The organism is Sunxiuqinia indica (assembly GCF_009847015.1).
In the GTDB taxonomy this organism is placed as follows: Bacteria; Bacteroidota; Bacteroidia; order Bacteroidales; family Prolixibacteraceae; genus Sunxiuqinia; species Sunxiuqinia indica.
Genome location: NZ_WVEM01000007.1, coordinates 31341 through 89011 on the forward strand (window position 1 = coordinate 31341; position 57671 = coordinate 89011).

47 protein-coding genes (1 of these 47 only partly in view) are annotated in these 57671 nt (G+C 41.2%); 18 read left to right on the forward strand and 29 right to left on the reverse strand.

What is annotated here, in order from left to right:
* Positions 1 to 641: 641 nt before the first annotated feature.
* Positions 642 to 1226 carry an RNA polymerase sigma factor gene (locus GR929_RS11655; protein ID WP_159519990.1) on the reverse strand — a complete coding sequence of 195 codons (585 nt, stop codon included), beginning with the start codon at positions 1224 to 1226 and terminating at the stop codon, positions 642 to 644.
* Positions 1227 to 1777: 551 nt separating this feature from the next.
* Entirely contained in the window at positions 1778 to 2587 is an 810-nt protein-coding gene (locus GR929_RS11660; protein ID WP_159519992.1) for a hypothetical protein, read from the reverse strand.
* A 95-nt stretch (positions 2588 to 2682) separates the two neighbouring features.
* On the opposite strand from GR929_RS11660, the gene GR929_RS11665 reads away from it, so the two are divergent.
* Positions 2683 to 4587, forward strand: a complete 1905-nt coding sequence (locus GR929_RS11665) for a BamA/TamA family outer membrane protein (protein WP_159519994.1) — start codon at positions 2683 to 2685, stop codon at positions 4585 to 4587.
* Between the two features lie 45 nt (positions 4588 to 4632).
* Here the strand turns inward: GR929_RS11665 and GR929_RS11670 are convergent, their stop codons facing one another.
* Both GR929_RS11670 and GR929_RS11675 read right to left on the reverse strand, forming a co-directional pair.
* Entirely contained in the window at positions 4633 to 6741 is a 2109-nt protein-coding gene (locus tag GR929_RS11670) for a S9 family peptidase (RefSeq protein ID WP_159519996.1), read from the reverse strand.
* Between the two features lie 92 nt (positions 6742 to 6833).
* On the reverse strand, positions 6834 to 9767 hold the full coding sequence (locus GR929_RS11675) for a DEAD/DEAH box helicase (RefSeq protein WP_159519998.1): 2934 nt from the start codon (positions 9765 to 9767) through the stop codon (positions 6834 to 6836).
* 255 nt (positions 9768 to 10022) lie between these two features.
* On the opposite strand from GR929_RS11675, the gene GR929_RS11680 reads away from it, so the two are divergent.
* The 4 genes from GR929_RS11680 (at position 10023) to GR929_RS11695 (ending at position 15969) form a co-directional block, all read left to right on the forward strand.
* Complete coding sequence (locus GR929_RS11680; RefSeq protein ID WP_159520000.1) at positions 10023 to 10841, forward strand: sulfide/dihydroorotate dehydrogenase-like FAD/NAD-binding protein; 819 nt, start codon at positions 10023 to 10025, stop codon at positions 10839 to 10841.
* Positions 10842 to 10882: 41 nt separating this feature from the next.
* Positions 10883 to 12391 carry an NADPH-dependent glutamate synthase gene (gene gltA, locus GR929_RS11685; RefSeq protein ID WP_159520002.1) on the forward strand — a complete coding sequence of 503 codons (1509 nt, stop codon included), beginning with the start codon at positions 10883 to 10885 and terminating at the stop codon, positions 12389 to 12391.
* A 42-nt stretch (positions 12392 to 12433) separates the two neighbouring features.
* Positions 12434 to 13420: a dihydroorotate dehydrogenase-like protein gene (locus GR929_RS11690; protein WP_159520004.1), complete on the forward strand. Its 987-nt coding sequence runs from the start codon at positions 12434 to 12436 to the stop codon at positions 13418 to 13420.
* Between the two features lie 131 nt (positions 13421 to 13551).
* Positions 13552 to 15969 (forward strand): LysM peptidoglycan-binding domain-containing protein, encoded by a 2418-nt coding sequence (locus tag GR929_RS11695; RefSeq protein ID WP_159520006.1) that lies wholly within the window; start codon positions 13552 to 13554, stop codon positions 15967 to 15969.
* Positions 15970 to 16157: 188 nt separating this feature from the next.
* Here GR929_RS11695 and GR929_RS11700 read toward each other — a convergent pair whose 3' ends face one another.
* The 4 genes from GR929_RS11700 to GR929_RS11715 form a co-directional block, all read right to left on the reverse strand.
* A complete protein-coding gene (locus tag GR929_RS11700; protein WP_159520008.1) occupies positions 16158 to 17705 on the reverse strand; it encodes a beta-N-acetylhexosaminidase in 1548 nt (515 codons plus the stop codon).
* A 198-nt stretch (positions 17706 to 17903) separates the two neighbouring features.
* Positions 17904 to 18953: an NAD(P)/FAD-dependent oxidoreductase gene (locus tag GR929_RS11705; protein ID WP_159520010.1), complete on the reverse strand. Its 1050-nt coding sequence runs from the start codon at positions 18951 to 18953 to the stop codon at positions 17904 to 17906.
* 40 nt (positions 18954 to 18993) lie between these two features.
* Positions 18994 to 19827, reverse strand: coding sequence for an endonuclease/exonuclease/phosphatase family protein (locus tag GR929_RS11710; protein WP_159520012.1), 834 nt, complete (start codon positions 19825 to 19827; stop codon positions 18994 to 18996).
* 11 nt (positions 19828 to 19838) lie between these two features.
* Positions 19839 to 20792, reverse strand: coding sequence for an alpha/beta hydrolase (locus GR929_RS11715; protein ID WP_159520014.1), 954 nt, complete (start codon positions 20790 to 20792; stop codon positions 19839 to 19841).
* Between the two features lie 202 nt (positions 20793 to 20994).
* Between GR929_RS11715 and GR929_RS11720 the strand changes: the two genes are divergently transcribed.
* The 3 genes from GR929_RS11720 to GR929_RS11730 all read left to right on the forward strand — a co-directional run bounded on the left by GR929_RS11720 (position 20995) and on the right by GR929_RS11730 (position 22961).
* Positions 20995 to 21210 (forward strand): DUF5808 domain-containing protein, encoded by a 216-nt coding sequence (locus tag GR929_RS11720; RefSeq protein ID WP_201300986.1) that lies wholly within the window; start codon positions 20995 to 20997, stop codon positions 21208 to 21210.
* Positions 21211 to 21496: 286 nt separating this feature from the next.
* Positions 21497 to 22198 (forward strand): MarC family protein, encoded by a 702-nt coding sequence (locus GR929_RS11725; RefSeq protein ID WP_159520016.1) that lies wholly within the window; start codon positions 21497 to 21499, stop codon positions 22196 to 22198.
* Positions 22199 to 22229: 31 nt separating this feature from the next.
* The gene (locus GR929_RS11730; protein WP_159520018.1) at positions 22230 to 22961 is read left to right on the forward strand and encodes a TVP38/TMEM64 family protein; all 732 of its coding nucleotides are present in this window, start codon (positions 22230 to 22232) and stop codon (positions 22959 to 22961) included.
* On the opposite strand, the gene hydF is transcribed toward GR929_RS11730, so the two are convergent.
* Positions 22958 to 24181, reverse strand: coding sequence for a [FeFe] hydrogenase H-cluster maturation GTPase HydF (gene hydF, locus GR929_RS11735; RefSeq protein ID WP_159520020.1), 1224 nt, complete (start codon positions 24179 to 24181; stop codon positions 22958 to 22960). The two genes, GR929_RS11730 and hydF, sit on opposite strands and share 4 nt — an antisense overlap.
* A gap of 1019 nt (positions 24182 to 25200) precedes the next feature.
* On the opposite strand from hydF, the gene GR929_RS11740 reads away from it, so the two are divergent.
* The 3 genes from GR929_RS11740 to GR929_RS11750 all read left to right on the forward strand — a co-directional run bounded on the left by GR929_RS11740 (position 25201) and on the right by GR929_RS11750 (position 28053).
* Complete coding sequence (locus GR929_RS11740; protein ID WP_159520021.1) at positions 25201 to 26724, forward strand: hypothetical protein; 1524 nt, start codon at positions 25201 to 25203, stop codon at positions 26722 to 26724.
* Positions 26725 to 26877: 153 nt separating this feature from the next.
* The gene (locus tag GR929_RS11745; protein WP_159520023.1) at positions 26878 to 27615 is read left to right on the forward strand and encodes a hypothetical protein; all 738 of its coding nucleotides are present in this window, start codon (positions 26878 to 26880) and stop codon (positions 27613 to 27615) included.
* Positions 27616 to 27816: 201 nt separating this feature from the next.
* Complete coding sequence (locus GR929_RS11750; RefSeq protein WP_159520025.1) at positions 27817 to 28053, forward strand: PLD nuclease N-terminal domain-containing protein; 237 nt, start codon at positions 27817 to 27819, stop codon at positions 28051 to 28053.
* Between the two features lie 40 nt (positions 28054 to 28093).
* On the opposite strand, the gene GR929_RS21900 is transcribed toward GR929_RS11750, so the two are convergent.
* The 7 genes from GR929_RS21900 to GR929_RS11780 all read right to left on the reverse strand — a co-directional run bounded on the left by GR929_RS21900 (position 28094) and on the right by GR929_RS11780 (position 32791).
* Positions 28094 to 28258, reverse strand: a complete 165-nt coding sequence (locus tag GR929_RS21900; RefSeq protein ID WP_235934315.1) for a hypothetical protein — start codon at positions 28256 to 28258, stop codon at positions 28094 to 28096.
* A 30-nt stretch (positions 28259 to 28288) separates the two neighbouring features.
* On the reverse strand, positions 28289 to 28528 hold the full coding sequence (locus GR929_RS11755; protein WP_159520027.1) for a hypothetical protein: 240 nt from the start codon (positions 28526 to 28528) through the stop codon (positions 28289 to 28291).
* A gap of 111 nt (positions 28529 to 28639) precedes the next feature.
* A complete protein-coding gene (locus tag GR929_RS11760) occupies positions 28640 to 28867 on the reverse strand; it encodes a hypothetical protein (protein ID WP_159520029.1) in 228 nt (75 codons plus the stop codon).
* Positions 28868 to 28975: 108 nt separating this feature from the next.
* Positions 28976 to 30367, reverse strand: coding sequence for an aspartate ammonia-lyase (locus GR929_RS11765; RefSeq protein WP_159520031.1), 1392 nt, complete (start codon positions 30365 to 30367; stop codon positions 28976 to 28978).
* 37 nt (positions 30368 to 30404) lie between these two features.
* Positions 30405 to 31796: a [FeFe] hydrogenase H-cluster radical SAM maturase HydG gene (gene hydG / locus GR929_RS11770; RefSeq protein WP_159520033.1), complete on the reverse strand. Its 1392-nt coding sequence runs from the start codon at positions 31794 to 31796 to the stop codon at positions 30405 to 30407.
* A 4-nt stretch (positions 31797 to 31800) separates the two neighbouring features.
* Positions 31801 to 32055 carry a TM1266 family iron-only hydrogenase system putative regulator gene (locus tag GR929_RS11775; protein ID WP_159520035.1) on the reverse strand — a complete coding sequence of 85 codons (255 nt, stop codon included), beginning with the start codon at positions 32053 to 32055 and terminating at the stop codon, positions 31801 to 31803.
* Positions 32056 to 32284: 229 nt separating this feature from the next.
* The gene (locus tag GR929_RS11780) at positions 32285 to 32791 is read right to left on the reverse strand and encodes a DUF1801 domain-containing protein (RefSeq protein ID WP_201300987.1); all 507 of its coding nucleotides are present in this window, start codon (positions 32789 to 32791) and stop codon (positions 32285 to 32287) included.
* A gap of 335 nt (positions 32792 to 33126) precedes the next feature.
* Here GR929_RS11780 and hydE point away from each other — a divergent pair, with 335 nt between their 5' ends.
* The gene (hydE, locus tag GR929_RS11785) at positions 33127 to 34260 is read left to right on the forward strand and encodes a [FeFe] hydrogenase H-cluster radical SAM maturase HydE (protein ID WP_159520037.1); all 1134 of its coding nucleotides are present in this window, start codon (positions 33127 to 33129) and stop codon (positions 34258 to 34260) included.
* 15 nt (positions 34261 to 34275) lie between these two features.
* On the opposite strand, the gene GR929_RS11790 is transcribed toward hydE, so the two are convergent.
* The 4 genes from GR929_RS11790 to nuoE form a co-directional block, all read right to left on the reverse strand.
* Positions 34276 to 34755, reverse strand: a complete 480-nt coding sequence (locus tag GR929_RS11790; RefSeq protein WP_159520038.1) for a methylated-DNA--[protein]-cysteine S-methyltransferase — start codon at positions 34753 to 34755, stop codon at positions 34276 to 34278.
* A 293-nt stretch (positions 34756 to 35048) separates the two neighbouring features.
* Positions 35049 to 36839 carry an NADH-dependent [FeFe] hydrogenase, group A6 gene (locus tag GR929_RS11795; protein ID WP_159520040.1) on the reverse strand — a complete coding sequence of 597 codons (1791 nt, stop codon included), beginning with the start codon at positions 36837 to 36839 and terminating at the stop codon, positions 35049 to 35051.
* 18 nt (positions 36840 to 36857) lie between these two features.
* Positions 36858 to 38045, reverse strand: a complete 1188-nt coding sequence (locus GR929_RS11800; protein ID WP_159520042.1) for an NADH-ubiquinone oxidoreductase-F iron-sulfur binding region domain-containing protein — start codon at positions 38043 to 38045, stop codon at positions 36858 to 36860.
* A gap of 10 nt (positions 38046 to 38055) precedes the next feature.
* The gene (gene nuoE / locus GR929_RS11805; RefSeq protein WP_159520044.1) at positions 38056 to 38520 is read right to left on the reverse strand and encodes an NADH-quinone oxidoreductase subunit NuoE; all 465 of its coding nucleotides are present in this window, start codon (positions 38518 to 38520) and stop codon (positions 38056 to 38058) included.
* 341 nt (positions 38521 to 38861) lie between these two features.
* On the opposite strand from nuoE, the gene GR929_RS11810 reads away from it, so the two are divergent.
* From GR929_RS11810 to GR929_RS11820, 3 genes are all read left to right on the forward strand, one after another.
* Positions 38862 to 39326, forward strand: coding sequence for a CYTH domain-containing protein (locus GR929_RS11810; protein ID WP_159520046.1), 465 nt, complete (start codon positions 38862 to 38864; stop codon positions 39324 to 39326).
* 87 nt (positions 39327 to 39413) lie between these two features.
* The gene (locus GR929_RS11815; protein ID WP_159520048.1) at positions 39414 to 41390 is read left to right on the forward strand and encodes a DUF3078 domain-containing protein; all 1977 of its coding nucleotides are present in this window, start codon (positions 39414 to 39416) and stop codon (positions 41388 to 41390) included.
* A gap of 3 nt (positions 41391 to 41393) precedes the next feature.
* Positions 41394 to 41774 carry an SRPBCC domain-containing protein gene (locus GR929_RS11820; protein WP_159520050.1) on the forward strand — a complete coding sequence of 127 codons (381 nt, stop codon included), beginning with the start codon at positions 41394 to 41396 and terminating at the stop codon, positions 41772 to 41774.
* A 78-nt stretch (positions 41775 to 41852) separates the two neighbouring features.
* Here the strand turns inward: GR929_RS11820 and GR929_RS11825 are convergent, their stop codons facing one another.
* The 3 genes from GR929_RS11825 to GR929_RS11835 form a co-directional block, all read right to left on the reverse strand.
* Entirely contained in the window at positions 41853 to 43379 is a 1527-nt protein-coding gene (locus GR929_RS11825) for a TolB family protein (RefSeq protein WP_159520052.1), read from the reverse strand.
* Positions 43380 to 43529: 150 nt separating this feature from the next.
* Positions 43530 to 45824, reverse strand: coding sequence for a sodium-translocating pyrophosphatase (locus GR929_RS11830; RefSeq protein ID WP_159520054.1), 2295 nt, complete (start codon positions 45822 to 45824; stop codon positions 43530 to 43532).
* Positions 45825 to 46096: 272 nt separating this feature from the next.
* Positions 46097 to 47443 (reverse strand): MATE family efflux transporter, encoded by a 1347-nt coding sequence (locus GR929_RS11835; RefSeq protein ID WP_159520056.1) that lies wholly within the window; start codon positions 47441 to 47443, stop codon positions 46097 to 46099.
* Positions 47444 to 47721: 278 nt separating this feature from the next.
* Between GR929_RS11835 and GR929_RS11840 the strand changes: the two genes are divergently transcribed.
* Together GR929_RS11840 and GR929_RS11845 are read left to right on the forward strand one after the other, a co-directional pair.
* Positions 47722 to 48192, forward strand: coding sequence for a low molecular weight protein-tyrosine-phosphatase (locus GR929_RS11840; RefSeq protein ID WP_159520057.1), 471 nt, complete (start codon positions 47722 to 47724; stop codon positions 48190 to 48192).
* Positions 48193 to 48328: 136 nt separating this feature from the next.
* Positions 48329 to 49081, forward strand: coding sequence for a class I SAM-dependent methyltransferase (locus GR929_RS11845; RefSeq protein WP_159520059.1), 753 nt, complete (start codon positions 48329 to 48331; stop codon positions 49079 to 49081).
* Here the strand turns inward: GR929_RS11845 and GR929_RS11850 are convergent.
* The 6 genes from GR929_RS11850 to nrfH all read right to left on the reverse strand — a co-directional run bounded on the left by GR929_RS11850 (position 49078) and on the right by nrfH (position 56089).
* Positions 49078 to 50607 carry a PepSY-associated TM helix domain-containing protein gene (locus GR929_RS11850; protein ID WP_159520061.1) on the reverse strand — a complete coding sequence of 510 codons (1530 nt, stop codon included), beginning with the start codon at positions 50605 to 50607 and terminating at the stop codon, positions 49078 to 49080. The genes GR929_RS11845 and GR929_RS11850 overlap by 4 nt on opposite strands.
* A gap of 109 nt (positions 50608 to 50716) precedes the next feature.
* Positions 50717 to 51520 (reverse strand): cytochrome c biogenesis protein CcsA, encoded by an 804-nt coding sequence (ccsA, locus tag GR929_RS11855; RefSeq protein ID WP_159520063.1) that lies wholly within the window; start codon positions 51518 to 51520, stop codon positions 50717 to 50719.
* The gene (locus GR929_RS11860) at positions 51520 to 52755 is read right to left on the reverse strand and encodes a cytochrome c biogenesis protein ResB (protein ID WP_159520065.1); all 1236 of its coding nucleotides are present in this window, start codon (positions 52753 to 52755) and stop codon (positions 51520 to 51522) included. Before GR929_RS11860 ends, ccsA begins: the two co-directional genes overlap by 1 nt.
* Before the next feature lie 2 nt (positions 52756 to 52757).
* On the reverse strand, positions 52758 to 53975 hold the full coding sequence (locus GR929_RS11865) for an alginate export family protein (protein WP_159520067.1): 1218 nt from the start codon (positions 53973 to 53975) through the stop codon (positions 52758 to 52760).
* A gap of 12 nt (positions 53976 to 53987) precedes the next feature.
* Positions 53988 to 55502 (reverse strand): ammonia-forming cytochrome c nitrite reductase, encoded by a 1515-nt coding sequence (gene nrfA / locus GR929_RS11870; protein ID WP_159520069.1) that lies wholly within the window; start codon positions 55500 to 55502, stop codon positions 53988 to 53990.
* 14 nt (positions 55503 to 55516) lie between these two features.
* A complete protein-coding gene (nrfH, locus tag GR929_RS11875) occupies positions 55517 to 56089 on the reverse strand; it encodes a cytochrome c nitrite reductase small subunit (protein ID WP_159520071.1) in 573 nt (190 codons plus the stop codon).
* 311 nt (positions 56090 to 56400) lie between these two features.
* On the opposite strand from nrfH, the gene GR929_RS11880 reads away from it, so the two are divergent.
* Positions 56401 to 57671, forward strand: the 5' portion of a protein-coding gene (locus GR929_RS11880) for a hypothetical protein (RefSeq protein ID WP_159520073.1). 4 nt of this gene lie beyond the right edge of the window; the window shows 1271 of its 1275 coding nt (coding positions 1–1271); the start codon lies at positions 56401 to 56403; its stop codon lies beyond the right edge, outside the window.

Genomic DNA, 57671 nt, shown 5'->3' on the forward strand with positions numbered 1-57671 from the left:
TAATTCAGAATCGTAGCTCAGTTGTGCATTGAATTCGCTTAGCGCTTCGCCGGTCAACTCCCCGCTAAGGTACTTATCAATTAGTTCTATTTTATTCTTACGTATCATCTTTCCAAAATTTTGATTTTCAATATCCTCTTCTATTTTTTTTTACGGGATTTATTTGAGATGTTTATACAAAATTTCCCGTAGCACAAGCATTTAATGGCTATTGTTTTTAGGCGTTCTTTGATTTTTACAGTCAAATCACACTGTTTGTTTAAAAAAAAGCGAGCAAAAATTATACTTGAGAAGTTCGGTTGGTTAGAAACAATCATTAAAAAAACAGATCGTTATTACCGAAATCTTTGGGTAAATGTTCTTGTAGAATTGCTGTAGAATTAGAAGTCAACTCGGAATCTCGTGAGAAATTCTTCGTTCGTGTATTTTATCATTTTCACTCTTTTATCCTTAAAACAGGCAAAAGGTAACCCCTTGCGACGTAATTTAATTTAGAATTTGTGTGTATTGCTTCTAAATAGATATTCTTTTTGGGGTTATTATTGGACGTGGTTCCCTAAGTAGTACGATGTTTTTCAATAAAAAACGGTCGTTTATTGAGAATAGAAAATAAAAATGTCTTTGGGTAATTAAAGGTATTGTTAAGCGTTGTCTTCCAATATTTTTTTATACTCGATATCCTGCTTAATACTTTTTACCAGGTACTCTTTGCATTTATATTTTCTCTTTTTTGCGTATTTTTCACTCTGGTACCCCATAACCTGAGCTATTTGTTTGAGGGGAACCTTATCAAAAAAAAGTTGTAAGATCTTCTGGCAGTCTTTGCCTAGATTTTTAAAATGTTTTTGATAGAGTTTGTATTTTTCATTTAAATCTGCCGTTTCTTCAAAACTGGTATCATAAATATCTTCATTGAAATCATGATTGTCTTGAATTTTTTCACGCTCGTTTTTTCTTTTTTCGAGCTGTTTCAGCCATAGAAACCTGCATACAGAGTACAGATAAGTTTCGAATGAGCAATCAAGGACAAGATCATTGGCTTTTAACTTACGATAGATAATAATAATTGCTTCCTGGAAAATATCATTCGAATCCTCATCATCTCCGTTATTCTTTTTTATGAAGAAGTTAATTTTATAAAAGAAGTTTTTGTAAATGTACTGGAGAATTAAATTATCATTCCTCAGAATTCCATTGAGAAGCTCTTCATTCGTATAGTTAACCATTTTCTCTATTTAATTCTTTTATGTATGGAACAGGCCGATTCACTGCCATTAAAGCAAAAACCCAAACGGTACAGTCAGCACCTCTGTTTTCCGCATTAAATATCCCTATAAAATGTTTAAAAAACAAATGAACGCTCGTATTCAAGGGTGGCTATTGCTTTATTTAATTCAATTAATCGTTCATTATTTTCTTAAGTGTTCCACTAACTTCTACAGCTTTTGAATTCCTCAATAATGAACTGAAGAAATAGAATGATGAATTAAGATTATGGGGTGTTCCAAAAATGAGGGTAAATTTCTAAAGTTTGAAATAAAAAATTGATATTAAAGATGCTGTCGAGTCTGAGATTCTGAGGAGTATGGTGGCTGAGATTGTGTTTAAAAATAAAAAGGTAGACCCTCTGGCCTACCTTTTCTCACTAAACTAACTAACCTAACTAAACCTAAACTTATGAAAAAAAACGTACTACAAAGATATGCTCTAAAGCATTAACTTGAGTTAAAAATTTGTTAATTGATGTTAAATATTTGTTTTTTCTTCACGTAGGCCACTATTGTGCTACAAATGTGTAGGAAATTGTACCTTTTTGTTGGGGTGGCGCTGCGTTGTCTGAATTGAAAAGAGTACGATCTGCAGCTTGTTTGGCATAAATGGCTAACATCGGGTCTTGTAAATCCCTCTCATTTCTAACATTTGATTCAATAACTCGCCCTCGCCGGTTTACAACAATATCTACAACAACCAGGCCACCATCCTGCGCCAGATACACGGGTATCGGAAGTCGGCGATGATACCGATCCTCTAGAAAATAGTGAATATTGCTTTCTCCCGAATAAATGGTGTTTTTTATCGAATCCGGGTTCATCCCTTCTGTGGTTTCTTCAGGCATTACAAACTCTTCAATGTCTTTTACTTCTTTTGACAGTTGTTTGTTCACATCTGCGACAAGCTTTTGGGCTTCGGCGATTTCTCGCTGATAATCCTCGTCGAAAAATGGATCTTTTGTTGGCGCATCATTTACGGCCCGGTTACTTCTGGATGCCAATTGCTCCATTTCGCTTGGTGTTGAAGGGGTGTTTTCGTCTTGTTTTTTTTCTTGCAGCTTTTCAGGTTTCGGTTCTTCCAATTCTTTGATGTTAGAAAAGTCAATAATGATTGGTTCTTCTTTCACTTCGCCTTTGGGCTTAACATTGACAAGTAAGAAACTACTAAATAATAGTATGTGGAAAAGCAGGGTTCCTATTATTCCATATATATTTTCTTTATATAGTTTCTTGAATTTTGACATGTTCGGCAAAGTTAATAACAAAATACCCTCAATCTGATGATTCAATACAAAATTGCTAATCGTTTTTTTCATCAACAATATTTATTGAAGTATCTTCCGAGTTCGATTTTTAGAGTAATTTAAGCAAATTAATAAAGCGATTTATGTAAATGTTAAAACTAGTTAAAATGATAATTCAACTAAGGTTTGAACGTTTACAAAAGATAATATTGTGTAAAAATACTACTGTGATTAGGCCGGGTAACTTAATACTGATTTTGTGTTTCGGATTGTTTTTGAGCAGTAATGTTGTAGTGGCTCAAGAAGAAATTGAAGACTCCGTGGATCTTGACGGTAGCACGGAGCTATTTTATGACTCCTTAAAAAACAAGGCCTATCGACATCGGATTACGCGATTAGTATACAATAACCTCGTGTCTCAGAAAGGGAAAAGGAATCAAAACCAACTTGAAGTAGAACTTTTTCAAATGAGCCTTCTTGAAGGGAAGACCATTGCATCAATTCAGATTCAACAGTTAGATATTATTGGCCCTTCGTTTAGGGATACTGCCCGAACAAGTCACACTTGGCTTGGGCAAACAGCCAATAAATTGCATACCCAAACAAATGAGCGAATTATACGGAAAAATATTCTGGTGCAAAGAGGGGATACGTTAAATGTTGAGCAGGTATTAGACAATGAGCGGATTATAAGACGATTACCATTTATAAAAGATGTGCGTTTTTTGGTTCGACAAGACTCTCTGAATACAGAGCAGGTCCATCTCACCGTTCTTACGAAAGATGTTTTTGCATTTGGAATTGGTGGAAGTGTCAATGGATTGCAGGGGGCGAGCCTGGAAATGTATAACAAAAACATTTGGGGGGCTGGACACCAGATTTCTGCAAAAATAGTTGGGCATGTCGATCGGGAGCCATACGTGGGATTCGAAACGTTCTATAAAATTAATAATATCGGAGGTAATTTCTTAAACATTTCCTTGGGATACGCCAATACATATAAGCGAAAAGGAATAGGGTTCGAATTTGAAAAGGAATTTCTACGATCTTCAACTGAATGGGGAGGCGGATTGAAGTTGCTTCGATGGAAGCGAGCGGATCGCCTATTTGAAGATTCCCCGATTATTCTCGATGAATTGGAATTGGATTATCGGCACTATGACTTATGGGGTGGTTATGCCTTTCAACTAAATGAAGGAATGCCGTATAGAAGCAGTCAGTTGGTTGCAGCCGGACGGATGCGTTATTATCATTTTTTTGAACGTCCGGAGCCCGACCCGATGAATAATCAGTATTTCGCCAATTCAAAATTCTATCTCGCCAGTATTAGTTTATCAAAACGAAGCTATTACAGAGACTATTTAATCTATAGCTACGGTATTACCGAAGATATTCCAAAGGGATATCTGCATGAATGGGTAGTTGGGTTTGATGACAATGAATTTGTTAAGCGTTGGTATTCTCATCTGTATTTTTCTTCTGGAAACTTTATCAAATATCGTCCGTCGTTTTTATTTGCTTCGGCAGGTATAGGCGGTTTTTTTAATTCTCATAAATTCGAACAAGGGCAGATTGATTTAACCGGAAGTTATATTTCGCGTTTGTACACAATTGGAAGAAAGAATTTCAGGCAATTTGTAAAGCTAAATTATATAATTGGTTTAAAACGATTCGATTTAGAGCAATTGTATTTGTCTCGGGAACGAGGAATTCGTGGGTTTAATAGCAATTCGGCAACGGGAAAACAACGATTGAGCTTAAATATCGAGTCGGTTTTGTTTACTCCGAAACATGTTTTAGACTTCAATTTTGCATTTTTTGGATTTCTTGATCTTGGAATAATCGGCTCCAATAAAAGCCTGATCTTTGATCAGAACTATTATGCCGGAATTGGGGCCGGCGTTCGAATAAGAAACGAAAATCTGGTGTTCCGAACAATACAGTTGCGTTTGTCTTATTTCCCAAGTCATCCGGCAGATATTGGAGCTTTTGGTGGAGTGTTGAATGAGCGTTCAAAAACACAATTTTATAGCTTTCAACCACGCAGGCCTCAGGTGCTTCGGTTCGAGTAGAATATAAAAAGAATCGATCGGCGAGCAACTATTGTAGTTCATCTACTACAGGTAGTCCAGAAAATACTGACTAACTTTATCCATCAAATGAACACGGTCTTTTCCCCTCACGTTATGAGGATGAGTGGGATAGGTAAAAAAGTCGACAGGTTTATTTTGTCTCACACATTCTCTTAAAAACTTCATACTATGTTGCATCACTACCGTAGGGTCCTGAGCACCATGAATGAGCATCAATTTCCCTTGTAAGCTATTCACATGCTCGGTCATATTTGCTTCCTGATATCCTGTCGGATTTTCTTGTGGCATATCCATGTAGCGTTCTCCGTACATAATTTCGTACATGCTCCAGTCAACTACGGGTCCACCGGCAACACCTGCCTTGAAAGTTTCAGAGTGGCGCAACATTAAGTTAAGTGTCATAAAACCACCGTAGCTCCAGCCATGAACTCCTATGCGATTTGCATCGACATACGGCAGACTTTTTAAATATTCGATTCCACGCATTTGGTCTGCCGTTTCTGCAATCCCTAAATTTCGGTGAATTACATTTTCAAAGGCTGCGCCCCGATTTCCAGATCCGCGGCTATCTACGGTAAATAAAATAAAGCCATGCGATGCCATGTAGTATTGCCACCATCGCACATCATTGTGCCATGTATTGTTTATTAGTTGTGCATGCGGACCTCCGTATACGTATATGATAGTCGGATATTTTTTTGTTTGATTAAAATTTGGAGGAAGAATCAGTCGACCGTATAAATTCGTTGAATCATCGTTTGCTTTAATTGTAATGATTTCATTTTTACCGAATTGAAAATCAGCAACAGGATTGTCTGCTTTGTTAATGGTGCGAACTAGTTTCCCTTCAGACGTTGATAAATCCGTTTGACCCGGAACATCGAAAGCTTCCCATTGATCAAGTAGATGATTGAAGTCGGATGAAAACTTGGCTTGATGTGTTCCTGCTGCTCGATCTAAACGGGTGATTTCACCATTTGTAATTTTCACCTTGTATAAATGTCTTTCAATCGGCGATTCTTTGGTGGATTGAATATAAACGTACTTTTTGTCTGCTCCATAAAAGTTTGTGACTTCCCAGTTCCCCTTTGTTATTTGCCTAATTTGCTTACCCGAAGTATCGTACAAATAAAGATGGAACCAGCCGTCTTTACGTGTCCAATAGTAAAATTGATCCGGATTTGAAGATGAAAAAACAAGGGGGTGTTGCGGTTCAACATAGGTGCTGCTTGTTTCTTCAAACAAGGTCTTTACTTTTTCACCGGATGAAACTTCGTACTTGTTCATTTGCATATGATCTTGCCCACGGTTCAGTTCAGCCAGGTAAATAAACTTGTCGTTTGGTCCCCAGCTTATGTTTGTGAGATAATGTTCATCGGGTTCTCCTGTGTTTAAAAAAATGGTTTTGCCGCTTTCCAAATCATAAATGCCAACGGAAACCTGGTGGCTTTTCATTCCGGCCATCGGATACTTTATTGGCGTGTACTCCGCTTCGCGAGCCATAAAGTCAACCAGTGGATAATCGTTTACCATGCTTTCATCTTTATGGTAAAAGGCAACTTGTTTTCCTGTCGAAGACCAAAAAATCCCTTTGGTAATGCCAAATTCACGACGATGAACGTAATGTCCATTCAAAATTCCTTTTTCAGAATCAAACGTAATTTGCGTTTCTCCGTCTTTATTCAACACAAATAAGTTTTGCCCTTTGGTGTATGCAAGTGTTTTTGACGTTTCACAAAAAGACAGGTTCTCGGCATTCTCCGGGATAGATAATTGCAAGGAAACAGTTTTCTTCTCAATATTGAAAAGAACCAGATGTTGACTGTGCCGGAATTGAATGGTTCGTGAATCAATAAACTTAAACGCAGGGAATCTGGAAAGTGAGAATTCCTGGAAGTCGGATAAAGTCAATAGGGCATCTGGATTATTCTTATTACACGAATACTGTAAAAGTGTATCATTGCTCACCAAAACATAGTGTTCGTTGTCTCTCCATTGCAGCGATTTTAGTTGTTCGGGGCGCAAATAACTTCGGCTGCCGACAATGGCATCTTTAAGTGTGAGCTCTTTCTTTTGTGCGAAAGTAAAGGTTGAAATCAAGACGATTAACAGGAACGAATAGGCAGTTTTCATGACGAATATTTTCTTGTTTTGATGCTACGAAACTAAAGCTTTTTCTGATTGTGAGTGATGAGTTTTTTCAGTTCTTATTTTATTACAACTTTTTAATTGAAAAGGTTGATGATTTCCTTTTGAGTGACCGCCTGAAACGGATTGTTGGAGTTGACAAATTTTTCGGCAAGTGACGATTTTCGCTCTTTCAGTAGTTGTATTTTTTCTTCGATGGAACCTTCGGTAATAAAGCGGTAAACAAATACTTTTTTGTTTTGACCAATGCGGTGTGCCCGGTTGATGGCCTGGTTCTCAGCAGCCGGATTCCACCAGGGATCGATAATGAAAACATAGTCGGCCGATGTGAGGTTGAGCCCAACTCCACCTGCTTTAAGCGATATCAGGAAAATTCGGTTTGCCGGATCTTCCTGAAAATTTTTAATAACCTGACTTCGGTTGGTTGTCCTTCCGGTGAGTAGGGAGTATTTCCAGTTTTCTGATTCAATTTTTTCTTTGATTAATTCTAAGTGCTTAACAAACGAGGAAAAGATCAGCACCTTATGGTTTTCGGCCATCAAACTTTTCAAGCTTCTGTATATTTCATCGAATTTGCCCGACTCCGCTTCACTGTCATCGTTCAGCATCGAAGGGTGGTTGGCAAGCTGGCGAAGCTTCGTCAGCCCTTGTAATATAACAATGGCCGATTTATCCATGCCGTCCTTTTCAATGTTTTGCAGAATGTTATTTCGAATGATGGATTTTTCCTTTTCGTACGATGTTTTTTGCTCTTTCGACATCCCGCAATATCGGATTTGCTCTGTCAGCGCTGGCAGGTCGCGGGCTACTTGTTCTTTTTTGCGGCGCAAAACAAAGGGGCGGATTAGCGTTTGCAATTTTTCCTGTTTCTCCTGGTCGTTCTTTTTTTCGATAGGAGTGATAAATTCGCGCTTAAAATAGGCTTGGTTGCCAAGCAGCCCTTTGTTCAGGAAGTTGATTTGAGACCACAGATCTGAGAGCGAGTTTTCAATAGGGGTTCCAGTCAGAACAAGTCGGTGTTTCGCCTTCAGTTTGCTGATAGTTTGGTACGTTTTTGAACCGGAGTTTTTGATGTTTTGGCTTTCGTCTAAAATGAGGTAAAAAAACTCCTGTTCTTTTAAGAGTTCGTAGTCATTTCGAACCGTTCCATAGGTAGTCAGAATAATATCGTAGTACGACAGGATTCCTTTTAAATTGAGCGATTTCTTCCGCTGAATACCAACATGTTTATAGGCTTTTAATGACGGGGTAAACTTTTTGATCTCATTTTCCCAGTTGTGAATCAGTGAGGTTGGCATAACAATCAGTGAGGCCGCTTGCCCGTGTTCCTTTTCACTTTTTTCCTCTGAAAAGATGTTTAACTGGTCGTCCGGTTCAGTTGGGTCAGCCACCATGATCTGCCTTTTCATGCGTTTCAGTTTTAAGAGAAGCGTTAATGTTTGAAGCGTTTTTCCAAGGCCCATGTCATCCGCGAGACAACCACCGAATTGATGTTCATATAAATGATACATCCATGAAAAGCCTTCTTCCTGGTAGGCGCGGAGCTTGGCTTGTATATTGGCAGGAACAGTTATTGGTTCCGAGGCTGTTTTGCCAATTTTATCCAGGCGCTGAAAAAAACTTTTATCAATTCCTTTCAATCTTTTCTGGAGCAGCTGGTAGTGGTATTTTTTTAGTTTTAAAGCTTGCCCATCTTGCTTCGCAAAAGGTAATATATCTTCATATTGGGTGAACCATTCTTTGGGTAGTATCGCTATTTCTCCATTGGGTAATTCGAACTCCCGAATTCCGCTAAGAATATTTCGTTTCAGCTTAATAAATGGAATTTCGTATTCTCCAAAACGAACTTTGGCGTAAATATCAAACCAATCTTCACTGGTCTTTATCTCTACCTGTAAATCCTGCGTGTCGGTTGAGTAGCGTTTTTCAAACTGGTTTTGCTGTAGCTCAAATCCGTGCCCGGCAAGTTTTTCTTTATTTTTGGTTAGCCAGGCCAGCATTTCAAATAAGCGATCGGTATCATCCAGCAGCTCAACCTGTTTTGGGAAAAGGCAACCATCTTTTTCTTTCAACCCCAATTGTTTTAAAAGCTGGATTTGTTGCCTTTCCCAATTTTCGTCGCGGTTATATTTCTGAAATGAATACTGGTTGTTTGCTTTTGTGAGATGAACAAATACCGACGACTTACTATTGGCCAAATACTCCGTGTCGCCATATTTAAACTTGGGGATGAAAACAGGTTCAAGCTTTAAATTGGGTTCCAACGAGAGCAGCGGATGTTTGTCGCTGTCGTGTTCTTCAATCGAAAAGCCGATTGCTCGCACCGGATATTCTCTTATGGTGCTCAGGATAAATGTTTCAAAGTATTTTTCTTCTACGGCCTTTGGTATGGCGATAAATTCCTTTGTTAAAAATGGAACCAGCTTTTTCGCGCTAATATGCCGGAACAGGTATAACCGGTTTTGCCACACAAAACTGCATGGCTGACTGGTAACTATTGTTAGGTTTTTATGCAGAATATTGATTTTACTCTGGCTATGTTTAATTTCCAGCGAATAGCGTGTGGCTTCCTCATTTTTTTCGAAACAAAAAGTTGCACGCGAAAATTGCTCAGGCACAACAATTCGGTCCTCGTCGTATAGGTTCGAATACTTAGCCTGCTTGAAAAATAAACGGGTCTTTTGCTGCATCAGCAAAACAGCAATTTGGCGCATGTGCTTATCAATGTACGGACTGATATGATCCTGAAAGAGTCGTTGATCCAGTTGCTGAAAAAATTTGCTCGATTCTTTTTGCTTCGAAAATTTCTTAAACAACATTTCATCGCTGTACTGATTGGTTAGTTTAACCAATCCTTCTTCAAATGCATTGAGGTTCAGTTCAGGTAGGTCATGCATTCTTACCAGCTTCACAATACTGTAAAAGGAGACCTTTTTTTCAATTAAAAAAGCCTGAAAGATATTGCCGAAAGTTCGGTGTTCGGTAAGTCCGATTATAAGTTCCTGAGCCATATTGAAAAAACTGCGTTATAAATCGAGTAATGTTTAAACTGCATGTTAAAAAAAATCGAACCTCAAATATAAGCGAATTCTGCCAGAGCCAGCTTTTTTTGTCGTATTTTGGCGAATAATTAGTGTGAGTTTAATGTGAAATCAAAATTCAATGATTAAAATCAATAAAGTTTCGTAAAAAACACAGACAATGCCTGTAGAGTTGTTGCACATTATTATTTTTGCAGAGCAAGAAAATAACGAGGCGAAATAAACATGTATAAAATAGTTCAAAAAGAACAATTCTCTGAAAAGGTTGTCAAACTGGTGGTTCACGCTCCGCGAATCGCCCGTTCACGAAAGCCCGGACACTTTATTATTTTACGGATTGATGAACACGGTGAACGAATTCCGCTTACCATTGCCGAAGCCGACACATTGGCCGGAACAATTACCTTGGTGGTTCAGAAAGTTGGCGTAAGTTCAACCCGTTTGTGCAACATGTCTCCGGGAGATACCATTCTTGATTTGGTAGGTCCGCTGGGAAAAGCAACCCATATTGATAAAGTTGGAACCGTATTGGCTTGTGGTGGCGGAGTTGGAATTGCTCCGCTATTGCCTATTGTTGAAGGATTTAAAAAAGCAGGAAATCGTGTTATTACTGTCTTGGCAGCCAGAAATAAAGACTTAATTATTTTAGAAGAAGAGATTCGTCAATGGTCGGATGAAGTTATTATAATGACCGATGATGGGTCGTACGGCGAAAAAGGCCTGGTGACCACAGGAGCTGAAAAAGTGATCAAGCGTGAGAATGTGGATGAGTGCATTGCAATTGGTCCTGCTGTGATGATGAAATTTACAGCTCTGCTTACCCAAAAATACCAACTTCCAACTCAGGCTAGCTTAAATGCCATTATGGTTGACGGAACAGGAATGTGCGGCGCATGTCGTGCTAATGTTGGTGGTCAAACAAAATTTACCTGCATTGACGGGCCGGAATTTGATGCGCACAAAATTGATTTTGATGAATTGATTGCACGACTTGGCGGATATAAAGAGCAGGAAAAAGAGGCTTGGGAGAAAGTCGTTGAATAATTTTTCATTGGAAGACTGAAAACGAACAACTGACAACTTGAATGGAAGAATACCTGAAGATAGAACGCGAAAAAGAGTGGCGCGCTGATTTGCGCAAAGCCATTAAAAATAAGGAACGGATTGCGTTGCAACGAGTAAAGATGCCTTCGCTTGATCCGATGGAACGGATTAAATACCAGGATCGGGAAGTTAATCTCGGTCTCGATATGGAAAGTGCCAAAGCTGAGGCTGCAAGATGTATGGATTGTGTGAATCCAACTTGTATTGAAGGATGCCCGGTTAGCATCAATATTCCAAAATTCATTAAAAATATTGAGCGGGGAGAAGTTCTCGAAGCTGCAAAAGCACTAAAAGAAACTTCAGCGTTGCCTGCCGTTTGCGGTCGGGTATGTCCGCAGGAAAAGCAATGCGAAGCGAACTGTTTTTATACCTTAAAACTAAAAAAGGAGCCGGTTGCTATTGGATTTCTGGAGCGTTTTGCGGCTGATTTTGAGCAAAACAGCGATACGATTTCCGTTCCTGAAACAGCTCCTGAAAATAACATCAAAGTGGCTGCTGTTGGTTCCGGTCCGGCCTCATTGTCGTTTGCCGGCGATATGGTAAAACTGGGCTACGATGTCACCGTATTCGAAGCGCTGCATGAAGTTGGTGGAGTGTTGAAATATGGTATTCCAGAATTTCGCTTGCCTAATAAAGTTGTTGATATTGAGCTGGAAAGCCTACAAAAAATGGGGGTGAAATTTGAGCGCAATTTTATTGTTGGCCGGACTGCTTCCTTTAATGATTTGAAAGAAGAAGGATTTCAAGCATTTTTTGTAGCCAGCGGAGCCGGACTACCACGTTTTATGAATTTACCCGGAGAGAATTACAACGGTATTTTATCATCGAACGAATATTTGACGCGGGTAAATCTAATGCATGCCGCCGAGGATAATTATGATACGCCGGTGCTAAAAGGCAAAAATATAGCTGTGATTGGAGGAGGAAATACAGCAATGGACTCGGTTCGTACAGCCAAGCGATTGGGAGCCGAACGAGCAATGATTGTTTACCGTCGTTCGCGTGAGGAAATGCCCGCCAGGGTCGAAGAGGTTCATCATGCTGAAGAGGAGGGGATCGAGTTTCTGAATTTGAATAACCCAGTCGAGTATTTTGCAGATGAAAACGGAAGAGTAAATCGCATGCGGGTGCAGAAAATGGAATTGGGAGAACCCGATGCTTCAGGACGGCGACGTCCGGTGGTGATTGAAGGTTCAGAGTATGATATCCCCGTTGATGTTGTGGTAGTTGCTATTGGTGTGTCGCCAAATCCGCTTGTGCCGTCGGAGCTGCCGGAATTGAAGGTCAGTCGGTGGGGAACGATTGACGTTGACCCGGAAACGATGCAGAGTTCGATGCCAGAGCTGTTTGCTGGCGGTGATATCGTTCGGGGAGGAGCTACCGTTATTTTGGCGATGGGCGACGGACGAAAAGCTGCTGCCGGAATGCATCAGTATTTATTAACAGCAAGCAAAACCGACAAAGAAAAGACAGAGGCAGAAGCAAAGTAAGGCGAGCCCATTTTCATAAAAACAATCAAAACAAACAAAGCTATGGCAAATCTTAAAACTCAATTTTTTGGTTTAGAATTGAAAAGCCCTGTAATTGCAGCAAGCAGCAGTATGACTGCCGATTTGAACCAAATAAAAAAGCTGGCCAAAGCTGGTGCGGGAGCAATTGTTTTAAAGTCGATTTTTGAAGAAGAAATTGATACTCAATTGCAAGAAGAGCTGACAAAAAACAGAGATTTGGAGCCCGATCCCGAATACCTGGATTACTTTGATTATATCATTAAGGACGAGAATCTGAAGGATTACACCAATCTGATAAAGCAGGCTAAAGAGGCTGTTGATGTGCCGATTGTGGCGAGTGTGAGCTGCATTAGTGCTTCGGATTGGGTGTTGTTTGCTCAAAAGCTTGCTGAAGCCGGAGCCGATGCGTTGGAACTAAACTTGTTTTTATTGCCTGCCGATGTCTACAAAACCAGTTACCACAACGAACAGTTTTATTTTGAAACCATTAAAAAGGTATTGGAAGTCGTTTCAATCCCGGTGAGTATCAAGGTCAGCCATTATTTTTCGAATCTTGGCAATGTTGTAAAAAAACTATCGGAAACCGGAGTAGCTGGAATTACCTTATTCAACCGGTTTTATTCTCCTGATATCGATATCAGAAACGAAATGGTGATCGGTGCCGATGTGTTGAGCCACGATAACGATTATTTATTGCCATTAAGGTGGACAGGTATTTTGTCGTCGAAAATTGATTGTCCGTTATCGGCAACAACAGGTATACATGCTGCCGAAACAGCTATTAAATTTTTATTGGCTGGAGCCAGTGCGGTTCAGGTTGCATCAGTTTTGTATAATGGAGGAGCCGAAATGATTACTCAGTTCAATGAGCAGATTGCCGAGTGGATGGATGACAAAGCTTACACTGAAATCAATGACTTTAAAGGTAAATTGGCCATCTCACCCAAACATGTAGCAGTTTATGAACGGGCACAATTCATGAAATACTTTTCTGCTAAAAGATACTAATTATCGAAAATCAAATACAATTTAAACTTTTTTAATCCGTTTTTTGTCTGAAACATCGGACTTAATATCTTATTTTTGATCACTTGTAGCGAGATTGGAAATATCTTCCGCCTCAACCAGAATTTAAACACATGAATATTCGATTTTTAACATTCATATTACTACTCTTTATTAGTGTTCAACTTAACGCTCAGGAACGTCGAATTCAAGAAGATGGAAAGACATATGTGATTCATGTTGTCGTAAAAGGCGAGACTATTTTTTCGCTGAGCGAAGCATACGCTGTTGATAAAAAAGAATTGCTTGGCGCAAACCCTGATTTGATATTTGGCTTGAAAACGGGACAGGAATTAAAAATTCCGGTAGCTGAAACTTCGTTGGATAAGAATTTGTCTCCCGCGCAAAAAGAAGAACTGCCTTCGTTTCATACTTACCGCGTAAAACGTAAAGACGGGCTGCATTTTATAGCCAATAAATATGATGTTGAAGTAGAAGATATATTGAAGTATAATCCGGACGTTGAGGAGGATGGACTGCAGAAAAGAATGATTTTGCTAATTCCTGATGCAGCTGATTTGAAACGAATAAGAGAAGCTGCCAAAACGGAAAAACGAGTTGCAGCCAGCAAGGATACATTCAGGGTTAAAACTCATCAGGTAAAAGGAAATGAGACGTTGTACTCCATTTCAAAAAAATACGGTGTTTCTATTGCATCAATATTGAATGCCAATCCAGAAGCGAACAAGGGGCTTCCTATTGGCATGATGCTGACAATTCCCGAGAAGGAGATCCGTATGACTACGGAAACAGTTCCACAAAGTGGCTTCTTTACTCACTTGGTTGAGTCGGGTGAAACATTCTGGGGCTTGGAGCGCAAATATCATGTTACCCGCGACGTGTTGGAAAAATACAATCCCGCTCTTGAAAATGGGTTGCTCGCGGGACTGCGAATTAAAATTCCGGTTTCTGAAAAGCTACCTGAATTTGACGTAAAACCTTTAAATGACGGTCAGTTTCAAAAACATCATGTTTTGCGTGGCGAAACTCTTTACAGTATTTCCAATAAGTATGGTGTAAAGATTAGTGAAATCAAAAAAATAAATCCGGTACTCAACTACCGGGGCTTAATGGCCGGAGAAACCATATTGATTACTGATGTTGTCGCTCAGGAACCGTTGGTGACAGATAAACAAGATAGTCTTGATAAGGAAGTTTTTATAGAACGATCGGAGAATAAGGTAGCAGTATCAGAGCAGGCAGTAAGAATTATCCCAAGGAGCGTGCCCGAAAGTTGTAAGCCTGATTTGATGGCTGCCTATGAAGAATATGATGTCGCTTTGCTTTTGCCGCTTTATCTTCCCGCAAACGATACGGTGAATCGCGTGCCAATGACCAAAGAGGAAATGCTACTGGATGAAGCCTTTATGAGTCAGGTTGAAGATTCGGATGAATTACCGGAGGATACATTTAAAATTAGGGATGAGGAGATTATTTATCCGCGCTCAGAGAACTTTGTTCATTTTTATGAAGGAGTACTTTTAGCAGTTGACAGCCTGCAGAAAGCTGGAATGAAGATCCAACTACACGTTTTTGATACCAACCAGGAGCAAGCAGTTGTTGATTCACTGGTGCAGCTGGATGTGTTTCGTGAGCTCGACCTGATTATTGGACCCGTGTTTCCAAATCTTCAACAACCGGTTGCCGATTTTGCATATAAAAACCGTATTCCAATGGTTTCACCTTTATCTTCGTCGGGTAACTTTGAGGACAATAATCCCTACTATTTTAAGGTGAATCCGACTAAAGACTATCTGGTTCGGGAAACAGCTGATTTTATAGGCGAAGAGTATTTCAATAAAAACTTAATCGTGCTCGAAATGGGAGAGTACAAACATTTGCCCGAAGCTACTTTGGTTGATCTTTGCCGCGAGAAATTTTTCTCGAACGGCTTCCTAAATGCTGATCGCGAAGTGCACTTTCACGAATATAATTTCAATCGGGAAGGCTATTGGGGATTGCGACGAATATTAAGTAAGGATCGTGAAAACGTATTTATTATCCCCTCGGAAACAGAGGCTCAGATAAGTGTGGCTATTTCCAATGTCAATTCGTTATCGGAAGATTTTCCGGTTACCTTGGTTGGAATGTCGAACTTTCAGCGATACCACAGTATTCAGCCGGAATATCTTCATCATACCAAATTGCATTTGTTGAGTCCTTACTTTGTTGATTACAATTCTAGTTTCACAAACCGATTCATTGAAGACTTCAGGAGTAATTTTTCTGCTGAACCAAACCAATTTAGCTTTCAAGGATACGATATCGCCTTTTATTTTATGTCGGCATTGTTTAACTATGGAAAAGATTTTAACGAGTGTTTGGGCTACCACCGAGTGAAACTCAATCAAGCGGAGTTTTATTTTGATAGAGTAAGCCGTTTTGGAGGTTATATGAATCGTGGCTTATTTGTGTTAAACTATACGAAAGATTTCAAGGTCGCTATTGATGGAGTTGCGGGTGTTCCCGGCTTGATGTTTGCCGAAGATTAAAACACGAACACAGAAAACCCCATAAGCTTATAATAGTCTCTAACGATGCTTTCCAACAAAATAAAAATGGGTGGCTTTTTTCCTGGATTAATCTGGTGTCATGTCATTCATCAAATATCGGATAAAGTCGTTTCAGCTTTATTCTTGCATCATCGGAAGTTAATTGCCAATTAATTTTAGCGTTTTTATTATTCCTTGCTCCACGGAACGAGTTTCGATCGATAATAATTGATTCCCCAGATGTCGTATTGGTTGCCATGTGAAGCCAGTCGATGCTTATATTCGTTCCAGCTTTTTCCGTCGGTTGGCGACCATCCAATTTCTGCATAGCCGGCTAATCGTGGAAATATCAGGTATTCCATATCAGCACGATTGGTAACCGTTTCGGTCCACAGTGGCGCTTCGATTCCCAGAATGTTTTCACGGCCAATTTCTGTTTCCAGTGTTGCCGGATTCCACTTGTAACCGGTGTCCACTTCGATGTACCCTGCCCAATGCAAACCAAGCGGAGAAAGGGAATCGTACTGCATATCTAAATAAGCTTTTCGCGCTGGCGACATGATTATCTTTACACCTTGCTGAATCGCATTTTTTGCGTTTTCAGCACTCGCCCAATACTGTGCAATACTGCGTTTGTTCAACTTTGCCAAGGTAATTTCATCCCATCCGATCATGATTTTACCATGCTTATAAACGATGTCTTGAACGCGCTCGATAAAAGGAATGTAGTCATCTGTTTTTGTCGCGTGAGACTCGTCACCACCAATGTGAAGGTATGGCCCAGGAGTCAATTTTGCCAGTTCGCCAATCACGTCATCAATAAATTCATAGGTAATTTCCCTATTGGTGCAAAGGGTGCTAAAACCAACTTTAGTACCTGTGTATAGTTTAGTTGCCTGTCCATTACAGTTCAGTTCGGGGTATGAGGCAAGTGCTGCATTTGTATGTCCGGGCATGTCAATTTCAGGAATAATTGTGATGTAACGATCTGCAGCATAATTCACAATGTCAGCATATTGTTCCTGAGTGAAGAATCCTCCTTTGCCACCTCCAACTTCAGTGCTTCCTCCAATTTCAGTTAACTTAGGCCACGATTTAATCTCAATTCGCCAGCCTTGATCATCGGTCAAGTGCAGGTGCATAACATTAAATTTGTAATAGGCCATCAGGTCGAGGTAGTGCTTGACATCTTCAACACCGAGGAAGTGGCGGGCAACATCCAGCATCGTTCCGCGATATTCGTACTTCGGGAAATCACGGATAGTTCCGGTGGGAATCTTCCATGCTATTTTTTGAACTGAAGATTTTTCAATTGCAACAGGCAAGAGTTGCCGAATGGTTTGGATTCCTCTAAAAACTCCTTCAGCATTATTGGCTTTTAAAGTAAGCAACTTCTTTTCAATGAGCAGCTCATAACCTTCACTCCCTAGTTCTTCATTATTAACTGTAGTAAGATAAATGCCAGATGAAGGAGTTTCTTTAGTTGGGATTATTTTGAGTTCATATCCCGTTGCAGCTTGTAACTTTTCTCTCAAGTATTTTGCTGATTGGTTTAGCTCAGGCAAATTGACTGTTATGTAAATTGAAGTACTCTCATTTAACTGAAATGAATTTCCGGTAGCGGAAATTATCACTGGCCTTGGAATAACGTTGTTATTGGTTAAATCGGTTGGTGATTGCTTGCGACCAACAAAAGCTACCAGCAGGCCTAAAATGATTAAAACTGTTTTGCTCATGGTTAGATTTGTTGCTATTCGGTATAGATTATAATATATCTAAAACAGTAACAAATATAAGCTTTGTGAACGAATGTTCCAGAATTTTGCTTCGATCAAGTTTTTTATAATCAAATTTTGCTTAGAAACGATTAACCAATGACAAAGTTGCTCGTAAATGAAAAAGCATATCCGTTTTGTATCAATAGCGTATTTAATTTATTTATGAAAGTAGCGAACTAAGTTGACTTCAGGATGAAGGCCGTCTGTTTTACCACAAAGATAATCGCAGAACTGTTTGGCAAAATAGGGACCGAGCATGGTTCCTTTCGAGCCCAGCCCATTAAAAATACCTATCCGGTTGTATTTAGGATGAATGCCGATGACCGGCCGACGATCGTGAGTTGTTGGGCGAATACCCGCCTGCTGATCTAAAATCTGATAGCGATCGTTGAATACCTTGTTCAATTTTTCTTGCAATTCGTCTTTGGCCTGTTGCGTTGTTTCTAGCGATAAATTGTCCCAATCGTAAGTTGCTCCCAGTCGGTAAAACTGCCGTCCTTCGGGCATGAGAAAAATTGCTTTGTTCAATATAAAGTTGGCTGAAAAGTTTTCTGTTTTTATACGGAGTACCTCTCCTTTGGTATGTTTAAATTTGATATCCTGAAAATAGGGATTGTCTGAAACGGCATGTCCTTCACAAAAAATAATCTTGTCGGCCAAGATGTCCTGATAACTAACTTGATCGTTTGTAAGCTCTACATCCTGAAAGTTTATTTTTTCGAATCGAATTCGTGCCTGTTGTTCAAGCAGGCTTTTCATTTTTTCAATAAGAAGCTTTAAGTCAATTCTGGCACTTTTTTCAACCAGCCCCATTCCAAAGTTATTGTTTATGGACTGATTATGATCATATTCAATCGCAGAGTGGACGTAATCCTGTAAATCATTGTCAATGTATTTTTTCATCCATAACCCGGCATCACCTTCACCCAGTACTTTCTTTATTGGAATCGGGTAAAATAGTTTCACTCCCAAAAATGTTTCAAGTTCGGCATAGGTTTTTTGAAGCTGTGGATACAGCTCATCAATGAGCCAGCTTTTGGTCATTCGTCTAAAAACAACGGGATTAATAATTCCCGCAGCAACATCTGACGCTTTTTTCAGATCTGGGTTATCAAATACGAAGTAGCTTTTGCCGACTTTGTTTAATTCGTGGATCAGTAAACTCCCGGCCAATCCTTGTCCAATGATGAGGTAATCAACTTGCATTGGATAAATAGACAGAAAAAACAGGCGAAATGTTCAGACACTATAGCTCAACTTCAATCAAAACGGGCAAATGATCTGAAGGATAGCGTTGTTCGTAGGAGTCAGTCAACACACCATACTTCTTAACATCTAGCTTCCCTTTTACAAAAATATAGTCGATACGCCTTTTTAACTCGCTGTTGAAATCGAACCCGTTGAATGTTCCTTCGGGACCATAGGGAGCTTGCTCCGACACTTTTTTGCTATCGAAAAATTCCGTTTCAATGATCTTAATTGGTTTTTGATTGGGAGTGAGATTTAAATCGCCCATTAAAATTACCGGGTAATTTTTCTCATTCAACCGATCTATTTTTTGTAGAATAATTCGGACTGAATTAAATTGGGCGACCTCTCCAACATGATCAAAATGAGTGTTAAACACCCAGACTGATTTCCGTTTATCGTAGTTCTCCAGTAAGGCGTAAGTGCAAATGCGCTTACAGGCAGCATCCCATCCTAAACTCGGGTATGTTGGTGTTTCAGAGAGCCAAAACCAACCATGGTCTTTAAGCTGATACTTTCTACTATCGTAGAAAATCGGGGAGTACTCGCCGGCAGCTTTCCCGTCGTCACGGCCAACACCTACTTGGTCAAAGCCCGGCATTTGCAACGAAATATCAGTAACTTGTCCGTACAAAGCTTCCTGAAGACCAATAATATCAGCTTCATGAAACCGAAGTAAGTCGGTTACCTGGAATTTGCGATTTGGCCAGGCATTAATACCATCACCTTCATTATTATATCGGATATTGTAAGTAACAACCTTCGCTGTTTGCGAGAATGCCGAATTTAGGATTGTTAGTAAAAGCATGGCGAATACTAGTGAAGCTCTCATTGATGTTAAGTTTATTCGTTGCAGAAACCAAAAGCGGGATAGTCACAGTTATGCTCTCCCGGAACAACCGTATGGATTTGGTCTTTCGAACCATGAAGCACAAAGTTATAGCAAAATGTCATTATTTCTTCCAATTGGTTGGTCATTGGAGATCCGGCTACACTGTGATTTCCTCCGCAAAAAGTGTACAGCCAGTAAGGTTTGTTTAGTTGATGAAGTTTGTTTGCGATGGTTTTAGCTCCATGTAAAATCAGATAACCGGCCTTGCTTTCATCGCAGTAATGATGCGGAGCTGTGGCGTAGGGGACAAGATTGTCGCAGGTGCCATGAAAAAGTAAAGACGGGACGGCTGATTCATCATAGATTCTTGCAGTGTCGGCTATTGCTCCCGCCATGGAAACAACACCGGCATAAGAAACAGGACCAGAATCTAATCCGTAGCAATAAGGTGGTTCGTAAGCTGTTGCTAAAACAGTTTCTGCGCCAGCACTGCTACCTGCCAGAATAATGTTTTGAGGATCGATCCCAAATGTTTCCCGGTTTTGAATGAGAAAAAAAGTGGCGTCCTGAACGTCTTCAACGGCACTGGCTATTGTGCTCAACTTTTCGTTGGCGGGGCAGTCGCATCCGAAAGCGGTTTCAGTTCCTTTTCTGGTTAAACGATAGCTCATTGAAACCACAACAAAACCGCGTTCTGCAATTCGTTTACAAAAGGCAATTGTGTTTTTCCCGTTTCGAGTGCCACCGGAAAAACCGCCTCCATGCACATAAATAATTACCGGACGTTCCAGCTCGCTGTCGAAAGCAGGTGTGTATATATCAAGGTCTAATTCTTCACCATCTTTTTGGGCGTAGGTGTAGGTGTCGGTTTTTACCGAGTCGGTAATTTGTTCCAGATAGCGTTCCTGGGCAATTCCAACTGAAGCGAGTGAAAAAATGAGCAGGGTTAAAAGCAGGATTTTCATATCGAATACGTGTTGTTGTTTGTTGATTCAGAATAAAAATGGTGTTTGCTAAATTAAGCAAAAAAAAGCCATTTACTAAAAGACAATTCTACAGAACAATACCCTTATCGGTTAAAGGGGCATTTAATTTTGATGATTCTTCTTGTAATTTTGTCTAATTTGACATAGTTATAACTGATGTAAAAGCGATAAAATATTAAAGATGAAGACAAAATACGAGCCCAACAAGTTGGATTCGATGAGTAAAAACCCGAACAATTGGAGAGGACCTTTTTACTTTAACCGAAAAGATCCAAGATTACTTGTTCCTAAACTTTACCCTGCGTTTGGTAAAACATTGAACTTTGCAAGTCCCTATTCCTATGTTTTTCTGATTGCTCTTATTTTGGTTATCGTTCTTGCTCAATTTTTTCTTTAATTGACTCATATGAGGTTGTTGTCCATCCGTTGGTTTGAATCAGAAAACAGGAGCAGAGATCTGAAGTGAGATCGGAAAGGAATAAATTCATGGTAATATTTCAAGGTCTGTTTTCATGTGTTTATAATTGTTTATTTTTTGCAACACATGGAACTCGCTTAAAATAATCGTGCTCCTGCGTGTGAATATTTTTACATGCTCGTTTCAACTATCTAATCGTGTTCTTGTTTGCATGACTAAGAGTTAAGAAAATGATTTTTCGAGAAAACATACATAAAGAAATGATATGAATTGGGATTACTATATAAATTTCCTGGTTGCCATGTTCGCTATTGTAAACCCAATTGGAATTTGGCCGGTATGGAGTGACCTGACCAATGATGCCGTCAGCTCTATTCGGCATCGGATTGCTTTTCTGTTGATTTTGTCTGCCGTAATGATTTTGTCTGTTTTTTTGGTAGCGGGCAGATTGTTGCTTGAGGTTTTTTCTATCAATTTGCAGGTATTTAAGATCGCAGGTGGAATTTTGCTGCTGTACACAGGCATTTCCATGGTTCAGGGATCGGCATCGCAATTGACAGACCGAAATGAAGATGGAAAGACAAATATGTCAGTTGCCAAACAACGCTTCCATAAGGTGTTTGTCCCTTTGGTTATTCCCATGCTTGCTGGCCCCGGCTCAATTACAACCGTGATTTTATTTGGCACAAAAGCGACATCTGCTACTGATTATGCTTTTTTGATTGGCGTTGTTCTCGTCACGTTCTTGGTCCTGTTCCTGGTATTTTTGTCTTCGCCGTTTTTAGAGAAAAAGGTTGATGATATTGTTTTTACAGTATTTACCCGGGTTTTTGGAATTATTGTAACAGCAATTGCCATTCAATTTATGGTTGAAGGGTTGGGTAAAGTTTTTCCGAATTGGCTGGAAGGCGGATCGGTGCTGAAAGAAGCAAAGGAAGTTTCTTTTATTACAGGATTCTTCTGGTAATCGGCAGTAGATTTCATTAATACGAGTTTGAATGACAAAGATAAACCAGGAAAAGCGTGTGAAAAAAAGTCGGTGGCCACTCTACATGAGTTTAGGATTATTACTTTCGATTGTATTACTTTATTTCACTGTTCCAGACGTAAATAGCTTTTTTAAAGAGGCTTTTGAAATATTGACCAGCGATAATAATCAGCGAATATCAAACTGGGTTGGTAAGCTTGGTTTTTGGGGGCCGGTTTTTATCATATCAGCAATGGTGTTTCAGATGTTTTTACTCATTATTCCATCTCCTTTGCTCATGCTTGTTTCGGTGCTGGCCTATGGCTCTTATTGGGGAACTTTAATCTCCGTGGCTGCCGTAGCAGTTGCTTCAAGTATAGGCTACCTGATCGGCCGCTATCTTGGAGAAATAGCAATCGCTCGTTTAATAGGAGGCCAGAAAGAAAAACAATTAAAATTTTACGTTGAAAAATACGGTGTGTGGGCAGTAGTCATTACGCGCCTGGCTCCTTTTCTGTCAAACGATGCCATTAGTTTTGTAGGCGGCATTTTGCAAATGGGATATTGGCGGTTTATTGGCGCAACATTAGCAGGAATCTTTCCTTTGGCTGCTTTGATTGGCTATTTTGGCGAAAACAACGATCGAATGAAAACAGGCTTAATTGGGGTGTCGGCTTTGAGTTTGATCTTGTTCGTTGCTTATATCATTTACAACAGCAAAACGAAGTTTCATAAGTCTAAGTCGGGAAAAAATAGTTCTTAACGTCCGTTCTTATAGACTTCCAGTGCCGCAGGAAATGGCTGAAGTGCCCGTTCGAAAATACCCAACGAATAGGCAATGGTCAACCCATAATTGGTTAGCGGAACTCCTGCTTGTTTAGCTTTCATAATACGCGAAAGCATTGCACGACGGTTCCACATGCAGGCTCCACAGTGAATAATGATTTTATAGTCACTCAGGTTTGGAGGAAAGTCGTGCCCCCGCATATGTTCAATTTCCAATTTACCACCAACATATTGAGTGAGCCAGCGTGGTATTTTTACCGTGCCAATATCTTCGCCAATCGGGTGGTGCGAGCAAGCTTCGGCAATCAGCACTTTGTCGCCTGCTTTTAGCTTATCGATGGCCATAGCGCCTTTGACCATTTCAGACAAATCTCCCTGATGGCGGGCAAATAAAATGGAGAAGCTGGTTAGCGGAATTTCGGGAGGCGTGTCGGCAGCTACTTTTAAAAAAGCCTGACTATCGGTTACGACCAGCTTGGGCGGCTTGTTAAATCTGGAAATGGCTTCGCGCAGTTCACGCTCTTTCACCACCATGCAAAACGAGTCGCCATCCAGCAAGTCACGGATACTTTGAACCTGCGGGAGAATCAGCCGTCCTTTGGGAGCTTCTTTGTCAATCGGTACAACCAGAATGGCCGCTTCGCCCGGACCAACCAAATCGGCAACAATGCTGGGGCGGTTGATAAAATCTTCAGGTGCTTTTTTCAAAATCGTTTGGCGCAATTCGGCAATTCCGGCCTTCGTTGTTGCCGAGGTTTCAATAACCGGCAACTTGACACTTTCGAGGATATTGATGGTGTCGAAAGCAGAGTCGTACAAGTCTGATTTGTTAAAAACGACGATGATTGGAATGTTCAGCTCTTTCAATTCCTGAAGCGTTTTTTCTTCAAACTCACCCCAGTCGTTGCTATTCGAAATAAGGATAGCCAAATCAGTTCGGTCGAAAACCGCTCGTGTTTTCTGAATTCGCTGTTCGCCCAGTGCCCCTTCGTCGTCGATTCCGGCGGTGTCGATAAATAGTACCGGCCCCAGGGGAAGCAGTTCCATGGGCTTTTCTACCGGGTCGGTTGTGGTTCCGGCAACGTCCGATACAATGGAAACCTCCTGTTGGGTCAGGGCATTCAGGATCGATGATTTACCAACATTGCGACGGCCAAAAAGCCCGATGTGCAAGCGAAATGATTTGGGTGCTTTCATGCAATTCAAATTTGCCCGAAAAGTACAAAGGATCGTGATGCGAATCAATGTTTTTGGGGAAGAAAAAGAACCCAAGACCTCTAAGTTGCCTGAAAGGGAGGACTTTCGCCGTTGGGAATTTGTAATCGTCAGCTTATTGTTTTCTAATCAAAACTCTCGCAGGCCGTTTTGTTTCGCCTGGTGGCGAACTTGGGGACTTGACTGCCCCGTGCTTTGAACTCGTCATCCTGAACTTGTTTCAGGATCTTTCAGCGGGTTGCCGCTATCTCACCATTTCATCATCCAAACTCTTGATTCTATTTTTTAATATCTTGTGCCTGGTTTTTGCAGCTTATGTTGGGGCGTTGCCCTAAGCCCCATTTCATTTCTTTTCCTTAGATGAAAAGAAACGAAACAAAGAAAAATCAAGTCAAACCGAACCCTCGGCCGGGCGTTTTGACGGCCCACGCGTTTTTCGCCTGGTGGCGAACTTGGGAACTTGACTGCCCCGTGCTTTGAACTCGTCATCCTTACCTTGATTCCACAGCAGACTGGTATAGAATGCTGAAACCCCCGATTCTATTGATCCCCCGGCAGGTCTGACCCTCCCCTGGGCATATTGACCCGTCAATTGGCCAGTTTTCTGTGCCAACTGGCAACTTTTTTGAACCAATTGGCGACCCGGAGCCTCCAACCTGCCATTTTTTTGATTTAACCGGCATGGTTGACAATTATTTTGGTTTAAAATGATGAGTACCGTTAGCGATCGTTTTTAAACGACTCACCCCACGGCTGCGAGCGAACAAGGAGACAGTTTGATTATTCTACGTGTTAACAACTTCCTAAAAAGAACTATTGTTTAGTAAATAAGTTATGGTTAAATTCACTGATCCTTTTTAGTGTTGCATTTATCCACCCTAATTGGTGGCAACGAGGTGATTTCTTAAAGTATATAGGCGAAATATAATACGTCTGGTGGATTACACTTACGTTGAACGGCAACTAGAACGGAGCATTATCTCAACCAAATTGATTAAATTATGAAGCTAAATGATACAAAAGTTAAGAAACTACAAAATCTTATTAGAGATTCATTTAGAATTAGACCTAATCATGACCCCGTATATGTCGACGTATCAAATCATTTGGAAAGGTTAGGTTCGAGACAACATCAAATTATTTTTGGCAGAAGGGGTTCTGGTAAATCCTGTTTAGTTGTACATTTTAAAAACAAGGAATGTAAAAAACTCAATATACTACCTATCTACATTGATACCGATGAGATAAAACGACTTGGATATCCTGACATACTTATTCGGTTGATTCTTTCTGTTATGGAAAAGACACCAGCAGCAAAGAAACGTTTTAGACGAATAATTGGTAGGAAAAATGATATTCAGAAACATATTGATAATCTAAGAAAACTACTAAGTCAAGCCGAAAATCGAAGTGTTAAAAAAGAAGAAAAACAAGATAGTAAATATGATGGTGGTGGTAGCTACCATGGATTTAGAGCTGGTGCAAGCAAATCATATAGTACTGGTCAGATTAGTGAATTTCAGGAGTGGAAATTAGATACTCTTGAAAGATATTTGAGTGATTATAAACAATCATTAGTTGATGCATTGGATAAAACAAACTTCTCATCCTCATTCGTATTTCTTGATGATTACTACTTAATTAAGAGGGATAAACAACCAGATGTGATTGATTATTTGCATAGATTATTGCGCGGGACAAATTATTATCTAAAAGTTGGAACGGTTCGGCATAGAACAGAATATATGCGAAATGACGGACAAACTATCGGTGTTGAATTGCAGGAAGATATTGAAGAAATAAATTTGGATAGGACACTTGAAGATTTAAATTCAACAAGTACTTATATATCTCAAATGTTAAATTCATTAGCTGAAAAAGTAGATTTGAAAGACCCGGTGACAGAGCTTTTTAATCAACAGGCTTTTGAAAAATTAGTTATCGCTTCTGGTGGAGTTCCAAGAGATTTTCTTACAATATTCGTTGATGCTGTAGATAATGCATTATCAGTAGGTAGAGAAGAGTATATAACACCAACAAATATTTGGAAGGCAGCAAGTTCTTTATCTTATCGCAAGAAACTTAAAAATTTAAGAAAAGATGCTTCAAATGATGCTGATTCTTTAGAAAGAGTTTACAGGGACTTAATGAGGTTTTGTTTACAAGAAAAGAAGAGAACATGTTTTTTAATTTCACAAGATGAATGCCAAATGCATTCATCTGCCCATGAGTTAATTCAACAACTTATGGATTTTAAATTATTACATATTGTAGAACCAGACACGTCTGCTGCTTCCGGAAGAAAAGGGAGATTTGAAGCATACACCTTAGATTTCTCTTTGTTTATGGAGCCAAGAAAGCGAAACATAACAATTATTGAATTTTGGAAATTTGATTCTGGCAATAGACGTATCGGAGTTCGGGAAGCTCCAGTCTATAGTCTTGAGAGAGCCTCAGAAGCAATGCAAAGCGATGATAATCAAGAAACAGAGGAATTGATAACAACGGTTGAATTTGAAGAATAAAAGCCGACGCACAATGTATATACAAAATAGGCGTAATAACAGTAAACTAAGCGGTTTTAGCCCGCTTCAACTTTGTAACGGCTTGATAAGTTTGAAGCCCGCAATCGCATACTTTGCATATTCTAGAACGTTAGATACAACATGCATTAAAATATGGCAATAAATACGAAAAATAGTTGTCAAGCAATTTCGACGAAAAATAAACAGTGCAAAAATAAGAGATTGAGATTTTCGCAATATTGCTTTTATCATCAACCTAAAGTCATACCGCTGTTAACACTAATATTGGGTGGAATTATTGGGCTAATAATAGATATCACTTGGATTGCAATATTCCCGCCGAAATCTGAAACAAGGCGAAATGAAGTTGTAAGAAGAATTTCCATGGAGGCATCGGGAGCTATAAAATACACAGACGCCTTCTTAACGGAATATCTGAATGCGCTTGGAGAAGACAAACTAATTAAGCAAATCAGAAATCTTCAAATTCAAGATGCTAGTAAATACTTTGACAGCGATTTAGATATTGAGCTTGAAAAAGCATTTCAAAATTCAAAAATGCTTGAAGGTAGTAACATGTACAATTCTAATGGTCAACAAATAGCCTATATAGCAAATGCTCTTTGGAATGTGAAAAACACAAGAGCAGCCCTTAATGATTTCTTAAAAAAATATGGTTCCGTTGACGATGAGTTAGTAACTACAGTTATCCAAATGAAAGACCGAGCAGATGTTGTAATAATGATTTTAAATTATGCTTTCAAAAATCCTAACGAATTAAAAATAAAATTTAGAAAAGGACAAATGGAGCCTTTCGCAGATTTTTTATCAGGTTTTTACATATACCAATTTGAGTGTAAAACATTAATTGAAAATGAAATTAAGAATTAAATTCAGCCCATAATAATTGGATGTGGCAGGCGGGGATTTTAGCGGTCTGACAGGATTTCTGTTGGAAATCCCACCTAACTGCAGACAAGTGACCTCAGACTGTCCAACAACCAACTTACCTGGTGTAATCCTTTGGCAAGTGGTGTAACAGATGTAACAAACGTAGAAATCAACATACCTGAGTATAATCTTTAAATTGAAATGATGATGACAATTCTTGGATTTATTGGTGGTTTAGAAATCGTGATCTTACTGATTCTTTTACTCTTCATTTTACTTATTCCGCTGATTGCACTTATCGACATTTTAAAAAGTGATTTTGAAGGGAATAATAAACTAATCTGGGTGATTATCGTGGTTTTTCTTTCGATAATAGGTGCGCTACTTTATTTCTTCATCGGAAGGGAACAAAAAGTAACAGATACAAAACCAAGCTGACCCTTGTTGCTGAGGATTGAAAAAGCTTCATCTCCCAATATTAATAAGGCTTTTGGGTGCTTTTGATGTTGGAAATAGCTCTTATTCCATCGCGCAGAGGCCTTCTGACACAGCGCAGCAAAGCTATTCCGCGTTGCTGAACGACGATTTTATATAGCAGCAAGACCATTCCACAGGTCAGCATCATTATTCCCTTTGGAATCATTGTTATTCTCTATGGAATAATCATTCTGACTTAGAGAATATCTATTATTCCATCGGTCAGCAAGCTTATTCCACGTGGCAGAAGGGTTGTTCCGTGGCGCATGGTCAACCAGAAGTTGGGTGTTTCCCTGCTGACCTTTATTCGGCTTTCATGAATCGTGATTGTCTCTGTTATGAGTGGATGAGATGCTGCTCTTATTGACGTATTTCCAGCCTGGCAGGGCAGCTCCCAATGGTAGCAGGATGATTTGTTGGGGGTAAGACGGGACAATTGGAACTTTGCAGGAAGGCAAACGTTGAAAATATGGAGGAGACTTTTGACCACGAATGGCCATAAAAAAAGCCGGCGTTAACCGGCTTTCTGAAGTATGTTATAAAAGTCTTATTCTTTGTCGTCGCTTGCTTTCTTATCGCAGCTAGATTTTTTCTCACAGCAGGCTTTTTTCTTTTCACATTCTTCTTTTTTGTCAGCTTTTGCTTCTTTCTTCTCTTTATCATCCTTGCTCATTGTGCTTACTTGCTCAGTTTTTGTTTCCTGAACATTAACAGCATAACTAGCTGATACACCAAAAGCGAAAACAATTGCCAACATTAAAATTAACTTTTTCATAATTTCTCGTTTTTAAAGTTTATAACGGGAGCAATTTATCAAGAATAATTCTAAATAAAAACAGCTTTAACATTTATTTAGAATTATTCTTGTTTTTAACCAACTTACTTAAAACCCTAATTTATTGATTGCTTCAGGAGTGATCAGCGCTTCAAATTCACTTGCTGTAAGTAATTTTTCAGTCAGAACAAGCTGGCGAATACTCACTTTCTTGTCCTGAGACTGTTGAGCAACTTGGGTGCATTTTTCATAACCCAGTGCCGGAATCAATGCCGTAATAATAGCCGTTGAGTTCAGGACTTGCGCTTTACATTTATCGGAATTGGCCGATATTCCCCGAACACATTTGTTGTTGAACCCGCGAATGGCGCGCTCGAGCAGCTGAAGGTTTTCGAGAAGCGTGTGCGCAATAACGGGCATAAAGGGGTTGAGTTCGAGGGTGCCATTTGACGCCGCCTGTGTAATTACCGTGTCGTTGCCAATGACCTGCATGGCTGCCTGGATGGTAGCTTCGGGTATTACCGGGTTCACTTTTCCGGGCATCATGGAAGAGCCCGCCTGAACCGGGGGAAGGTTGATTTCTCCAAATCCGGCATCGGGGCCACTGGACAACAAGCGCAAGTCGTTGGATACTTTAATCAGGTTGCTGGCACAAGCTTTCAAAATACCGGACACTTCAACAAAAACATCGGCATTCTGCGTGCTTTCAACCAGATTTTCGGCTCGTGCCAGCGATGTATTTGTAAGCTCCCGCAGTCGGTCGGTTACCTGGAAAATAAATTGACGGGGAGCACCCAGGCCACTACCAATCGCTGTTCCACCCAAATTGACTACTCGTAATCGTTCTTCGCATTTGTAAATCCGCCAGCGATCGCGGTTGAAGGCTTCCGCGTAAGCGGCCATCTCGCGCCCCAGCGTGGTTAGTACGGCATCCTGTAGTTGTGTTCGCCCGAGTTTAACGACATCGGTAAACTCTTTTTCTTTTTGCTGAAAGGTTTCCTGTAACTCTAAAACCGCCTGCTCTAATCGGCGAAGCAGAAAGATAGCGGCAAGTTTTAAAGCGGTTGGATACGTGTCATTGGTAGATTGATGCAGGTTGATATCGTTGAGAGGAGAGATTGTTTCATAATCACCAAGCGGTTTCCCTGCCAGCTGCAGTGCGCGGTTGGCAATTACTTCATTCACATTCATATTGGTTGATGTTCCGGCGCCTCCTTGCAGTGCGTCAACAAGAACATGGTCGGTCAGCTGTCCGTTGGCCATCTCCTGGCAAGCACGTTCAATGGCGTCCGCTTTTTCATCATCGTTAAAGTACCCCAACTTTCGGTTGATTTGTGCGCAGGCCAGCTTCACCCAGCCATAGGCTTTCACCAACTCCGGGTTGACGGGGCGTTGTGCCAGCTGAAAGTTTTCCAGCGCACGCGCCGTATGGATTCCATAAAGCACATCCGCCGGAATTTCCTTTGAGCCTAAAAAGTCTGTTTCAGTTCGTGTAATCATCGCTTGTGTTTTGCGTACTTTAAATGGTCATTCTTTGCTAGCAGAAAACATCGGACTGCCCCCGCTTTACACGGTCAACCAACTTACGGGCCCGGTCGGCCGGCAGACCTTCCATCTCCGCCAGGGTCTTTTCGATTAGTTGAATGCCTGTTTTATATGTTTCGGGCGACGCATAATTATTGAGGTACTCCATAAAACTCGACAGAGCGTTGGGGCCGCAGTGTGCTTTGATCGCTCCGGGCTTCGCAATGTCCATAAAATCCTGCCCGGTTCGCCCCAATCGGTAACATCCGGTGCAAAATGAGGGAACATAACCCATTTGTGCCACATCGCGAATCACCTCATCCAGCGGACGGTGATCACCCAGGCTAAACTGCCCGGAAACCTCGTCCTCGTGCTCATAGCCCCCGGGGTTGGTCCGGCTGCCGGCTGAAATCTGCGACACGCCCAATGCAAAGGTCTCCGATCGCATTTTGGCGGTTTCGCGGGTCGACATGATGATGCCGGTGTATGGAACTGCCAGGCGAAGGATGGCCACAATTTTGCGAAATTCGAGGTCGCCAACGGGGTAGGGTGGGTTTGATGCGGTGTCGGAACCGGTTGCCGGCTCCAGGCGTGGAACGCTAATTGTATGCGGGCCAACACCAAAAACACGCTCCAGCTCAGCAATATGCTGCATCATGGCCAGTAGTTCAAAGCGGTAATCGTACAGCCCAAACAGAACACCAATACCCACATCATCAATGCCGGCTTCCATGGCGCGGTGCAGCGCAGTAATTCGCCAGTCGTAATTTGCTTTCAGTCCGCCCAGGTGCACTTTTTTATAGCTTGGCCGGTGATAGGTTTCCTGAAAAATCTGGTACGTGCCGATCTTCTCATTTTTAAGCAGCCTGAATTCATCTTCCGAAAGAGGAGCTACATTGACGTTTACACGCCGGATTTCTGCATTGTTGTGCTTAGCCTCGTATACCGAGCGAACCGAGTCCAGCACATATTGAAAACGTTGGTTGGGATAAGATTCTCCGGCTACTAAAAGCACTCGCTTATGACCCTGCTTAATCAGCATTTCGGTTTCCTGTTTAATCTCTTGCTGCGATAATGAACGTCGGACAATGGCTTTGTTTTTAGCCCGGAATGCGCAGTAGGTACATTCGTTGGCACAGAGGTTCGAGATGTACAGCGGAGCGAAAATTACCAGCCGCTTTCCATAAATGGTTTCTTTAATATGATTGGCTGTTTCAAAAAGTTCCTGTAACTGCGTCCGATCATTTATGCTGGTTAATACAGCCACATCGTGCAAATCCAGCCCTTTCATTTCTTTGGCTTTGGCCAGCACCTCATTCACTTCCTCCAGGCCTGGTTGACGATGTTTTTCTAAGATGGTGTTTATTTCCTGTTCGTTGATGAACGATTGCGTTGTTGTATGCATGGTTTTATTTTTTTGCCAATCCTGATTTTACCTGGACGCCATTGATTGCACCCAGTCGGCCGGTAAGTTTTCCTATTTCGTCGGTGTTGCTGTTTACAACTAATGTGATAACTGATGTATTTCCCTTTATTTTGGGAATGCCTGTTCGGGCAAGAATTAAGTCGGCATGATCGCTAAGTATTTCGTTTACAATACCTGCTGACTGTTCACGATCTTCAATAATTATTCCTACAAAACCTAGACGATTCTGTGTATTCATGATCTTTTTTTTTGTGCAGGAATAGGGGAGTAGCAATACAAAATACTGCTCATGACAAAGAACAGTAGTTGTAACTGATGGATATTTCGTACTTCCCCCTTGAAGTCAGTCGGTTGACCTTCCCGCAGGTTTAGCTGCAAAAGTACAATAGTTTGGGCAAATTGGATCAAACTAAAAACCTATTTAAAACGAATCTGAATAGGTGCTTCTGAGCCATACAGAGTTATTTTCAGATTGTCATATCCGGGTATTTTTCTTTCATCGATTGAATGGATTCTTTAATCATCTCGGTCAATACGCTTTCATCAATGTCTTCCAGCTTTTTGACGTATAGGCAGGCTTTTCCTGTTTTATGCTTCCCGAGTTTTTTGTATAAATCAGCCAGCCTTTTATCATTTTCACATGACATCAGGTAAATGGACAGGTTTTGTTTACGGGGCGAGAATCCTGTTACAAACCAGTCTCCTTCGCGTCCGCTGGCATATTTGTAATGATAAGTTCCAAAACCAATAATACTTTCACCCCACATTTGGGGTTGGCTATTCGTTAATTTTTTCATGATTTCAAGCAGTCGGAAGCCGTCTTTCCGTTTTTGCCCGGGTTCAATTTCGTTCAGGAAATTTTCCACTGATCGGTCGTTTGGAGTTGTCTTCAATTCAGCCATTTCGTATTTTTCTTCATTAGTGTCCGGTTCAAATTTCAAATGATGGGCTAAAGCCCGTGTCGTATCCGGCATTCACTAACCCCGGGATTAATCCCGGGGTTAGTCATCGCACTAGAGCGTACGGGCTTTAGCCCATAACTTTTTTTTATCGAACAATCAGGGCTTACAGATGGTTTAGGCATGAATTGATCGATGAGCAGGAGTTCGAAGTCGCATAGAAAGGGAAAACATCATTTCACAATATCAGTTCTTCGAAGTTGAAATTAATTGAGCTTTTTACACTCTTCCTGAAATCCCAGGTGAATATTTAAATAGATCTTTTTAGTGATGACGGGATCTTTGCGATTCTTGATGCTGTTAAGACAAACTTTTCCATATCGATAAAAGTTAAGAACGAGTCATTCCTAATGGATTTGGTATTTCTTAATTTAGGATTTGTTTATCTTCGTGGCGTGAAAAAAGTTCAGGAAATAGTCGCACAGGAAATGTTTTCAAAAGCCGATTTAATTCGTCTGTTGGAAGCAGAAGGGGATGACCGGCAATTGTTGTTTGAAGCAGCCCAGGCAAAAAAGCTTGAGGTCGTTGGGAAGAAGGTTTTTTTCCGCGGATTGGTTGAGTTTTCGAATATTTGCTCGAAAGACTGTCTTTACTGCGGCATCCGGAAGAGTAATGAAAAGGTGGTTCGCTACGAAGCAAGCGATGATGAAATACTGGCTGCCTGTCATTTTGCCTGGGAAAATCACTTTGGCTCGGTTGTTCTGCAGTCGGGTGAGTTGTCGTCACCGGTGTTTATCAATCGGGTTGATCGCTTGGTGAAATCCATCAAAAGATTGTCGAATGATGAGTTGGGAATTACCCTTTCCTGTGGGGAGCAAAAACCGGAAACGTACCAGCGCTGGTTTGAGAGTGGTGCTCATCGATACTTGTTGCGTATTGAAAGCTCCAACGCTGATTTATACTATAAAATTCATCCCAATAACCCCTTGCACTCATTTGACAAACGACTGGAATGCCTGAGCTCATTGAAGGAATGTGGCTACCAGGTTGGAACCGGAGTGATGATTGGCTTACCTTTTCAGGAGACCGGCCACCTGGCTGAAGACCTGCTTTTTCTGAAAAAACTGGATGTCGATATGGTTGGCATGGGACCTTATATTGAGCATGAAGATACGCCCTTGTATGCGTACCGCCGGCAGTTGGCGTCGAAGCAAGGCCGATTCGACCTGGCTTTAAAAATGATAGCGGCTTTGCGGCTGCTCATGCCCGATATTAATATTGCTGCGGCTACTGCTTTGCAAGCCATTGATCCGGTTGGGAGAGAAAAAGCCTTGAAAATTGGAGCTAACGTGATTATGCCAAATCTAACTCCTTGCGATTTCCGAAAGGAATATCAGTTATATGAAGATAAACCGTGTTTGGATGAAGATGCAGAACTTTGCCGCAATTGTCTGGAGGCTCGAATTGAAATGGCCGGCAGCGAAATTGGTTATGGTGAATGGGGCGATTCGAAACATTTTAAAGGGCGAACGGCTCAAAATTGAAGCACTTCCTATTGACTAGAACAACGTTTTTTTATAATTGGCATTCTCCATTTCGTGGCGCAGTAACCACTTTTTCCGCCAAATTCCCCCGGCATAACCCACAAGTTTGTTATTGCGGCCAATTACCCGATGGCAAGGAACAACTATTGAAAGCGGATTTTTAGCATTGGCTCCTCCCACGGCTCGCACCAGCTTTTTATCGCTAAGTAGGTCCGCCAACTCACTGTAGGTAATTTGTCGTCCGTACTCAATTGCTTCCAATTGTTTCCAAACTCTTAGTTGAAATTCGGTTCCCGATGGCTGAATTGGCAAATCGAATTGGAATAAACGACCCGCAAAGTACTCGTCAAATTGCTCCGTGATTAGCTTTTTTAGTTTTGGACTGAAATCGGTCGTGTTGACTTCGTGTTCAGTGAAATGAATTCCAGAGATAGCGTTGGCTGATGAATCAATTTGCAACAATCCAATTGGAGATATGTATGTAATAGATGGCATTGACCTTTTTTGTTTTTATTGAAGTTAACATTTAGGTAACGTAGAATTAACAAAAAAGTTTGGATGAAAATGAGTTTTGAAGGAAGAACAGTTTTGCGGTTCGTCTTTCTTTATTGGTCGATTGCATTATACGTTACATTTGTTAGCCATTGTAAAAATCCGCCCGGAATCCAATTGTTTTTCAGCTACTTTTCGATTAAACTATTGGCTTGTGCCAAGCAGGAAAGCGGGTAATTAATTAAAAGAGTCAGCCTTTCTGCAAAAAGAGAAGGCTGACTCGAAGGTTTTTTTAGTTAGAAGCGATCTCGCGGAGTATACTTCGTGTGTAACAGAAGATGAGATTTTGCTCCCAGCGGTTCGCCCAGATAGTCTTGATAAATTTTAAGTACTTCAGGATTTTCGTGAGACTTTCGCAAGGGCATGTTTTTATCTTCGGCATAAATTGCTTCAGTCCTTTTTTGCCTGATCTCTGGACTTGTAGGAATCGGTTGTCCTCCGCCTCCCAGGCATCCTCCCGGGCAAGCCATTATCTCAATAAAATGATAGTCGCTGGTTCCGTTTTTTACGGCGTCCATTACTTTTTTAGCATTCACCAATCCGTGTGCTACCGCGCATTTCAGTTCAATACCATCCAGGAAACTCCACTCTTTTAACGGATGATCAATTTTAATGCCGGCTTCTTTAACGCCCTCCATCCCCCGCACAGGAATGATGTTGAGGTTTTTAAATGGAACCTCGCGGCCGGTAACTAATTCGTAGGCAGTTCGTAGCGCAGCTTCCATTACTCCGCCGGTAGCTCCAAAAATAGCACCGGCTCCTGTCGATTCTCCCATAAGACGGTCGTATTTGGCATCGGGAAGTTTAGCGAAATTGATACCCGCTTGCTTGATCATAATAGCCAACTCACGGGTGGTCAGCACATAGTCAACATCGCGAAAACCACTATCGTGCATTTCGGGCCGATTGGCTTCAAACTTTTTGGCTGTGCAAGGCATGATTGAGACTGAAACAATTTTGTCAGGATCGATTTTATTAGCTTTTGCATAGTATGTTTTTACCAACGCTCCAAACATTTGTTGAGGCGACTTACACGTAGAGAGGTGTTCCAAAAACTCGGGATACATGTGCTCCACGTATTTGATCCAGCCAGGAGAGCAGGAGGTTGCCAGCGGAAGTTTTACCTGATCATCTTTTTCAGCAAGCACTTTTCTCAACCGATTTAGTAATTCTGTTCCTTCTTCAATAATCGTGAGGTCGGCTGTAAAGTCGGTATCCAGAACAGAGTTAAAGCCCAGGCGTTTGAGCGCTGATACCATTTTGCCTGTCACCCGTTCGCCAACTTCCAGCCCGAGTTCTTCGCCAAGTCCAACGCGTATGGCCGGAGCTGTTTGAACAACCACATGCTTTTGTGGATCAGAAATGGCATCCCAAACTTCCTCAATATAGTTGTGCTCGACCAAGGCGCCGGTAGGACAATGATTAACGCACTGTCCGCAATTGGTGCATATCACATCGTTCATTGCTTTTTCAAAAAAAGTAGCAATTTTCATTTCATCGCCTTTATAGGCAACCGTGAGCGCATTCACCCCTTGCATTTCAGCACAAGTGCGAACGCAACGCTGGCAGCGAATGCATTTGCTGTCATCTTTTACGATTGAGGGTGAAAACTGGTCGATGGTATAATTTTTCAGAGGGGCTAGTCGTAAGAAATCCTGCGTCATAATTTTATATTCTGAAGCTAATTCCTGTAGTTCGCAATTTCCGTTCTTATAACACTTGGTGCAGTCTGAGTTGTGTTCGGATAACAGCAGTTCGATGATGTGTTTGCGCGAATTTCTTACTTTCAAACTATTGGAGTGAATTTCCATTTCTTCTTCACAAGGAGTGGCACAGGCCGCGGCCAGTCGTTTTTGCCCGGCAACTTCAACCACGCACACCCGGCAATTTCCGGCAATGCAAAGGTCTTTGTGGTAGCAGAGTGTTGGAATAATTATTCCGGCTTTGTTCGCGGCGTCCAGGATTGTTTTTCCTTTTTCAATTTCAAGCTGAAAACCATTAATCGTGACATTTATTTGACTACTCATTGTTGTTGCTTTTTGGTATTAGTAAATCATTTCTTCCCTGAAATTTTCGACGATTGAACTGAACGAGTTAGCAACCGATTGTCCCAATCCGCACTTGGCAGTCAGTTGCATGGTTTCAGTAAGTTTCAGCAGCTTGTTGAGATATTGAGCAGGTTTTTCGCCTCTTTTTACTGCTTTTATTCCACTATGAAGTTGTTGGCAACCCACGCGGCAAGGGGTGCATTGTCCGCAGCTTTCCTCCCGAAAAAAATCCAGGTAGTTGTCCAGTACATTGTACATCGAACGAGAGCTGTTAAACAGCATCATGGAGCCTCCGGTGGGTAACGAAATTCCGGTTAGCTTACCACGGTAGCCAATGGTTGTTTTTTCGAATCGCTTGCGGGGAACCAGAAATCCGGATGCACCGCCAACCTGAACGGCTTTGGTGTCGCCATCGCCAAATTCAGCTACAAAATCCTGTAAGCTCATGCCCAACTCCAGCTCGTAAATGCCGGGCTTTGGTGTATCTCCCGAAACGGAAAACAGCTTTGAACCGCGAGAATACTGTACACCCAGATCGTAAAATTTTTTTGCGCCGTACTTGAAAATGGTAAAAGCATGTGCCAGCGTTTCTACGTTATTCACAACAGTGGCTTTTCCCAGATATCCGAACGAGGTCGGGTAGGGTGGTTTGTTGCGAGGTTCGCCCCGCTTTCCTTCCATCGACTCAAAAAGCGCTGTTTCCTCGCCGCAAATGTAGGCACCGCTGCCAAGGAATATTTTCACACTAAAATTGAGACCTGCTTCTTTGCAGTAGTGTTCAAATTCTCCAATTACTTTTGTTAGTTCGGGAGCCAGAAATTTATATTCGCCACGCAGATAAATAAAACCTTCTTGCGAACCAACAACATGGGCGCAAACTGCCATTGCTGTTAGCACTTTATACGGAACCTCCGAAAGAATTTCGCGGTCTTTAAATGTTCCCGGTTCTCCTTCGTCGGCATTGCAAATCACATATTTTTTATCCGATCGGTATTCGGCTGTTAATTTCCATTTTAAGCCGGTTGGAAATCCTGCTCCTCCGCGCCCTTTAAGTTCCGAACTCATCAATTCGTTAATCAGTTCCTGAGAGGGTTTCTTTAAGCTTTTGTCGAGAATTTTTTTCCAGTCATTGTCATTCTTAAAAATGAAATCGGCTCTTTTTAATTGATATGTTGCTGCAACCATAATGTTGTGTTTATTTTTTAAGGTACTGGGTTAAAATATCTCTGACTGACTCAGGCGTAAGTTCCGTATACACTTCGTTATTGATCAGCATTGCCGGAGCCTTGTGACACCAGCCCAGACAGTTGGTTTGCAGTAGCGAAAATTTACCGTCTGGCGTAGTCTCACCCATGCCAATTTTCAACATGTTTTCAATGGTTAGTAGAATTTGGTTTTTGCCTTTCATCGAACAAGTGATTGTTTTACACACCCGAATAATATAAGTGCCCATTTTTTGGTATTCCAGAAACGAATAGAATGTTGCTGTGCCATAAACGTCAGCTGCAGGCATGTCCAGTTCACGGGCAATCTCAATCATCGAATGCTCCGACAGGTATTTTTCCTGTTCGACAACGCCTTGTAAAATTGGCAATAGATTGGTGCGGTTTCTTCCGTGTTGGCTTGCCAGGTTTTTAATCAGATCTTGTACTGGATCCATGTAGATTGATTTATTGGTTTTTAAGCGATGAAAATCGTAGTTGTTTGAAAAAACGCCTAATAAAAGGCCAGGTCGGAGCCGCTGATGACTTTGCTTTTCTCAGAGTGCAAGTAAAGATCATTTGTGCACTTTAGTGGTAAAATTAAGGAAGCTGAATCGATTTATATAAAGACATTTGTCAGAATATTAAAATAGTAATCTGTTTTGCAGCATAGTTTAGTTATTTACGTCATCGTTGAAAAGATTTGTGAGCTCATGGTGCTTATTAAGAATTATTTGATCTTTTAATTCTTGTAATGCCCTGCTGAAGTGTATTTTTGCGGAGAAGAATCATCAACATTATGGCAATAGAAATAGAAAGGAAGTTTCTGATAAACGAGGCGCTACTTCAAGAGCCCGTGAAAAAGATAAGTATGGTGCAAGCTTATTTGCAAACTGATCCGGATCGAACAATTCGGGTTCGTATTGCCGATGAAGCAGCTTACCTCACAATAAAGGGACGAGGAAACGGAATTTCGAGACCGGAGTTTGAATATGAAATACCGGTTGATGATGCCGAAGAGCTATTAAAGTTAGCTGTGTATCCACCAGTTGAAAAGGATCGTTTCCATATTGTCGTAAATAATCGCACTTGGGAAGTTGACTTTTTTAAGGGAGCCAACAAAGGACTGTTTTTAGCAGAATTGGAGCTTGATGCTGAAAATGAGTCTTTTGAAATGCCAGTCTGGATTACAAAGGAAGTGACTGGTCAGGAAAAATATCATAATTCGTATCTGGCAAAATATCCATTTTCAACCTGGAAATAGTCGAATGGCTTAATTTTTGTATGTTGAGCACAAGATTTTTTTGTGTGCGTCGTTTTTAAGAGAAGCCAATATAAACCCTTTTAGTTTATGAGAAGCAGATTAATACTAGCTGTTACTTTTTACTTTGTCATTTTTTGTGTCGTTTCTAAGGCCGAGGAGTCACCTCGTAGAAATGAGAAAAGTTCTTCAATTGATTCGGTTCAAGTCAGCGTTGATTACCTCAACCATTTTTTATATCAGAACAGCGATTGGATCCCAGTCGATAATGAGCTTGGGAAAAGCCTGAAAGGCTTGGTTCACTTTGCAGAGGATGAAGATATAGATACGATACTGTACAAGCTTGAAAAGTATCGCATGGTCGATGATCCTAGTTTTTTTTATCGGCCGGTAGATCGTGTTTCCGATTCTTTAGAAGTAGCGGGCTATGTGTCGAAAAAGGAATTGGATGAGAAATTGAGTCGTAAGGAGCGATCCATTCGGTCAACAATCGTAAAAGACGAGATTGCTGTCCCTGAGGAAATTTTTGAAAAACTGGATGAGAAAGTGAATCTGCTGGCAAAGGATGAGGTTGATTTTTTGTTAAGAGATTCTCTTGTCATTTTGCCCGATAGCTTAAAAGGGTTTGATGTAATTCCTGATTCAATTATAAGTAGTCCCGCAGATTTTATACGCCTGCAAAAAATGGATAGTCTGAAACGCATATTGCTCGAAGAAGCACGTATTCATTACAATAATAATATGCTGAATTTTTATATAGATTCAGTCAGCGATGCTTATCGGACTCAGTATATTCAGGAATATGTCCAAAAGGAAAAAGCGGAGCTGGTTGATTCAACTCGGGCTCAAAACAGGGAAATACTGAGAAAATACAATCAGGCGGTGATGAAGGCTATTAATGATTCGATTTCGAAAAAGATTGATGTGTTAACCAATTTTGCTAAAAAGGATTCGATAAATTTATGGGTGAAAAACAGTGAAGGCGATTCTACAAGAGTTATCCTTCGCAATAATGCTAATCGTTATACCCGAATGTTTTTAAAAAATGAGCAAAAGGATTCACTGGGTATTCGTATTCATAATGAGGGTAAAAACTCGATGCAGATTTTTATTGATGATGCTGTAACCCTTAAGAGATTTTCAACCCAACAAACAAAGGCTTTCGATTTCGATCAGTTTGAACCCGAGAGTAGCCTTCGTTCGATTGATCAACGCTATAAAGTGATTACTCCGTGGAGTTTAGGGGGCGATGGAAATTTTGGTTTTTCTCAAACTGCACTGAGCAATTGGAAAAAGGGAGGGAAGAGTGCTCTGTCTACTTTGCTGGTCTTAAAAGGATTTGCGAATTATTCGTACAAAAAGGTAAAGTGGGAAAACTCAGTTGAGCTTCGAAATGGCTGGATAAAACCATCGGGAATGATCCAGAAAAATGATGATAAGTTTGAATTTATCTCGCGTTATGGGTTAAGTGCCTTTAAAAAATGGTATTATAGTGCGGAGATCGATTTTCAAACTCAGCTATTTAATGGTTATAATTACCCGGATAGGGAGACTAAAATTTCAGCATTTTTAGCTCCGGCAAAAACATTGATTAAGCTTGGTTTAGATTATAAACCGAACAAAAACTTTTCGTTGTTTCTTTCACCTTTTACCTCAAAAACGGTTTATGTGAGAGACACCGTTGAGGTGGACCCAACTAAGTTTGGGATTGATAAAGGAAAGAAACGCTATTGGGAACCGGGTTTAAATGCCGATGTTTCGTATAAAACAGACATAACACCTGATATTTCTTATCAGATGAAGTATAAAATGTTCATCAATTATAGCTCCCCTTTTTCAAAATTTGATGTTGATTGGGAAAATAATTTCGTGATGAAATTGAACGATTTTATCAGTCTTCGGGCAATGTTGCATTTTATATACGACGATAATGTGAAATTCAAGGTTGGAGAAAAGGCTGATGGAAGTGATATTCTGGAGCCCAGATGGCAAATCAAAGAATTTATAACCATCGGCTTTTCCTATAAACTAAATAAACGTATCTTCCGACGAGAAAAAGTAAATTAAGCGATGAAGGATTATAAAAAATATTTTAGCCTGGATGCCAGTCCGGCGGATGTGTACAATGCGTTGACTAATAAAACGATGCTTGAGATATGGACCGGTGAAGCTGCCGTGATGGAGGAAAAACCGGATACTGAGTTTTCGCTTTGGGAGGGAAGTATAAGCGGTAAAAACCTGGAGTTTGAAAAGAATCACAAGCTTGTTCAGGAATGGTATTTTGGCGACCAGGATGCTGCATCGATTGTGACCATCAAACTGCATAAAGATGGGGACGGTACGAGCATGGAAGTTCGACAAAGTAACATCCCCGACGAAGCTTATGATAATATTGTTGAGGGCTGGGAGGAAGATTATTTTGAATCTCTAAATCAGCTGTTTGAACAGTAAACCATCCAAAAATATAGAAAGAAGAACAGGATATCTCAAACATGAAATATCCTGTTCTTCTTTACAAAATATGTTCTTCTATTTTTTACCCGAATTGCTCACAAATGCAATGTGTTTGCTGTCGGGTGACCAGGAAGGTACATTAATGGTTCCCTGCCCCCCATACAGATAGGCAATTACTTGAGGTGCACCTCCGCTGGTGGGTATCAGGCGCAGCATCACTCTTTTGTACGAAGGGTGGGAGTTGGATTCAATATCGGCAGGGAAGGAGATAAAAGCGATCCATTTCCCATCGGGCGAAATGTGAGGAAACCAATCATTGTATTCATCAAAGGTGATTTGTTCATGATCGCTTCCATCAGGTTTCATACGCCAAAGTTGCATGGTGCCGGATTTACTTCCATTGTAATAAATATATTTTCCATCAGGCGAAAATTCACATCCGTCAACATGTTCGCCGGGCTGACTATTGGTTAGAGCAACTTCCTTTCCTCCGTCAATTGAGTTTTTGTAAATGTTGAATACATTACTTCCACCACGTTGAGCAACGTAGAGTACTTCGTTATTATTAGGAGCCCACCCATGCCAGTATGACGGCGCTTCTTCGGTAACCAGTTGTGGTGTTCCGCCCTCCAAAGGCAAAACATATACCCTCGACCCACCACCGCCTTTTAGCCCTTGACTGTGATGGCTAATTGCAAGCATCTTCCCATCGAATGAAATTCCATGATCGTTATTGAGATTATCGGCAAAGTCGGTGTTTAAATTTTCCAGGTTACCACCTTCAGTCGGAATTTTATAAAGTGAACCATCCATGTTGAACAATAGCTTTTTGCCATCAGGCATCCAGTTTGGTGCTTCAAAACGATCATTCTTTTCGTAGATGATTTTACGTTTTCCATTGAAAATATTCATCGTTTCAAGTCTGCATCCAAGCCAACCTTCCTGTCCCGGGTCATAGTTATCTGATACAGGTTGATCAATTCGAACATTCCAGATTTTTGCTTTTTCGATTACATCCGGATTATGAGAATTGATAAATAGGCCTGCAAACACTTTCTCCGGTAGGCTTTCCATAACCTGTGAGCCAATTAGTTTTAGTGGTTCCCCAACATGAGCGGCCCGAAAAATCATCTTTTTACCTTTGCGTTCGAGTTGTAATATTTGGTAATTTGGCTTTGGAGCAAAGAGTTCATCTTCAGGATCGCGCATAGATTCCCCTTTTAAAGGTCGCCACTGCATTACAGTTAACCCATCTCCATGAAGAACAGCAGAACAGTGTACCTCATTTTCTTCTTCGGAAGCTCTAACCATCCAGCCGACTTTTCGATGCGGATCAGTTCCTTCTCCAACAAAAGAAAAATTGGCTGTCAATATGAAATCACCTTTCAATTTATTGTATAAGTAATGAAACTCATCCCGTTCGAACCAGATATTGTAACCAGATCCGCTAATTAAGTATTCTTGGGTTTGACGATTGTAGCTTGCCGAACCACTGATTTCGGGGTTTCCAATGTCTTTGTTAGTACTAAATATGCCTGTCGGGACTTGTGCAGAAAGAGAGGAGAGGTTAAGGCACAGAAGAAAGAAAATTGAGTATTTCATAGTTAGTCATTTCGGTTAGAATAGCTAAAGGTAAAAAAATCAGAAGAGGATGTTGAATGCTATAAAGCAAAAATGGATCTATTCATGGATACAAAAAAAACCTGTGAGCAGAAGCCCACAGGTTATCAGATTTTTCAGCAATTTATTATTTTACATTAAGCTCAATGTAACGGTTAAACCGGCCATTACAACAGAAACCATGGTCATCAACTTAATCAAGATATTAAGTGAAGGACCTGAAGTATCTTTAAACGGATCGCCGACAGTATCGCCAACAACACCCGCCTTGTGGGCTTCGCTACCTTTTCCACCGTAGTTTCCTTTTTCTATATATTTTTTTGCATTGTCCCAGGCACCTCCAGCGTTATTCATAAATACAGCCAATGTAAATCCTGAGGTTAAGCCACCGGCAAGTAAACCAATAACTCCGGCAACACCCATTGATGCTCCAACAAGCACGGGAACGATGATGGCAACCAATGATGGCAACAACATTTCTTTTTGGGCTCCAATAGTTGAAATTTCAACACACTTGGCATATTCAGGTGTGGCAGTACCCTCGAGAATTCCTTTTATTTCGCGGAACTGACGACGCACTTCGTCAACCATAGCACCTGCGGCACGACCAACTGCTTTCATGGTCATCGCACTAAAAACAAATGCCATCATAGACCCCAGGAATAAACCTCCCAAAAACAAGGGGTTGAAAAGCGTGATGTCGTAGGCAGCTGAAAAATCCTTTACAGAAGCCATATTGAGCTGAACGACTTTAATACCTTCTTCAACTTTAGGTACGACGTCGGTATAAAAAGCAAAATCGCCGACACGCACAAAACCTTCTCCTGCATTAGCAATTTTGCCAAACCACAAGCGAATTTCTTCCATGTAAGCTGCAATCAAAGCCATAGCTGTCAGTGCGGCAGATCCGATGGCAAAACCTTTCCCGGTCGCGGCGGTTGTGTTTCCAAGCATGTCCAAGGCATCGGTGCGCTCACGAACCTCTTTGGGTAACTCTGCCATTTCAGCATTTCCTCCGGCATTATCAGCAATGGGACCAAAAGCGTCGGTTGCTAGCGTGATTCCAAGTGTTGAAAGCATTCCAACCGCGGCAAATCCAATTCCATAAACTCCCATGGCAAAGTGATCAAAACCTCCTGCGGACCAAAAAGAACCAATGATTCCGAGTACGATTGTTACAACAGGAACCCAGGTTGAGTACATTCCGACAGCTATACCGTCGATAATTGTTGTTGCAGGTCCCTGTAGTGCTTGGCCTGCAATTCCTTGAGTAGGCTTGTATTCATCCGATGTGAAATATTCAGTTGCCTGACCAATAATTACGCCGGCAGCTAGTCCAATGATTACAGCACCAAAAACGCCCCAGGTAATCCATCCCATGTAAACCATTCCAATCATGGCAATCAGTACCAATACTGACGAACCGCCGGTTCCGAGAAGAAGCGCATTCAATAGGTTTTTCTGGGTTGCAGATTCTTTTGTACGAACCATGAAAATACCAACAATAGAGAAAATAATACCAATAGCGGCTACAAGCATGGGGGCAATTACGGCCATTTCGGTCGTCATTCCCGAGACTTTTAACGCAGCAATTGGCAAGGCAGCACCGAGAGCGGCGGTTGCTAAAATAGATCCGCAATAAGATTCGTAAAGGTCGGCACCCATACCGGCGACATCTCCTACGTTGTCACCTACGTTATCGGCAATAGTGGCGGGATTACGAGGGTCGTCTTCAGGAATCCCAGCTTCTACTTTTCCAACAAGGTCGGCACCTACATCGGCAGCTTTTGTATAAATTCCACCTCCAACACGAGCGAAAAGTGCTTGTGTTGATGCACCCATTCCGAAGGTAAGCATGGTGGTTGTAATTTCCACTAGCTTTTGTGCTTCACTGGTTCCGGCATGTACGAAGTTCAATCCAATTAGATGAAACCCGTTAGCCATGTGTTCGGGAGTAAAGATTACACTGTTTAGGAACCAGTACCATAAGGCAATGTCTAATAGTCCAAATCCAACAACAATTAAGCCCATTACAGCACCACTTCGGAAAGCTACTTTCAACCCTTTGTTTAGCGATTGAGAAGCACCATGAGTTGTTCGTGCTGAGGCAAAGGTAGCCGTTTTCATTCCCAGAAAGCCACAAAGGCCAGAGAAGAAACCACCAGTTAAAAAGGCGATGGGTACAAACGGATTCTGTACACCAAGGTATGCCAAAAGCAATAAAATAAGTAAAAGAATAAGAAAAACGATGCCAACAACTTTATATTGGCGATACAAATAAGCCATTGCCCCTTCGCGAACATATTGAGCGATTTCAATCATTCGTGGTGTGCCTTCCGAATTCTTCATCATTGATTTGAAGAAAAACCAGGCAAAGACAAGAGCTAAGATCGAACATAAAGGAATTATCCAGAATATAGCATTCATAAGAAAAATTAGTTTTTTGCAACGCTGTTGCGGTTAGAGATTTATTTTTTTGTGTTTTTACAAACAGCCCTCAAAATAGTAAATATTGATCACTGAAAAGGACCCTGTCAACTGTTATATGGCAGACCGCTTGTAAAGTTTTTGAAGTAAGTAAAGATAACTAAAAATGGCTGAATCGATTCTTATTAGCGTTCAGGGGTATCAATTTGTAACGATTCTAAAGTAATTTGTGTTTATTTAATACTTTGGGATGAAGGTGTTCGGTAGCGATCTTATTTTTGAGGAGGCTTTTGAACGACCTCTTTTCCTCTCCACTTTCCTGTGAAGTAGTAAATAATAAGAATAATTGTTCCGGCAAGCCACCCTGCCGGTTCAGCCCACCAGATACCATTTACTCCAATGTGGTCGGACAAAAAATAAGCCATCGGAATGCGAAAAACATACAATGCAGTAAGTGTGGTAAGCATGGGGATAAAAGTGGCCCCCGCACCACGCAGAAACCCGGTAAATGTAAACATAACAGACAACAGCAGGTAAAATGAAGAAACGATGACCAGATAGTCTTCTCCGATTGCAATTACAGCCGGATCGGGGGTGAATAGCTTAATCAGGTATTTTCCGAATACGATAATAATGACGGATATAAAGGCCGAATAAATCAAAGAAAATAGAAGGGTGATTTTAAGGCCTTTCGTTGCTCGATCTTCGCGGAACGCTCCAAGGTTTTGTCCGGTAAAGCTCGAAAGGGCTGAAGAAAAAGTTATCGCTGGCATTTTGGCAAAAGAGTCAATTCTGATTGCGGCAGAATAGGCTGCCACGGCATTGGTGCCAAAACCGTTCACAATAACCATAATGGCCATCATCCCGAAAGCGACAAATGACTGCTGAAAACCGGTTGGAAGTCCGATGCGTATGCAGCTTTTGAATATCTTTTTGTCGAACACGTATTTGCGAAACGATAGTTTAATAACAGCATGTTTTTTATTTAAATACCAGGCAGCGGTAAAAAAAGCACTGGCCTGTGCTATCACTGTTGCAAATGCTGCTCCCTCAATTCCCCATTTAAAAACCAGGATGAAGAGTAAATCTAAAACAATATTACTAAAGGTTGAAAAGATCATAAAATAGAGCGGCGTTTTTGCATCTCCCAAACCTCTTAAAATAGAGGTGATTCCAGCGAATCCGAAAAAGAAAAACATACCCGTTAAGTATATCTTAATGTAACTGACAGCTTCGGGCAAAATAGCAACAGGCAATTGCAATAACCTGAATATTTCTTCACTGAAATAAATACCAAGTGAAGTGACCACCAGCGAAGCAGCAAGGAAAAAGATAAAAATGGTATCGATTGTTTTGGATACATTCTCCATTTGTTTCGCTCCAAAATATTGCGAAACAACTGTTGAGGCTCCGGAGCCAACTCCAATAATCAGAGAGATGAGCGTGAAAATAATCGGAAACGATGCGCCAACAGCACCCAGTGCCTCTTTCCCCAGGTAATTTCCTACAATAATACTGTCGACAATATTGTAAAGGTTCTGAAATAAATTACCAATAACTAAAGGGACAGAAAAATTCAGGATAATTTTTGCTTCACTTCCAACCGTAAAATCTTTCATTCTCTTTTATAACAGAATGCAAAGCTGAGTATTTTAAACTTCTTTTCAAAATGAACAATGCGCATACAACATTCGCTGATGAAATGGATTTTTTTAAACTCATTGGAGATGATTTCTAAAATTTAATGGAATAAACTTTCATGCTCAATAGAATAATTTAATTTTGTATTGAAAGCAATTAACGATAGGAAACGAGCACGTAAAAGCTTTTACACACAGAAGAATAATTTTATGCGAGTTCCATGTGATACCAAAAAAAAGCAAACAATTATAATCGAATGAAAAAACGGGTGTTATTTGTCTGTTTAGGAAATATTTGCCGGTCGCCCAGTGCCGAGGCGGTATTTAATTCTGTAATTCAGACACAAGGATTGGAAGATCAAATTGAGTGTGATTCGGCCGGAACAACTGGATATCACGCCGGGGAGCCTGCAGACCGAAGAATGCAGGGACATGCCATTCAACGTGGTTATCGGTTGACATCCATCTCGCGCCCGGTAAATCCCGAAAGAGATTTCCATGATTTTGACTACATCATTGGAATGGATGATAACAATGTTTGGGATTTAAAAAAAATGACATCGAAGCCTGAAGAGGTCAGGAAAATTTATAAGATGACAGATTTTTCATCGGGCAATCAGTATAAATTAGTTCCTGATCCGTATTATGGGGGAGAAGAAGGATTCGAGTTGGTGCTAGATATTCTCGAAGATTCCTGTCGTGGACTACTTAAAAAAATGCAGGAGTAGTATTCAGGCTTTGTGTTACCAATTGCCAGAGTATTTTTCTCCTGTTGTATTTTTGTTTGCCGACAGGCTATTTATAAATATCACAAGAAGTTAGCAGTTCGAAAAGCTAGAAACATTAAGATAAAAATTTCCAACCATGAAGATTGATCAGGCCATATTTTACTCATCGATTGCAAAATATTACAATCAAATATTTCCATTAAACGAAAATCAAGTTCAATTTGTGAAAACAAGCCTTGGATCGCTTGATGGTAAAAATATCCTGGACATTGGTTGTTCCACTGGTCAGTTGGCTATGAAATTAGCCTCCGCAGGAGCCCAGATTACAGCAATTGATTTGAATGAGGAAATGATTAAAATAGCTGAGAAGGAGAATCATTTTCCTGGTTTGTCATTTCAGGTTGGCAATATGCTGGAAACCGGAACTTTTTCTACTGAATCGAGCTTAGATGCTGTTTTGTGTTTTGGAAATACGCTGGTACATCTGGATTCGATCGATGAAATTGCTCAATTCTTTAAGGCTGTTGCCAAAGCATTGAAGCCGGGAGGAAGATTTATGATCCAGATTCTGAACTACGATTACATTCTTGATCATGAAGTGGAAGAACTTCCATTGATAGATACACCAAAAATAAGTTTTATCCGGAAATATGATTTGCCGACAGAAGATGAAGAAAAGGTCATTTTTAACACAGAACTGGTGATTAAGAATAGTCGCGATTCCTTGTTTCATGCTTCACGATTACTCCCGATACGAAAAGATGATTTAAATGCTTTGCTGAAACACTACGGCTTTGAGCGCATGGTTTATTATGCAAATTTCCAAAAGAAGCCTTATGGTGGAAATCATTTACCATTGATTGTTACGGCAGAACGATCAGCTTCTTAATTCGCTTTTTTCAACCGTTTTTTTCGATATGCTTTCCACCAAATCATAAAACCACTGACCAGAACCATAATAAGGCAGAGGCCTGATAGAGGAACATACAGAATGTAGAAGGGGCCAAAGAGATGCTCAAATATCCGTCCGGTATGCACTTCCAGTGCGGTATTCCAGAGAGAAATGGGCGATTTTTGGAGGACTTCATTGGGCATTTCCCAGTTTGGCATATTTTCAAAGTTCTGCATGCCGAGGCTGTAATCGAATAGGTAGTGAGCATTTTTACTGAACTCAAAATATCCGGTAATGAGGTGGTCTGATATTGGTCGGCCGCTACTGGCTTGGGGTGGCTTTTGACTAAATGCATCAAGTACGAACTGGCTCTTTAGATCCCAAATGAATAGCCCGCTAAATGAACCAACCAAATAGCTGGTTGGGCTGAGTGGCTCCAGTACATTACACCCCATCACACTCACCGGAGGTTGGGCGCTTGCTTTTTTCAGTGTTTGGCTTAGTCCCTCATTGGCCAAATAAAAACCATCGGAGGTTGAAATGATATACGATTTTAGCGTTTCATTCCACGTTCCACGTCTAAGCTTGTCAAACCACGGATTTGGATCGTCTAAATGAGTTCCCGGTATTAATCCAACTTTCGAGTTCGCGATTGGAATCAACAATGGAGGACGTAAAAACATACCCGCTGTCGTGTTCAGAATCAGAAAAACAATGAAGGTGTAGCCCACCACGTTGTGCCAACGGAGGTTAAGTTTCCGGGTGGCGGTGAGTTTCGAATTGTCTTTTAGCTTCTTTCTTCGGCGCTTAGCAATTTTAGGAAAGAAAAAATGAAGCAAGCCGGTAACGGATAGTAAAATAGTTACCAAGCCAAGCAAGTCAACAAAAAGCTTCCCGGCTAGTCCAAATAGCTCGCCGCTGTGTAGTTCCCACAGGGTGTTGAATAAACCAGTTTTTCGCTCATAGTCAACAGGCCTGGGCAGCTGAATAACTTCAAATTGGTGGTTGCCGACCGACTTCAGTAAATGATGACGACTCATCACCATCAGCGTGTCTTGCTTGATGAACAAATCTGTTAGCCGGGTTTCTTTTGTGGGTAATGGAATGTGTTGCCACTTTTCGCTGCCTGTTTTTCTTTCGTAAAGTCCAAAGTGAGTAGCAGCAAATAAGGTATTCCGAAATTTTTCAACCTTATAGATTTTTCTTTTGTCGATTCCCTCAGGAAAACCGGTGTTAAAATCAGCTATTGTATTTCCGTTTTTCTTCCAAACGCCTATGTTTCCGTAGAATATAAAATTTGCTGAATCTACTGGCAAACCGCCACGCACTGCCGCCAGATTCCAGTTTTTATATTGGTAGTCGGAAGGAAGCCAGTTTCGATTAATGTCGATCGAAGAAACCACGGACCGGTGGTTCATCACAATGCCGGATAAGGCGAAAAGAATTGCCAGAAATGCAATGATTACTCCGGGCCATTTGTGCAGCTTTCGGAACAGTTTTAAGAGTTTGTTTTTTCGCTTCATGAATGACTTGTAGTTGACAATCTCATTTGAGACAATCTTGATTTCAGTAATACAAAATTAAGCGAAGTCTGATCTTAACATGTATCTAATGTTACAAATCAACGAAATGTTAGTTGCTATAGGTGTGTACGCTATTTTGAGCTGTTGGCAAGTAATTCACCCCAAACCAACAAACCAGCAATAACGCAAAGGCAATCAGAAGAATCCACATAGCCTGTTCGTTTCGTTTTAAGTGTTTATACCGATGATGAATGTAGATCAGGTATGCGGTCCATGTAATAAAAGCCCAGGTTTCTTTGGGGTCCCAAGTCCAGTAATGTCCCCAGGCTTCTTTGGCCCACAGTGCGCCGAAAAGCAATCCCATGGTTAAAAATGAAAAGCCCAGGTACACGAAATTATCAGCCAGAGATGGAAGTGCTTGCCAGTCTTTATTACAATAATTTTGATAGATGGCTTTTAGAGCTACTAAGCTCGAAGCAGCCAACAAGGCATAAGCAAACATGTACACGATAACATGCGGAATAAACCAAACACTTTGCAGTGCCGGCATTAGGCTTTTATCGTGCGTTTCAGGGTTTAAATAGTTGATGACAATAAACAGCCCTCCCATGAACAGGCTGTAAGCTAACAGCCATTTATACTTCCAACGGGCAAAGCTTACCAGCCCAATTGCTGGTAATAGCAAGGAATACCACAAACGGGTTTCTCCCAAAGTCCGCATGGGCGGACGGTCAATTTTTGTCCATAAAACGATGATGAACAATGACAGGCTCAAAATTCCGCCGAGAGCCAGAAGAGACGGGAGATATTTTTGTATTGATTTATTAGTAGACCGCAGAAATAAGCTACCGACGCTTGCCAACCAAAAGAACAAGGTAATAACAACATAACCTTCAAAATTAATCCATCCCATTACAATTGTTCCTTTCTCTTTTTTGTTCCATCCCTAAACAAGAACAGTGTTCCGGCTAACAGCATGAAGATACCTAGATAAACTGCCGGAATCCATGGATCTCGCACCAGCTCGATCACACTCAAGGTAGACCACTTACCCATCTCGGTATCGTAACTTAGTTGATAAAGCTTCCATCCTCCAAGCTTAAATGGTTTATTCACTTCCAGTGTAGTTTCCAGTTGTTGGCCATCCCGGGTTAAAATTCGAATAGCCGACTGATACTTTTGTGGCTCGGGTGGCAGCATTACAATGGAGTGCTCACTGCTGATTTTAAACGCGTAAGGTTGTTGCCTGAAGCTTCCTGAGCTAACCCAGCTGTTCGCTGTTTCCCGGGTTTTCGTATGTGTAACTTTAAGTTGCGCAGCAGGTGGCGATCCGATTTCATTCACCCGTTCAAATCGATTGCCAATGAGGCCAGCTTCGCCTAGCAGTTTTTCAACTTCAACCTTGTAGCTTAATAATTGGAAAGGAGCTTCTGCAACTGAAAAATACTGGTTCTTTTTGCCTTCTGTTACCACCTTTCCTGTTTTATTATCAATCAATGTTAGTTTGGGAGGATACTCGTCAATACTGAAGTTGAGCAACTCAATCGCGATGGGGAGCTCAATCACTTGTCCAGTTTGATTGGTTGCCCGCCATTCCGGTTGGCCTTCCTGACAATTCATACTTAGTCGTTGCAGGTCGCTGCTCCCCAAGGCAGCTGCAGTCAGGGCAATCCACAGTCCCAAATGGTTTAAAACATAACCTGTATTTTTTAGTTTGAAGGGGATTAAGCGTTTCAAAGTCGCCAGCCCGAGGCTGGATAAAAAATACACATTGGCTAAAACAAACAGCCAGCTATTTGTCAACTGATTTAATCCGGTCAGGTTGATGATTAACGATGGCGACTGCTGGTGTTGAGGGATAATTCCCATTAAAATAGCCAACCCACAATAAAAAGCAGCTGAAGTTACCGCTGCGGGAACCGAAGATAGCCATTTGTGGAAAGCTGATTTTTTTGAGAAGAAATGAATTCCCAGTAAAATGGAGATAAACAATAGTCCAAGAATCAGATTTCCCGGCCACCGAGGAATCTGTGCTTTTAGGGAAGGCAAAAATGCCTGCCAAACGATTCCCAGTATTGCCAATCCTCCTACAACAATCCAACCTTCACGATACGACCAGGGCGTTTGCCAGGTACTTCTCTTCGTCATACTTAGTTAATAAAATTTGGGGTTACACTTAACATCAGCCAACTCCAGTAATTTGTGGCCGTATGATCTCCTCCTTTGATTAATTCCATGTTTTCGCCGGCAAACATAATCGAAAATCCACAGCTCAATTTAGCTTCAGGACTAACTTTCCAACCCGCTCCTAAATCCAACTCAGTACCCAGATAGTTAGAGGCGTCGGCACTAATTTTAGCTGCTGCTGAAAAATAATGGATGTGAGCATTCAGGCTCCACTGGTCTTTTGAGTAATTGTACTTTGCATAGATGTCATTCAATCCAACATTGTTGGCATGGTTGCCCACATAGAAATAGTCCATGAAACCATTGAACTTATGGTTGGTGCCATACAAGGGAGTGAAGGATTTGTTTTTATCATCATCGTATGCAGTTCCCGAAAGCCGCTCGTATCCCCACGTAATTCCTCTTGGGCAAGTCGCTTCAAACAATACGTTGTAAGCGCTCAACTCGTTGCCATTGCCGGTTTTACCTGTTTGTAGATAGGCATTGGCGGCTAAATTAAATTGACCTAGTTGAAACCTTGTGTGACCACCCAGCGTCTGGCTGTAGTTTACTTCTTGTCCGTCCGCGGTCAGTTGAGGAACGCCGTTGTTCAAAGCAAGCAAGCTCAAACTGGAGTTGTCCCATTTTTTATTAACCCAAACAAATTGCAAATTTTTATAGGCGTCATTCCCATCAAAAATACTATTGGTCGGATTTGTATTCTCGTGATGAGCAATACCCAAATGCAAACTAATTTCACTTTGGTATTTCAGGATAGCCAAATCGTGCGAACGTGCCTGATGTGCCCAACCTACATTTCCAAAGATGCGGTGGTCATCGTAGACTAATTCTTGTCGTCCGGCTTTGAGTGAAAATTCCGGAGAGAAAAATATTTCGGCCCATGCCTGATGTATTGAAGTGGCATAGTCTTCGTTTGCAACTAGCTGTGTCTGACTCCCCCAGGTCCGAACGTCTTGCAATACCAAATAGGTAATAACTTTTTCGGATTGGTACCAGGCGTTAAGTCGCGTGCGCTGAGCAGTGAATAGTGATGCATCCTGATCGGCGGTAGCCAGGCTTTTATAGCCATGGCTCAACTCCGTGCGAGGTCGAAACTCGCCGCTCAACGAGAACTGCGCATAGGTTTTTGATATCGTCAGCGCCAGAACGATAACTAATCCAATAACTGGTATTTTCATCATTGTAATATTGGTTTAGTTTCGTTTGACATCCCAGGAGGCTTCTCTTTCTTTTGCTTGTTCAAGCCATTGAGGAACCACTGTTTCTAAAAACTCTTCCTTTTCCTGATTTAGTTTAGCCATGTCCAGACCGATGAATTCCTGCGCTTTGGCTTTGGTCGAAATATCGGGGTAAGGTAACTCTTCGTTAAAACCTTTTGAAGCCAGCAAACGTGACAGTTTAATTCTGGTTTCCTGAGCGATGGTAATTCCGGTTGAAATAATCCGGCTGGTTTCAAGTGGAGCGTGGAACGAGCCACCGTGGGCTGCTGCTGCGTAATCCCAGCGCCATTGTGCATGACGAATTCCCATCAGGATTTCCTGCATTTCATCTTCACTAGCTTCTAAATCCCAGGCTTTTTTGGCTTCAAGGTGTGCGCGAACAATAAGCTCTTCCAGTTTGTCCCGGTTTTCAATGACTTTATCTTGTCGGTCAAATACATTTTGCAACAAGGTCGCAGTTTCTTCACGGTGGCAAACCTGACAGGAATTGGCAACATTGTTCAATGGAGATTGAATGTGGTGATCGGTAAACTTCTGTCCACCCTCTGATTTGTATGGCATATGACAATCGGCGCACGAAACACCTCGTTCGGCATGGATTCCCTGCTTGTAAATTTCATATCCCGGGTGCTGGGCTTTCAGCATCGGAGCTTTACTAATGGCATGCGTCCAATCGCTGAAATTCATTTCGTCATAATATTCTTCGGCGGCTTCCACTGTCATTCCTTTCTCCCAAGGAAAGGTGAGGTATTGAGCGCCATCAACTGTTTTTTTATTGAAATAATATTCTACGTGGCATTGAGCGCAAACCAAGGAACGCATTTCCTGGTGAGTGGCTTTATTAACATCTTTTCCCATTTTCTCAAATGCTTCGACCAATGCCGGTCGGGTTACGCGAAGATTCATTGTTTCCGGATCGTGGCAGTCAGCACAGCCAATCGGATTTACAATCTCGGAACCCAAACGAGCCCATTTCCCTTTGTAAAACTCGGCTACTCCTTCTTCCTGCATCACGCGAGGAACATCCGGGCTCTTACAAGTCCAGCAAGTCGATGGCATGGGCCCTTCATCGGGGCTGTCCGGAGCACCAGTTCGCAGCGTTTTACGGATGTCTTCCACCGCATAGTAGTGACCTCTACCTTGATTATAATCTTTGGAAAAACCATAGCCAGCCCAAAGTACAACAAGTCGAGGATCAACTTCGAGCATATCGATCATGGCATTTCCGTTGTATTTACTTTGGAATGAAGTATCTGCTGTTTGGTAATACGACTGAAATTCTCTTGGAAAGTTTTCTCCCCAGACTTCGTTGCGAGGTTCAAATTCCGACAACTTCACTTTAGGTACATTAACGAAACTGGCTTCAGCCCGGCGTTCCATGATGGAGGAAGCCAACAGCCCAAGCAGAAAAACGACAAGGATGGTAGCTGCGAAAAGAAGCCATCCGATAATTGGTTTTTGTTCAATGGTAGTCTTTAATGGTTTCATTGTATTGATGATTTTTAGTTATTGTCTAATTTTTTAATCCACTCAGGTACGGGGCTCTCAGGAAGGGGAACGCGAGCGAAAGGCGTGCTTGATAAACTGTTGACTCTTCCGTGAGGAACTTCTCTGTGGCACTCCCAGCATTTTCGATCGGTGCGATGCTCTTTATAATTTGAAATGCAGGCTGATTGTTTGGCATCTATCAACTGTCTTTCGTGGCAACGCACGCAATTTTGGTGTACGACTTCAGCACCTTCCTCTTTGATGAAGATTACCTGAGGTTCTTTTCGAAGGGTGAAAATGGTAGCATGACGCAGCCCATCTTTTGCCTTGAAATAATATTTATTGAACACGTTGTTGTGTGGTACGTGACAGTCGTTGCAGTTGGTCCACTCTCGGTGTGAACTGTGATTCCAGGTTGCGTACTGAGGAGCCATGATGTGGCAATTCACGCAAGTTTTCGGATCGTCAGACAAATATGAATGGGCTTTGGATAAGTAGACGGATAACACAAAAAGTCCGGCAAAAATCCCTAACGCAATAATAACGGGAATTCTCCAGATTTTAGGCGGATGAAATTTTTTGATCATATCAGGCTTGTTTTTTTTTATTGTTTAAAACTACGCAGGTCAAAGGAGGAAAGTTGTAACTAATGTTACAATTAGAGCGTTTAATCCTTATCTAGACTCATTCAAAATTACTCCTGTTTCGTATCAATTTATTAATATTGGCATTTTCGCTTGTACACAGTTAGTTAATGTTTGGGCTTCCTGTCTTGGTATTTATTAGTATCTAATTTGAGTTTCCTGCAAACGTTTTCTTCTACTTTTGCGGCTTGAATCAGACAACGATGAACCCGAGTTGTATCATCGTTTCTTGTTGAAGTAAAAACAGAACAGAAATGCGAAGAAAAATTATCATAGCAATTATTTTGCTCTCTTCTTCTATAGCGGGGCAATCTCAGGAAAAGATGAGTAACGATTTTAATCTGGATATTTACGGATTTGTAAGAAATGATTTGATTGTTGATACCTATAAAGGAATTGATGCAGGCTACGACTTGTTTTACTTGTTCCCTTTGTATGCCGGGCAAGATCAGAATGGGGAAGATATTAATGAATGTACTAGTGCAACGCTTTCAGCAATGTCGACCAGATTGGGTGTGAAAGTAGACGGGCCCGAAATTTTTGGTGCAAAAACGAATGCGGTTGTTGAGTTCGACTTTATGGGAATCACCAAGTCGGAGCCTACCTTATTTCGTATCCGCCATGCCAATGTGACGTTTAATTGGGAAAATTCAAAATTGCTGGTTGGACAAACCTGGCATCCGTTCTTCGGAGGAAGCGCTTATCCGATTGTCGCCGGTCTAAATACGGGTGCCCCTTTTCAGGCATTTAACCGTTCTCCACAAGTACGCTACGATTATAATGTAGGACAATTTCAATTATCAGGTGCTGCCGTTTATGAAAATCAATATACATCGAAAGGACTGGAAGCTGGAGGGTTTGTTACCGGTAATCAAGCTCAGCGAAATGCCGTAATGCCAGAACTTGTTTTCACAGCAGAATATCATCATGCAGGTATAAAAATTGGAGCAGGAGCAGAGGTGAAAAGTATTAAACCTTGTATGACTACTGTGGGAACTGAAGGCTCGTTTAAGCTGGACGAAACTCTGACTAGCGCAGGTTTTATGGCCTACTTTCAATATAAAAAGGAAAAGTTTTCCGTTTTGGCCAAAGGTTTTTACGGACAAAATATGACTCATCTGACACAGGTTGGGGGATATGGAATTACCTCAGTTGATGAAGCAACCGGAGCCATGACATATACGAACTATACCAATTACACCAGCTTGTTGAATATTGTTTATGGTAAAAAATGGCAGGTGGGTATGTTTTTAGGTTATGGCGCCAACCTGGGAACTGGCGAGGCCTTGTATGAATATCCAACGACAGGAAGTGCGCTTACTAAAGGTGTTTTGCCCAATGTTCAGGACCTGGGCCGGATTGCACCGCACGTCTCACTTAACCTGTCTAAAATTCGATTGTCTGCTGAATATGAAATGACTACAGCGAATTATGGCGTCAGTGGTTTTCAATTCAACGATGGTTTATACGCCGACACCCATCGCACGACGAATAACCGCATTATCGCCGTTATGACATATTTCTT

Coding starts and splice junctions, on each gene's coding strand:
- GR929_RS11775 (WP_159520035.1), bottom strand. CDS start 32,055: ATGAATACACAGAATCGTCTAGGTTTTGTAGGAATAATTATTGAAGAT.
- GR929_RS11765 (WP_159520031.1), bottom strand. CDS start 30,367: ATGATTACACGAACTGAAACAGACTTTTTAGGCTCAAAGGAAATTCCG.
- GR929_RS11815 (WP_159520048.1), top strand. CDS start 39,414: ATGAGAAGCAGATTAATACTAGCTGTTACTTTTTACTTTGTCATTTTT.
- GR929_RS11660 (WP_159519992.1), bottom strand. CDS start 2,587: ATGAAAAAAACGATTAGCAATTTTGTATTGAATCATCAGATTGAGGGT.
- nuoE (WP_159520044.1), bottom strand. CDS start 38,520: ATGGATCCAGTACAAGATCTGATTAAAAACCTGGCAAGCCAACACGGA.
- GR929_RS11715 (WP_159520014.1), bottom strand. CDS start 20,792: ATGAAAATCCTGCTTTTAACCCTGCTCATTTTTTCACTCGCTTCAGTT.
- hydF (WP_159520020.1), bottom strand. CDS start 24,181: ATGAAAGCACCCAAATCATTTCGCTTGCACATCGGGCTTTTTGGCCGT.
- GR929_RS11745 (WP_159520023.1), top strand. CDS start 26,878: ATGGCAATAAATACGAAAAATAGTTGTCAAGCAATTTCGACGAAAAAT.
- gltA (WP_159520002.1), top strand. CDS start 10,883: ATGGAAGAATACCTGAAGATAGAACGCGAAAAAGAGTGGCGCGCTGAT.
- nrfA (WP_159520069.1), bottom strand. CDS start 55,502: ATGAAACCATTAAAGACTACCATTGAACAAAAACCAATTATCGGATGG.
- GR929_RS11665 (WP_159519994.1), top strand. CDS start 2,683: ATGATAATTCAACTAAGGTTTGAACGTTTACAAAAGATAATATTGTGT.
- GR929_RS11850 (WP_159520061.1), bottom strand. CDS start 50,607: ATGAAGCGAAAAAACAAACTCTTAAAACTGTTCCGAAAGCTGCACAAA.
- GR929_RS11865 (WP_159520067.1), bottom strand. CDS start 53,975: ATGATGAAAATACCAGTTATTGGATTAGTTATCGTTCTGGCGCTGACG.
- hydG (WP_159520033.1), bottom strand. CDS start 31,796: ATGCATACAACAACGCAATCGTTCATCAACGAACAGGAAATAAACACC.
- GR929_RS11750 (WP_159520025.1), top strand. CDS start 27,817: ATGATGATGACAATTCTTGGATTTATTGGTGGTTTAGAAATCGTGATC.
- nrfH (WP_159520071.1), bottom strand. CDS start 56,089: ATGATCAAAAAATTTCATCCGCCTAAAATCTGGAGAATTCCCGTTATT.
- GR929_RS11760 (WP_159520029.1), bottom strand. CDS start 28,867: ATGAAAAAGTTAATTTTAATGTTGGCAATTGTTTTCGCTTTTGGTGTA.
- GR929_RS11690 (WP_159520004.1), top strand. CDS start 12,434: ATGGCAAATCTTAAAACTCAATTTTTTGGTTTAGAATTGAAAAGCCCT.
- GR929_RS11655 (WP_159519990.1), bottom strand. CDS start 1,226: ATGGTTAACTATACGAATGAAGAGCTTCTCAATGGAATTCTGAGGAAT.
- GR929_RS11825 (WP_159520052.1), bottom strand. CDS start 43,379: ATGAAATACTCAATTTTCTTTCTTCTGTGCCTTAACCTCTCCTCTCTT.
- GR929_RS11795 (WP_159520040.1), bottom strand. CDS start 36,839: ATGAGTAGTCAAATAAATGTCACGATTAATGGTTTTCAGCTTGAAATT.
- GR929_RS11835 (WP_159520056.1), bottom strand. CDS start 47,443: ATGAAAGATTTTACGGTTGGAAGTGAAGCAAAAATTATCCTGAATTTT.
- GR929_RS11675 (WP_159519998.1), bottom strand. CDS start 9,767: ATGGCTCAGGAACTTATAATCGGACTTACCGAACACCGAACTTTCGGC.
- GR929_RS11845 (WP_159520059.1), top strand. CDS start 48,329: ATGAAGATTGATCAGGCCATATTTTACTCATCGATTGCAAAATATTAC.
- GR929_RS11670 (WP_159519996.1), bottom strand. CDS start 6,741: ATGAAAACTGCCTATTCGTTCCTGTTAATCGTCTTGATTTCAACCTTT.
- GR929_RS11840 (WP_159520057.1), top strand. CDS start 47,722: ATGAAAAAACGGGTGTTATTTGTCTGTTTAGGAAATATTTGCCGGTCG.
- ccsA (WP_159520063.1), bottom strand. CDS start 51,520: ATGGGATGGATTAATTTTGAAGGTTATGTTGTTATTACCTTGTTCTTT.
- GR929_RS11700 (WP_159520008.1), bottom strand. CDS start 17,705: ATGAGCAAAACAGTTTTAATCATTTTAGGCCTGCTGGTAGCTTTTGTT.
- GR929_RS11680 (WP_159520000.1), top strand. CDS start 10,023: ATGTATAAAATAGTTCAAAAAGAACAATTCTCTGAAAAGGTTGTCAAA.
- GR929_RS11780 (WP_201300987.1), bottom strand. CDS start 32,791: ATGCCGGATACGACACGGGCTTTAGCCCATCATTTGAAATTTGAACCG.
- GR929_RS11790 (WP_159520038.1), bottom strand. CDS start 34,755: ATGCCATCTATTACATACATATCTCCAATTGGATTGTTGCAAATTGAT.
- GR929_RS11830 (WP_159520054.1), bottom strand. CDS start 45,824: ATGAATGCTATATTCTGGATAATTCCTTTATGTTCGATCTTAGCTCTT.
- GR929_RS11860 (WP_159520065.1), bottom strand. CDS start 52,755: ATGACGAAGAGAAGTACCTGGCAAACGCCCTGGTCGTATCGTGAAGGT.
- GR929_RS11725 (WP_159520016.1), top strand. CDS start 21,497: ATGAATTGGGATTACTATATAAATTTCCTGGTTGCCATGTTCGCTATT.
- GR929_RS11705 (WP_159520010.1), bottom strand. CDS start 18,953: ATGCAAGTTGATTACCTCATCATTGGACAAGGATTGGCCGGGAGTTTA.
- GR929_RS21900 (WP_235934315.1), bottom strand. CDS start 28,258: ATGATTCCAAAGGGAATAATGATGCTGACCTGTGGAATGGTCTTGCTG.
- GR929_RS11800 (WP_159520042.1), bottom strand. CDS start 38,045: ATGGTTGCAGCAACATATCAATTAAAAAGAGCCGATTTCATTTTTAAG.
- GR929_RS11710 (WP_159520012.1), bottom strand. CDS start 19,827: ATGAGAGCTTCACTAGTATTCGCCATGCTTTTACTAACAATCCTAAAT.
- GR929_RS11730 (WP_159520018.1), top strand. CDS start 22,230: ATGACAAAGATAAACCAGGAAAAGCGTGTGAAAAAAAGTCGGTGGCCA.
- GR929_RS11740 (WP_159520021.1), top strand. CDS start 25,201: ATGAAGCTAAATGATACAAAAGTTAAGAAACTACAAAATCTTATTAGA.
- GR929_RS11810 (WP_159520046.1), top strand. CDS start 38,862: ATGGCAATAGAAATAGAAAGGAAGTTTCTGATAAACGAGGCGCTACTT.
- hydE (WP_159520037.1), top strand. CDS start 33,127: ATGGATTTGGTATTTCTTAATTTAGGATTTGTTTATCTTCGTGGCGTG.
- GR929_RS11720 (WP_201300986.1), top strand. CDS start 20,995: ATGAAGACAAAATACGAGCCCAACAAGTTGGATTCGATGAGTAAAAAC.
- GR929_RS11820 (WP_159520050.1), top strand. CDS start 41,394: ATGAAGGATTATAAAAAATATTTTAGCCTGGATGCCAGTCCGGCGGAT.
- GR929_RS11695 (WP_159520006.1), top strand. CDS start 13,552: ATGAATATTCGATTTTTAACATTCATATTACTACTCTTTATTAGTGTT.